General features: G+C 59.2%; 53 protein-coding genes, 1 rRNA gene and 1 riboswitch (1 of these 55 only partly in view). Of the genes, 24 read left to right on the top strand and 30 right to left on the bottom strand.

Annotated features, from left to right (window positions below; translation table 11 throughout):
* The 4 genes from AB5Z09_RS00310 to arcB all read right to left on the bottom strand — a co-directional run.
* Positions 1-743 carry the 5' end (the start) of a transporter substrate-binding domain-containing protein gene (locus AB5Z09_RS00310; RefSeq protein ID WP_368194346.1) on the bottom strand. It extends 3499 nt beyond the left edge of the window, so 743 of the gene's 4242 nt are visible here — the first part of the coding sequence; the start codon lies at positions 741-743; its stop codon lies off the left edge, out of view.
* Between the two features lie 223 nt (positions 744-966).
* Positions 967-1170 carry a hypothetical protein gene (locus AB5Z09_RS00305; RefSeq protein WP_005349248.1) on the bottom strand — a complete coding sequence of 68 codons (204 nt, stop codon included), beginning with the start codon at positions 1168-1170 and terminating at the stop codon, positions 967-969.
* A 315-nt stretch (positions 1171-1485) separates the two neighbouring features.
* Complete coding sequence (gene dgt / locus AB5Z09_RS00300) at positions 1486-2850, bottom strand: dGTPase (protein WP_368194344.1); 1365 nt, start codon at positions 2848-2850, stop codon at positions 1486-1488.
* A 51-nt stretch (positions 2851-2901) separates the two neighbouring features.
* Entirely contained in the window at positions 2902-5214 is a 2313-nt protein-coding gene (gene arcB / locus AB5Z09_RS00295; protein WP_368194343.1) for an aerobic respiration two-component sensor histidine kinase ArcB, read from the bottom strand.
* Positions 5215-5420: 206 nt separating this feature from the next.
* Between arcB and AB5Z09_RS00290 the strand changes: the two genes are divergently transcribed.
* Positions 5421-6419, top strand: a complete 999-nt coding sequence (locus AB5Z09_RS00290) for a DUF2860 family protein (RefSeq protein ID WP_058057228.1) — start codon at positions 5421-5423, stop codon at positions 6417-6419.
* Positions 6420-6486: 67 nt separating this feature from the next.
* Here the strand turns inward: AB5Z09_RS00290 and AB5Z09_RS00285 are convergent, their stop codons facing one another.
* The 4 genes from AB5Z09_RS00285 to AB5Z09_RS00270 all read right to left on the bottom strand — a co-directional run bounded on the left by AB5Z09_RS00285 (position 6487) and on the right by AB5Z09_RS00270 (position 9407).
* Entirely contained in the window at positions 6487-7185 is a 699-nt protein-coding gene (locus AB5Z09_RS00285) for a DUF3334 family protein (RefSeq protein WP_005339098.1), read from the bottom strand.
* Positions 7186-7274: 89 nt separating this feature from the next.
* Entirely contained in the window at positions 7275-7721 is a 447-nt protein-coding gene (locus AB5Z09_RS00280; RefSeq protein ID WP_005358267.1) for an HIT domain-containing protein, read from the bottom strand.
* 73 nt (positions 7722-7794) lie between these two features.
* Complete coding sequence (locus AB5Z09_RS00275) at positions 7795-8436, bottom strand: DUF2057 domain-containing protein (protein WP_368194342.1); 642 nt, start codon at positions 8434-8436, stop codon at positions 7795-7797.
* Positions 8437-8507: 71 nt separating this feature from the next.
* On the bottom strand, positions 8508-9407 hold the full coding sequence (locus AB5Z09_RS00270; RefSeq protein ID WP_368194375.1) for a LysR family transcriptional regulator: 900 nt from the start codon (positions 9405-9407) through the stop codon (positions 8508-8510).
* Between the two features lie 97 nt (positions 9408-9504).
* Between AB5Z09_RS00270 and AB5Z09_RS00265 the strand changes: the two genes are divergently transcribed.
* Positions 9505-10107 carry a short chain dehydrogenase gene (locus AB5Z09_RS00265; RefSeq protein ID WP_368194340.1) on the top strand — a complete coding sequence of 201 codons (603 nt, stop codon included), beginning with the start codon at positions 9505-9507 and terminating at the stop codon, positions 10105-10107.
* Positions 10108-10235: 128 nt separating this feature from the next.
* On the opposite strand, the gene AB5Z09_RS00260 is transcribed toward AB5Z09_RS00265, so the two are convergent.
* The 3 genes from AB5Z09_RS00260 to dapA form a co-directional block, all read right to left on the bottom strand.
* Positions 10236-11339 carry a phosphoribosylaminoimidazolesuccinocarboxamide synthase gene (locus AB5Z09_RS00260; RefSeq protein ID WP_040065098.1) on the bottom strand — a complete coding sequence of 368 codons (1104 nt, stop codon included), beginning with the start codon at positions 11337-11339 and terminating at the stop codon, positions 10236-10238.
* 167 nt (positions 11340-11506) lie between these two features.
* Positions 11507-12634, bottom strand: a complete 1128-nt coding sequence (gene bamC / locus AB5Z09_RS00255) for an outer membrane protein assembly factor BamC (protein ID WP_368194338.1) — start codon at positions 12632-12634, stop codon at positions 11507-11509.
* Positions 12627-13514: a 4-hydroxy-tetrahydrodipicolinate synthase gene (dapA, locus tag AB5Z09_RS00250; RefSeq protein WP_005349232.1), complete on the bottom strand. Its 888-nt coding sequence runs from the start codon at positions 13512-13514 to the stop codon at positions 12627-12629. The genes bamC and dapA overlap by 8 nt, the downstream gene beginning before the upstream one ends.
* Positions 13515-13719: 205 nt before the next feature.
* Between dapA and AB5Z09_RS00245 the strand changes: the two genes are divergently transcribed.
* The 3 genes from AB5Z09_RS00245 (at position 13720) to AB5Z09_RS00235 (ending at position 15406) form a co-directional block, all read left to right on the top strand.
* Positions 13720-14253 carry a glycine cleavage system protein R gene (locus AB5Z09_RS00245; RefSeq protein ID WP_064337273.1) on the top strand — a complete coding sequence of 178 codons (534 nt, stop codon included), beginning with the start codon at positions 13720-13722 and terminating at the stop codon, positions 14251-14253.
* A 24-nt stretch (positions 14254-14277) separates the two neighbouring features.
* The gene (gene bcp, locus AB5Z09_RS00240) at positions 14278-14742 is read left to right on the top strand and encodes a thioredoxin-dependent thiol peroxidase (RefSeq protein ID WP_005358255.1); all 465 of its coding nucleotides are present in this window, start codon (positions 14278-14280) and stop codon (positions 14740-14742) included.
* A 163-nt stretch (positions 14743-14905) separates the two neighbouring features.
* A complete protein-coding gene (locus tag AB5Z09_RS00235) occupies positions 14906-15406 on the top strand; it encodes a YfbU family protein (RefSeq protein ID WP_368194337.1) in 501 nt (166 codons plus the stop codon).
* A gap of 54 nt (positions 15407-15460) precedes the next feature.
* On the opposite strand, the gene yfbV is transcribed toward AB5Z09_RS00235, so the two are convergent.
* Positions 15461-15901 carry a terminus macrodomain insulation protein YfbV gene (gene yfbV / locus AB5Z09_RS00230; protein ID WP_368194334.1) on the bottom strand — a complete coding sequence of 147 codons (441 nt, stop codon included), beginning with the start codon at positions 15899-15901 and terminating at the stop codon, positions 15461-15463.
* Positions 15902-16205: 304 nt separating this feature from the next.
* Here yfbV and AB5Z09_RS00225 point away from each other — a divergent pair, with 304 nt between their 5' ends.
* From AB5Z09_RS00225 to AB5Z09_RS00205, 5 genes are all read left to right on the top strand, one after another.
* A complete protein-coding gene (locus AB5Z09_RS00225) occupies positions 16206-17408 on the top strand; it encodes an acetate kinase (RefSeq protein WP_005349210.1) in 1203 nt (400 codons plus the stop codon).
* Between the two features lie 54 nt (positions 17409-17462).
* Positions 17463-19643 (top strand): phosphate acetyltransferase, encoded by a 2181-nt coding sequence (gene pta / locus AB5Z09_RS00220; RefSeq protein ID WP_005339119.1) that lies wholly within the window; start codon positions 17463-17465, stop codon positions 19641-19643.
* A 378-nt stretch (positions 19644-20021) separates the two neighbouring features.
* Positions 20022-20342 (top strand): ComEA family DNA-binding protein, encoded by a 321-nt coding sequence (locus tag AB5Z09_RS00215; protein ID WP_139747904.1) that lies wholly within the window; start codon positions 20022-20024, stop codon positions 20340-20342.
* Between the two features lie 96 nt (positions 20343-20438).
* Positions 20439-21350: a UTP--glucose-1-phosphate uridylyltransferase GalU gene (gene galU, locus AB5Z09_RS00210; RefSeq protein WP_128816261.1), complete on the top strand. Its 912-nt coding sequence runs from the start codon at positions 20439-20441 to the stop codon at positions 21348-21350.
* Between the two features lie 213 nt (positions 21351-21563).
* A complete protein-coding gene (locus tag AB5Z09_RS00205) occupies positions 21564-22961 on the top strand; it encodes a peptide MFS transporter (protein WP_040065012.1) in 1398 nt (465 codons plus the stop codon).
* Positions 22962-23035: 74 nt separating this feature from the next.
* On the opposite strand, the gene AB5Z09_RS00200 is transcribed toward AB5Z09_RS00205, so the two are convergent.
* Complete coding sequence (locus tag AB5Z09_RS00200; protein ID WP_005339125.1) at positions 23036-24007, bottom strand: response regulator; 972 nt, start codon at positions 24005-24007, stop codon at positions 23036-23038.
* A gap of 238 nt (positions 24008-24245) precedes the next feature.
* On the opposite strand from AB5Z09_RS00200, the gene AB5Z09_RS00195 reads away from it, so the two are divergent.
* The 3 genes from AB5Z09_RS00195 to AB5Z09_RS00185 all read left to right on the top strand — a co-directional run bounded on the left by AB5Z09_RS00195 (position 24246) and on the right by AB5Z09_RS00185 (position 26639).
* The gene (locus AB5Z09_RS00195) at positions 24246-24944 is read left to right on the top strand and encodes a DnaT-like ssDNA-binding domain-containing protein (RefSeq protein ID WP_368194332.1); all 699 of its coding nucleotides are present in this window, start codon (positions 24246-24248) and stop codon (positions 24942-24944) included.
* A 71-nt stretch (positions 24945-25015) separates the two neighbouring features.
* Positions 25016-25870: a DnaA/Hda family protein gene (locus AB5Z09_RS00190; RefSeq protein ID WP_005341142.1), complete on the top strand. Its 855-nt coding sequence runs from the start codon at positions 25016-25018 to the stop codon at positions 25868-25870.
* Positions 25871-26003: 133 nt separating this feature from the next.
* On the top strand, positions 26004-26639 hold the full coding sequence (locus AB5Z09_RS00185; RefSeq protein WP_368194330.1) for an SDR family oxidoreductase: 636 nt from the start codon (positions 26004-26006) through the stop codon (positions 26637-26639).
* 110 nt (positions 26640-26749) lie between these two features.
* On the opposite strand, the gene AB5Z09_RS00180 is transcribed toward AB5Z09_RS00185, so the two are convergent.
* The 4 genes from AB5Z09_RS00180 to AB5Z09_RS00165 all read right to left on the bottom strand — a co-directional run bounded on the left by AB5Z09_RS00180 (position 26750) and on the right by AB5Z09_RS00165 (position 31575).
* Complete coding sequence (locus AB5Z09_RS00180) at positions 26750-27946, bottom strand: ABC transporter permease (protein WP_058057218.1); 1197 nt, start codon at positions 27944-27946, stop codon at positions 26750-26752.
* Complete coding sequence (locus AB5Z09_RS00175; protein WP_368194328.1) at positions 27946-29100, bottom strand: ABC transporter permease; 1155 nt, start codon at positions 29098-29100, stop codon at positions 27946-27948. The genes AB5Z09_RS00180 and AB5Z09_RS00175 overlap by 1 nt, the downstream gene beginning before the upstream one ends.
* Entirely contained in the window at positions 29100-30104 is a 1005-nt protein-coding gene (locus tag AB5Z09_RS00170; RefSeq protein ID WP_368194327.1) for an HlyD family secretion protein, read from the bottom strand. Before AB5Z09_RS00170 ends, AB5Z09_RS00175 begins: the two co-directional genes overlap by 1 nt.
* Positions 30105-30177: 73 nt before the next feature.
* Entirely contained in the window at positions 30178-31575 is a 1398-nt protein-coding gene (locus tag AB5Z09_RS00165) for a TolC family protein (RefSeq protein ID WP_368194325.1), read from the bottom strand.
* 292 nt (positions 31576-31867) lie between these two features.
* Here AB5Z09_RS00165 and dusB point away from each other — a divergent pair, with 292 nt between their 5' ends.
* The 3 genes from dusB (at position 31868) to AB5Z09_RS00150 (ending at position 34150) form a co-directional block, all read left to right on the top strand.
* Positions 31868-32833 carry a tRNA dihydrouridine synthase DusB gene (dusB, locus tag AB5Z09_RS00160; RefSeq protein ID WP_019445016.1) on the top strand — a complete coding sequence of 322 codons (966 nt, stop codon included), beginning with the start codon at positions 31868-31870 and terminating at the stop codon, positions 32831-32833.
* Between the two features lie 26 nt (positions 32834-32859).
* The gene (gene fis, locus AB5Z09_RS00155) at positions 32860-33156 is read left to right on the top strand and encodes a DNA-binding transcriptional regulator Fis (protein WP_005309538.1); all 297 of its coding nucleotides are present in this window, start codon (positions 32860-32862) and stop codon (positions 33154-33156) included.
* A gap of 112 nt (positions 33157-33268) precedes the next feature.
* A complete protein-coding gene (locus AB5Z09_RS00150) occupies positions 33269-34150 on the top strand; it encodes a DMT family transporter (protein WP_368194324.1) in 882 nt (293 codons plus the stop codon).
* Between the two features lie 160 nt (positions 34151-34310).
* Here the strand turns inward: AB5Z09_RS00150 and AB5Z09_RS00145 are convergent, their stop codons facing one another.
* The 7 genes from AB5Z09_RS00145 to AB5Z09_RS00115 form a co-directional block, all read right to left on the bottom strand.
* Positions 34311-34943, bottom strand: coding sequence for a LysE family translocator (locus tag AB5Z09_RS00145; RefSeq protein WP_368194323.1), 633 nt, complete (start codon positions 34941-34943; stop codon positions 34311-34313).
* A gap of 104 nt (positions 34944-35047) precedes the next feature.
* Positions 35048-35542: an acetolactate synthase small subunit gene (ilvN, locus tag AB5Z09_RS00140; RefSeq protein ID WP_005311605.1), complete on the bottom strand. Its 495-nt coding sequence runs from the start codon at positions 35540-35542 to the stop codon at positions 35048-35050.
* Complete coding sequence (locus tag AB5Z09_RS00135; RefSeq protein ID WP_043823044.1) at positions 35542-37260, bottom strand: acetolactate synthase 3 large subunit; 1719 nt, start codon at positions 37258-37260, stop codon at positions 35542-35544. Before AB5Z09_RS00135 ends, ilvN begins: the two co-directional genes overlap by 1 nt.
* Before the next feature lie 390 nt (positions 37261-37650).
* Positions 37651-37803, bottom strand: coding sequence for a hypothetical protein (locus AB5Z09_RS00130; RefSeq protein ID WP_005341188.1), 153 nt, complete (start codon positions 37801-37803; stop codon positions 37651-37653).
* Between the two features lie 37 nt (positions 37804-37840).
* Positions 37841-38950 carry an MJ1255/VC2487 family glycosyltransferase gene (locus AB5Z09_RS00125; protein ID WP_005358199.1) on the bottom strand — a complete coding sequence of 370 codons (1110 nt, stop codon included), beginning with the start codon at positions 38948-38950 and terminating at the stop codon, positions 37841-37843.
* On the bottom strand, positions 38947-39450 hold the full coding sequence (locus AB5Z09_RS00120) for a phosphatase PAP2 family protein (protein WP_005339149.1): 504 nt from the start codon (positions 39448-39450) through the stop codon (positions 38947-38949). The genes AB5Z09_RS00125 and AB5Z09_RS00120 overlap by 4 nt, the downstream gene beginning before the upstream one ends.
* 126 nt (positions 39451-39576) lie before the next feature.
* Positions 39577-40197: a TetR/AcrR family transcriptional regulator gene (locus AB5Z09_RS00115; protein WP_005349170.1), complete on the bottom strand. Its 621-nt coding sequence runs from the start codon at positions 40195-40197 to the stop codon at positions 39577-39579.
* 408 nt (positions 40198-40605) lie between these two features.
* On the opposite strand from AB5Z09_RS00115, the gene leuA reads away from it, so the two are divergent.
* From leuA to AB5Z09_RS00090, 5 genes are all read left to right on the top strand, one after another.
* Entirely contained in the window at positions 40606-42168 is a 1563-nt protein-coding gene (gene leuA, locus AB5Z09_RS00110) for a 2-isopropylmalate synthase (RefSeq protein WP_139743616.1), read from the top strand.
* Positions 42169-42300: 132 nt separating this feature from the next.
* Positions 42301-43386 carry a 3-isopropylmalate dehydrogenase gene (gene leuB / locus AB5Z09_RS00105; protein ID WP_368194321.1) on the top strand — a complete coding sequence of 362 codons (1086 nt, stop codon included), beginning with the start codon at positions 42301-42303 and terminating at the stop codon, positions 43384-43386.
* Between the two features lie 33 nt (positions 43387-43419).
* Positions 43420-44817 (top strand): 3-isopropylmalate dehydratase large subunit, encoded by a 1398-nt coding sequence (gene leuC, locus AB5Z09_RS00100; protein ID WP_368194320.1) that lies wholly within the window; start codon positions 43420-43422, stop codon positions 44815-44817.
* Between the two features lie 12 nt (positions 44818-44829).
* On the top strand, positions 44830-45429 hold the full coding sequence (gene leuD / locus AB5Z09_RS00095; protein ID WP_368194318.1) for a 3-isopropylmalate dehydratase small subunit: 600 nt from the start codon (positions 44830-44832) through the stop codon (positions 45427-45429).
* A 117-nt stretch (positions 45430-45546) separates the two neighbouring features.
* The gene (locus AB5Z09_RS00090) at positions 45547-46476 is read left to right on the top strand and encodes a transglutaminase domain-containing protein (RefSeq protein ID WP_201938497.1); all 930 of its coding nucleotides are present in this window, start codon (positions 45547-45549) and stop codon (positions 46474-46476) included.
* Between the two features lie 30 nt (positions 46477-46506).
* Here AB5Z09_RS00090 and AB5Z09_RS00085 read toward each other — a convergent pair whose 3' ends face one another.
* Positions 46507-46797 carry a PilZ domain-containing protein gene (locus AB5Z09_RS00085; protein ID WP_005339160.1) on the bottom strand — a complete coding sequence of 97 codons (291 nt, stop codon included), beginning with the start codon at positions 46795-46797 and terminating at the stop codon, positions 46507-46509.
* Between the two features lie 89 nt (positions 46798-46886).
* A riboswitch (TPP riboswitch) is annotated at positions 46887-46977 on the top strand.
* Between the two features lie 60 nt (positions 46978-47037).
* Here AB5Z09_RS00085 and thiB point away from each other — a divergent pair.
* The 3 genes from thiB to thiQ are packed head-to-tail and all read left to right on the top strand — an operon-like array spanning position 47038 to position 50319.
* Positions 47038-48018: a thiamine ABC transporter substrate binding subunit gene (thiB, locus tag AB5Z09_RS00080; RefSeq protein WP_236301608.1), complete on the top strand. Its 981-nt coding sequence runs from the start codon at positions 47038-47040 to the stop codon at positions 48016-48018.
* Positions 48015-49637 (top strand): thiamine/thiamine pyrophosphate ABC transporter permease, encoded by a 1623-nt coding sequence (gene thiP, locus AB5Z09_RS00075; protein ID WP_236301619.1) that lies wholly within the window; start codon positions 48015-48017, stop codon positions 49635-49637. The genes thiB and thiP overlap by 4 nt, the downstream gene beginning before the upstream one ends.
* Positions 49624-50319, top strand: coding sequence for a thiamine ABC transporter ATP-binding protein (gene thiQ, locus AB5Z09_RS00070; protein WP_323928098.1), 696 nt, complete (start codon positions 49624-49626; stop codon positions 50317-50319). Before thiP ends, thiQ begins: the two co-directional genes overlap by 14 nt.
* Before the next feature lie 80 nt (positions 50320-50399).
* Here thiQ and AB5Z09_RS00065 read toward each other — a convergent pair whose 3' ends face one another.
* The 5 genes from AB5Z09_RS00065 to rrf all read right to left on the bottom strand — a co-directional run.
* Positions 50400-51770, bottom strand: a complete 1371-nt coding sequence (locus AB5Z09_RS00065) for a PhoH family protein (protein WP_005339173.1) — start codon at positions 51768-51770, stop codon at positions 50400-50402.
* Positions 51771-51990: 220 nt separating this feature from the next.
* On the bottom strand, positions 51991-52674 hold the full coding sequence (locus AB5Z09_RS00060) for an NrdJb (protein WP_021231985.1): 684 nt from the start codon (positions 52672-52674) through the stop codon (positions 51991-51993).
* Positions 52675-52684: 10 nt separating this feature from the next.
* Positions 52685-54832 carry an adenosylcobalamin-dependent ribonucleoside-diphosphate reductase gene (locus AB5Z09_RS00055; RefSeq protein WP_368194315.1) on the bottom strand — a complete coding sequence of 716 codons (2148 nt, stop codon included), beginning with the start codon at positions 54830-54832 and terminating at the stop codon, positions 52685-52687.
* A gap of 211 nt (positions 54833-55043) precedes the next feature.
* The gene (locus AB5Z09_RS00050) at positions 55044-55496 is read right to left on the bottom strand and encodes a pullulanase (protein ID WP_100654510.1); all 453 of its coding nucleotides are present in this window, start codon (positions 55494-55496) and stop codon (positions 55044-55046) included.
* Positions 55497-55780: 284 nt separating this feature from the next.
* Positions 55781-55872 (bottom strand): 5S ribosomal RNA (rrf, locus tag AB5Z09_RS00045); the annotation flags it as partial.

Raw genomic sequence — 55872 nt, 5'->3', positions numbered from 1 at the left:
GAGTCTGCAACGGGTATCCGTTGATATGCCTGCCAAAGCTTTTCGCTCAGTTCTGGCTGGCGGGAGCTGGTCGCCATCGTCAGCGTGCTGCCAGAAAGCCACCCAGGAGCGACAACCCCCATTGACGCTGGCATTCTCTCCATCTTGAGGGTAACAATTGGACCCAACTCAAGATATGCATCGACAGCGCCCAGCTTGACCATATAGGTCGCCTCAGTGCGGCTCTCCAGCTCAGTTACATCAGAGATCCCCAAACGAGCCAATTCATTACAACTGCCAAAACCACGAATACAGACCCAGCGTAACTTGCGCGCCTGCTCCAGGGTCAATTGCTGATCCGGGGTATGCATTAAAATGGAGCGAGCATAAGAACCGATACTGCCAATAGGGTTTATCCCCTTCAATTCAAGAGCATTACGTTCGACCCCGATTAATGCATCAATCTGGCCGCCTTGGAGAGCAATCTGGGCATCCACGTAGGAGTTGTAGGGGATATAACGCAATGACACGCCCATTTCGGCTGCAATGCGCGAGGCCAGCTCCTTGAGCGGACCGGCATAACGCTGGTTGGGGAGTTGATAGATAAAAGGGGGATAACCACCACGGGGAACCCCGACCAGCAGCTCCTTTTGTGCAGAAATTTCGTTACTTGTGCTCTCATCTTGCGGTTGGGGAGCCGCAACAGCCAACATACCTGAAAACAACAGCAAAATGGGAAGAAAAAGCTGACGAAGGAGTGGCATAAAGTCTTGTCCTGATGAGTAAAACAGATAGGGCTGCCACCTCTAATCTTGCAGATCCTGACGACGCAAGGCGAGAAAACAATCGCAGCTGTTACAAAGAGGGCGGAGAGGATAATACTGAGTCACCAACATGTGAACCTGGAATCAACCATAAGATGGAAAAATGGCAGGCATGCGGCCTGCCATTTCACTAGCGAGGGGGATCTTATTCTCCCCCTCGCGATCAGGTTATTCGATTCCCGAGGCGGAAGCCGGTTTGATACTCCCGCTCGCGAACGAGGGCGATTTGCCCCTGATATCCTTCCAGCCCGATATCCCTGAGCAGGGCGGGTGACAGATTGACCTGCACGAGACGACGCTCGACCCGGGCAATCCTTCTCTGGACCAGGGATTCAACACTGCGCAGTAAAACCAGTTCGATAGACATGACATTCTCCAGTTGAACATGCGGTTCTCCCGGAGAAAGTGGATATCACCCTGCGGGACGAACCGCGGGTGATAAAAAGACAGGGGTTACCTGTTTACGCCACGCGGTAAAAGAGCACGAGATTTCACGCCGCACGCAGTGCCGCGAGAGAATGCAATATTGAGCATCAGATGTTGCATTTTCGTCTCCTTACCGGATAAAAGTTGAACAGGTTGCAGAAGTCTAAAAAATATCCGAATTTAAAACAAGCCTCTTGCGACTCCTTTTTAAACGTTTTTACGGCATTTTATGCTGCCCGACAGGGAGCTTGGGGCATCAGATCCCCGAGAGTAGCCGGTACTCTTCCAGTACATAGGTATCCGTCATGCCGCTGACATAATCGAGCAGCAACCGCACCCGGTAATACCACTCCTGCTCGTTCTGGCAGGCAAAGCGCGGATCCGGGGTGGCGATCGCCAATCGATAGGCCTTGAGATGGCGGGCCGAGAGGCGGTGATAGAGGCGGCGCGCAAAGAACAGCGCCTGACTCCCCTCCCCGGCCAGCAGGCGGGCAAACTGTGGCGCTGGCAGTGCCAATAGACAGGCATAACTGGTCAGCACCCCGCGCAGCGCCGCATACCCTTCCAGTTCGAGAGCCTCGACTTCGGGGCGCATAAAGACCTGCTCGCGGGCCACCCGTTTGAGGATATCGAGCACCCGCGCCGCTGGCGCCTGACCGTGCAGCAGCGCTTGCGGATAGGATCCCTGCAAAATGGCCTGATGTTCGCTGACATAGCTCTGCGCCGCCAACACCACCAGATCCCGGGTCAGTTGCTGGCGAAAATGGGGGAAAAAGCCCCGACCAGAAGCCAGCGCCTCATCCAGCAAGGTGCCCATGTAGTCACTCTGGTCAGCAGCTCGCAGCGCCGCCAGCAGTTCACCCAGAGTCAGGATCCGCCGATCTACCGCATCTTCCAGATCGGCGATGCAGTAGGAGATGTCATCGGCCGCCTCCATGATGTAAACCAGCGGATGACGGCAGCCGGGGGCCAATCCCAGACTCTGGCCGAGGGCACGGTAGAGCGGCTGCTCGCTAAAGAAGATGCCCCGCTTGCTGCTCCAGCCATGATGCTGACCATAGCTCACGCCGGGCTGGGGCTGCTGCGGGTATTTGCAGAGCGCCGCCAGTTGTCCGAGTGTCAGGTTGAGCTCGTGCAAGCTGTGCACCAGCCGCAGACTCTGGGCGTTGCCATCAAACAGTTGCAGATCCTGACGCAATTCAGCCCACTGGGCCGAAGGTGGCTGCGCCAGCGCCTGCTGATAGAGGGGATCGAGCATCTCGCCGAGCCACTGGCTCATCACCTGCTCGCCAAAGTGGCCAAACGGCGGGTTGCCCACGTCATGAAGCAGGCAGGACATCTCCACCAGATTGATAAAAGCCCCTTCACAGACCATCCCAGCAGGCAAGGCGGCCAGAATGCGGCGGCTGATCTGGCGACCGGTCTCCTGCACCTCCAGCGAGTGGGTGAGGCGACTGCGCACCGAGGCCTTCACATCGAGCGGAAAGACCTGGGTCTTCTGCTGCAACCGGCGTACCGGCGCCGCCTGCACGATACGAGCGCGATCCTGCTCGGTCGCCTCCAGCAGCCCCTCATCCCCCCAGGAGTGGATGCGTGCGGGGGTAATCAAACGGCTATACATCTTGCAGCTCCTTGCCAGCAACTTCCATCAGACTCAAGACAACCTCCAGCCTCAAGACAGCAACCAGCGCCGCAGACGGGCGATGTCGCCCGGATATTCGCGGCGCAGCGTCTCAATCCAGTCTTCCACGTTTTCCCACCAGGCGGGATGATCCGGGCTCTGGATCAGCTGTGCCGTCTGCTGCAATCGGCGCAGGCCAATGGAGCCTGCCGCCCCTTTTATCTTGTGTGCCTCTTCCACCACCCCAGCTTGATCCTTGGCAATCATGTTGGAGTCGAGCACAGCCATGTAGTCCGGCATCATCTTCTCGAACAACTCGACGCTGGAGAGCAGCACCGGCTTGCCCACGGTATCGGCGTAATCGGTAAGGAAGGGGATATCCAGCAGGACATCCTGATTGCCCGCATCAGCCTGCTCGTCCGCTTCATCCTCGGCCAGATCGGCAAACAGGTGACCAATCACCTCCCGCACGGCTTTGGAGCCAAGCGGCTTGTTGATCACATCCTGCATGCCGTGATCCCGGTAGTACTGGCGATCGCCGGTGGAGTTGGCGGTGAGCGCCACCATGGGTGGCAGGCTGTCGCCATAACGCTCCAGCAGGGTTTTCGCCACATCGAAGCCGGTCATGTCCGGCAGCTGGATATCGAGCAAAATGAGGTCGAAATCATCCGGATTGGCCATCGCCAACGCCTGGGTGCCGTCCCGTGCCACCTGCACCTGATGACCCAGCTTGCCCAGCAGGGCGCAGGCCACCGTCACGTTAAGCTCCACATCCTCCACCAGCAGGATATCGAGGGAGGGCATCTCCTCCTCCTGCTCTGGCAACACTGGCTCGGCGCAAGCTACCTCCAGCTCGGCGGTGAAGCAGGAGCCTTCGCCCGGATCGCTGTCCACATAGAGCTGCCCGCCCATCGCCTGCACCAGCTGACGGGAGACCGCCAACCCAATGCCGGTGCCGGTGGCGTGCTTCTTGCCCTGCACCTGATAGTACATGGCGAAGATCTTCTCCTGCTGAGCGCGCGGGATCCCGATACCGGTATCCTCCACCTCGAAGTGCAGGGCCAGCTTGCCCGGCTCGTCGGCAGGATGGGAGAGGCAACGCACGGTGACGCCCCCCTCATCGGTAAACTTGACCGCATTGCCCACCAGATTCCACAGCACCTGACGCAGGCGGGTGCCGTCAGCCATCACGAATTGCGGCATGTCGCCATCGCGATCGAAATGGAGATAGAGCCCCTTCTGCTCCGCCTGAATGCGCGACAGGGTCTCCAGCTCGTCGAGGAAGGCGGGCAGATCGATACGGGTCGGTGCAATTTCGAGGCGACGGCGATCCAGTTTGTCCAAGTCGATGATGTCGTTGAAGATATTGCCAAGGGTCACCGCACTCAGGTGAATGGTCTTGAGCTGCTGATGCTGCTTGGGATCGAGGGGAGTATCCATCAGCATCCGGCTTAAGCCCACGATGCCGTTGAGCGGGGTGCGCAACTCGTGGCTGATGGTGGAGATGAAGGTGGTCTTGTCGCGGCTCGCCTTCTCCAGCTTGTCCTGATACTGCTTGCGCTCGGTGATGTCGCGGCCAAAACCGAGCAGGCCGAGTCGCTTGCCGAAGCGGTCGAAGAAGGGCACCTTGCGCAGCTCGAAGTAAGCCTTGCGGCCATCGGGATACTCCAGCCACTGCTCGTAGGTGAGCGGCTCATTGCTGGCAAAGACCTGCTTGTCGGTCTCCACCACCTTGTTGGCAATCTCCTGCTTGTAGACATCGAACGGGGTCAGACCGATCAGCTCGGCCTCCACCTTGCCGGTCAGCTCCTCCATGGCGCGGTTGCAACCGGAAAACTGCTCATCCTCGTTGCGGTAGTAGACCAGATCCGGGGAGCAGTCGATAAAGGAGCGCAGCAGGGCAGTACGCTCCCCCAGATGAAGCTGGGCTTTCTCTCGCTGGAACACCTCGTTCTCGAGATCCTCGATGGCCTGCAGACGCAGACTTTCGGCCCGGTTGGTCTCGGCAATCTGGGCGTTGAGGCGGCTGATGTTCTCCTGCAGCTGGGTATTGAGCTCCAGATCCCGCTCGCGCATATCTTGCAGCTTGCGCACCATACGGCTCAGTCGCTGACGGGAATCCTCCAGCTGATCCACCACGATGGAGAGAAAATAGACCGCCCAGGGGGTCACCAGCAGGCCAAAAAACACCGAGCGAACGAAGTCGATCACATCGATATTGCCGCGCAGGAACAGGGTCACCCCCATCTGGATGGCGACCGCCAGCACGATAATGCCCGCCGCCAGGAACATACTGAAGCGCACCAGTCCCAGCTTGGTCATCAGATCGACATAATATTGCGCCCAGGATTTAATCTGTTTCATCTTATTGTTTTCCCCCGATATTCGCGGTACAGAATACCAGCACAACCGAGTGAACTCTTCTTAATCTCGCACAATTAATTAACGATTCGCCGAATGAAATGAGTGGGTTAGGATAATTGGCAATATTGAGTCAGTTGCCATTAAGGTTTTTTCTTTATACTCACCGGCCGAAAAAATTCACCACCATTTAATTTAGGAGTTATCCGATGCGCAATACCACCTTGCTGGGCCTGGGCCTGCTGGTCGCAAATAGTGCTTATGCTGATTTGGGTGAAATTCCCAAGGAGTCTGGCTGGTCCGGTTTCCTGCTTGGCGGGGTCAGTGTCATCAATTACGAATCAAATTTTTATAGCGGTGATGATGAAAACCGCCGCCTAAGCGGACTGGGCAGTGCCGAGAGCAGCTCCGCCGTTGCCCCGCTGCTCAACGCCGATATCCGCTATACCTTTGCCGATACCCGCACCCAGGTCTTCCTCGGTAACCTGATCCAGGATGCCATCCGTTTCGACTTCACCCAGCAGCTCGGTATCCGTCAGGAGATGAGCGACAAGGGCATCGTAGCTGGCTCCGTGGTCTTTAATGCGATGCCGACCGAGCAGTGGAGTGATCCCTTCGCCGTAGGCGTTGATCGCCAGTCGACCGATATCAAGTCAAAAGGGGTGCGCTTCGCCTGGGACAGCATCTGGGGTAGCAACTTCAATGGCAGCCTGACCACCCGCAACATCGAGGTGGATGAGGAGCGCAGCGGCCAGCAATACGATAAGGATAACCAGACAAACTATGCAACCAAGCTGGATCGAAACGGCAAGATCCACGCCCTCGACCTCTCCTACAAATGGCAGCTGGCACCCGGTCAGATGCTGGAGCCAGCCTTTATCTACCGCCAAGCTGATCTGGATGGCAGCGCCCAAAGCTACAAGAGCAACGGCCTGCAGTTGACCTACGGCATGCGCGCTTCCCAGTGGTCTTTCGTCAGCAACGCCTATCTGGGCCAGACCAAATATGATGAGGCCAACCCGATCTTTGGCCAAAACGCCGACTCCGACGAGTTTGCCCTGACCGGTACCTTCTTCTGGCACCGCCTGTTCGGTATTGCGCCGCTCTCCGCAACCTTTACAGCTGGCTACGCCAAGTCCGATTCCGACATCAACTTCTACGATTCTGAATCCGTGATGTTCAACACCGGCCTGCTCTACAACTTCTAACGACAGTTGAGCGCACCGATACAACAAGGCCACCCGAAGGTGGCCTTGTTGCTATCCGGCGATTGACTCAAATACCCAGGGAGTCGAGCAGATCGTCGTGATCGTTGGCAACCGGGGCCGCAGCCTGAGCCGGCTTGGCGGCATCCTGCTTGGCCTGGGCGATCAGCGCATCGGGATCCAGCTCCTCGTGCTCCATCCCCTCATTGTGGATGCGGATGAACTCGGTTTTGTCCATCGCCAGCTCCAGATAGAAGATGTTGTTGCGGGCGGTGAAGAAGGTGACGCGGCGGGACTCCGGGCTGTCGAGATTGGTATCGACGCTCAGCATCACCTGCTTGTTTAGCGCCAGCATCTTCGGTTGGTTCTGGGTGATGTGGGTCTGCAGATCCCGGCCCACCTTGACGGTAAAGCTGCCGACGATCTGGTTCATCAGCTCGCCCATCACGTTGCTCACCTCGTCAGAGGTGTGGGAGATAGCGAGATCCTCCTTGGAGAGCCCCATGCTCAGCATGTAGCTCTCGTACAGCTCCATGGCGGCGGCGGCGGAGAAGTTGATCACCACCAGACCGGAAAAACCGCCATCGAACAGCACGAAGCAGCCGATATCCGGCTTGAGGCAGGTCTTGCTGATCCGCTGCACCATGCCGGAAAACCGCACCTGACTCATGGTCGCGGCACTCAAAACGTCCGTCACCGAGTTGCACAGGCTGAGCAGCACATCCTCTGTGGTCAATACGGCATCGTCATCGGATCTTGTCACTATCATGGGACCTTCCTGAACATCGAAAATGGGCTTATCTATACCATAACTCTAACAGATGGCGCGGCCCGGAGACTGAAATAGCGACACGCCTCTCAGTTGACTCCGTTATCAGCAGCCACAGGGGTGAAACCGCTCAGCTTGGCGAGCCGGGCACGCCATATATCGGCCTGCTGCGCCAAAACTTGTGGCTCATAAGGCACGACCGGATGAGCACCCCAGATGGGGCCTGGCCAGGCGCGATCCGTCGCAAAGCGGGCTACATGGTGAAGGTGGAGTTGCGGCACCAGATTGCCCAGCGCGCCGATGTTGATCTTGTCCGGGCTGAGGGCCTGCTCCATCAGGGCGGCGACGGCGCAGGACTCCTGCATCAGCTGTTGCTGCTGCTCCGGCGCCAGATGGTGAATTTCCCGCAGGTTGGCTACTCGCGGTACCAGGATCAGCCAGGGATACTGGCTGTCTTTGGCCAGCAAGACACGGCAGAGGGGCAGATCCCCGAGCCACCGGGTATCTGCCTGCAGGCGTGAATGCAATTCAAACATGAAAACCTCGTTGAGTACGATGAACAGAGCGCCTGAAAAAGGAGTGTCCACGTTACTGCAACGGGCAGAAAACTTAAAGCTGTGGGACGGCCCAACCGATAAAGCGCTTGCGCAGGGCCGGGTCTGCCTGGAGGAACAACTGCTGCAACTGCCCTTCCAGCTCGCTGGCTGCCACAACGGGTTGCGCCCCACCAGCGGCCGTGGCCGTTGGCTGCGTAGCAACGGCGCCAGCCGTCAGCGCCGCCTTGCCGCCGCTGCGGTTGTATTCAGCCAGTTTGCCGTTCCAATCCACCCCAAGCAGCATGCCGCTGGTCACCAGCGCGTCCTGCTGGATGGCAAGCGCGCGGCCATTCTCCTGCAGCGCTACCACAGGAGCCTTGGCATAGGCCAGCATCCCCCGCTCGTCCCCCAGTACGCTGGCCATCAACTGCAAATGCTGATTGCTGCCCTGATAGCGCACCACCTGCGGCTCGGAGCGTACCTGCCGATCATTCTCACTGCTGCTACGACTGGGGATAACCCCCTCGAAGCGCACCAGCAGTTGCTGCTCGCCATCCGCCAGGGTGGCATGCTGCTCATCCTGCAAGGTGCCGTTGCTCACCGCGAGGATGCGGAAATTCTCCGGCACCTTCACTTCCACCATGGCCTGCGCACTGCCAGCCCCCAACACTGCACAGAGCAGCACAAACCCGGTCAACCCTCTATTACTCTTCATTCCCGCAGATCTTCCTGATGCCGATGATGGGCGCAGGGTAGCAGCCGAAGATGACAGAAAAATAACGCCGCTCAGAGCAGGTAGTGGGGTCGCTCGGCAAACCACTGGGCCAGCACCTGCTTGAACAGCCGGATCTTGCGCGGCACCCGCCGCTGCTGGGCATGCAGCACATGGAGCTGATGCAGGCCGCTCTGCCACTCGTCGAGCACAGTCACCAGCTCCCCTACCCTCAGCTGCGATTCCACCAGCATCAGCGGGCACTTGGCATAGCCCATACCGGCGCGCGCCAGTTGCAACACGGTACTGTAGTGGTTGGCCCGCACCTTGCCTTGTACCAGAATGTGGGCCTCTTCCCCCTCACGGATAAAGTGCCACTGCTCCCAGGCCGGATTGTGCCCCTGCAACAGGCAGTTGCGCCCGCTCAGCTCATAGGGAGTGGCAGGATGCCCCTCTCGCGCCACCAGCGCGGGGCTGGCCACCACCACATCCTTGAGCCGACCGAGCGGCAGGGCCACCAGATTGTCCGGCACCTCGTTCATGGCGCGCAGGGCGATGTCGTTCTCCCCCTGACTCATGTCGACCATCTGGTTGGTGAAATTGAGTTCCACCTCCACTCCCGGGCAGAGCGCGGCAAAGCTGGTCAGCAGCTCGCTCACCATGCGGTCGCCGGTGCTGACCGGGCAGGTAAAGCGCAGTCGTCCGCAATCCTCTTCGGTCAGCGCCTGAATATCCTGCTCCGCCTGCCGAGCCAGCGCGAAGATCTCCCCCGCCTGCTGATAGAGGGTCTTGCCCGCCTCGGTCAGACTGAGGCGGCGGGTGGTGCGCTGCAACAGTTGTGCATTGAGGGAGGTCTCCAGCGCGCTGACATGGCGGCTCAGCATCCCCTTGCTGACCCCCAGCGTATCGGCAGCAGCCGAGAAACTGCCGCGCAGCACCACTTCGTAAAAGCTGGCCAGATGGGCGATATCCATCATTAGCTCCAATATGGAAACAATGGGTTTATTTTACGCGCTTTTTCGCATTTTCTGTTGCGCTAGAATCGACACATCCCAACCAGGAGTGATGCAGATGAAAATTGTGATTGTGGGTGCCTCCGGCACCGTCGGCTCCGCGGTCAGTGAACTGCTTGCCAAAGATCATCAGGTGATCCGGGTCGGCCACAGTCGTGGCGATGCCACGGTCGACATGCGCGATCCCGCCTCCATCAAGGCGCTGTTTGCCCTGGTGGGCCAGTTTGATGCACTGGTTGTCGCCAGCGGCAGCGTGGCCTTCAACGGCCTGACCGAGATGACCGACGAGCAGTGGCAGGTGGGGCTTCAGAGCAAGCTGATGGGCCAGATCAACCTGACCCGAGACGCCATTCCCTATCTGACTGACAAGGGTTCCATCACTTTGATCAGCGGTATTCTGAGCGAGGAGCCGATCAACTGGGGCGTGAGCGCCAGCACCGTCAACGGCGCCATCGATCACTTTGTGAAAGCGGCCGCCTGCGAGTTACCCCGCGGCCTGCGCATCAACGTGGTAAGCCCCACCGTGCTGGCTGAGTCGATGGACAAATACGCTGACTTCTTCCCGGGCTTCGTGCCGGTGCCCGCCGCCAAGGTAGCGCAGGCTTACAAGAAGTCGGTGCTGGGCATCCAGACCGGTCAGGTGTTCAGAGTGAACGGCTGATCGCCGCCCGCTAACCGCCAGACCAGCAATAAAAACGGGCCCCGCAATGGGGCCCGTCTGTTTATTTGCTTCTATCTTTCGCCACCAGCAAACGTTTGTTTGTTGGCGACAAAAAAAGAGAGCAACCCTTAGTCGATCAGACCGTACTGATCGCGCAGCACCTCGATGATCTCCTGCTTGGGATTGGCAGAACGCGCCAGCTTGTGGCCGATGATCTTCTCGGCGATCCCGACGTAGGTGTTGGAGATATCCATCATCACTTCAGTCGGCAGCTTGTTGTCGCGGGCCAGGGCGAAACGTTCCGGCATGCGGTTCTTGTTGAGCAGGATGTCCGGATCCGGGAAGTGGTTGAGCAGCCACTGACGGAAACCCTCTTTGGACTTCTCGACGATCTGGCCGTCGCGCAGGGCCGCGCCATCCCAGATACGGGAGCTGTCGGGGGTGCCCACTTCGTCCATGTAGATCAGCTTCTCGTTGCCGGCGGCATCGTGGACGTAACCAAACTCGAACTTGGTATCGACGAAGATCTGATCCAGCCCGGCCAGCGCGTCGCTGATGACGTTGAAGCCCTCTTTGAGCAGCACTTCGTAGCGGTCGATGTCGGCCGGTTTGCTGAAGTTGAAGCCTTTATAGTGGCGCTCGATATCGGCACGGGAGACGTTGACGTCATCGGCTTCCGGCACGCCATCCAGCCCTTTCAGCACGCCCTTGGTGGAGGGAGTGATGAGGATCTCCGGCAGTTTCTGATCCTTTTTCAGCCCTTCTGGCAGAGTGATGCCGCAGAACTCGCGCTCGCCATCCTTGTAGGCACGCCACATGGAGCCGGTGATGTACTGGCGGGCAATCGCCTCGATCATCACCGGACGGGCTTTTTGCACGATCCAGACGAAGGGGTGCGGAATATCCAGAATGTGGCTGTCGGCCAGTCCCTTCTCCTTGAACAGCTTGAACCAGTGGCTGGAGATGGCGTTGAGCGCCGCCCCTTTGCCCGGCACGCCGTTCAGGCCATCCACACCTTGCCAGATGCAATCGAAGGCCGAGATGCGATCGCTGATCACCATGAGGGCGAGGGGCGCATCGGCCGGCACATCATAGCCTTTCTCTTTTATGAGCCGGGCACTGTCTTCGGGGGTCAACCAGTAGACGCTGCGCACTTTGCCGGAATGGACAGGTTTATCGGTACGGATCGGTAAATCGTCATTCACCGCCAATACTTGATCTGCAAGACTCATGGCTAATAACACTTCCTGTTTGTGGGGGGTAAACATCGCGAGTTCCTCACCTGCGCGCTCTGTTTGCAACGGGCTGGCAAGGGGGCTCGCATCATCGAAAACCACTCGGAATCCCCGCGTTTTCAGGGGGATTCTGATAACAAAACAGGGGCACAAGGCCCCTGTATTTATTCTGCTTTTGCTGCTGCCTGATCGGCCAGCCCCTTGGCGAACGCCTCGGACAGGCTGATATACATCTGGGAGATAACCCCGGACGATACAGGCTTCTTGTCCTTGTCGAACAGGGTGATGGAGGTCTTGCCTCCCGCCATTTCGCCAAGCTGGAAGCGGTATTTCTCCTCCTCCAGTTTGAACGGCTCGCTCCCTTTCGCCTTCCAGAACTCGGCACCCGGCTCTTCGTACTCGACGTCGATCCAGCCCAGAGACTGCTGGGTATCCTTGATGGTGAAACCGTAAGCGGGCAGTACTTGGTTGAGGCGACGCCACACCTGATCAAAGGAGCCTTCGGCAATCCAGGCGCTCAGCTCGTTGTTGTCCAGACCCAGTTGCAGACCCATGCCATCGTTGGACTTGTGCTGCTCGCGGGCTTTCAGCTGGCTGTCGTAATAGAGCGAGAACTGGTTCAGCACTCGCGCGGCATAGCGCTGGGCATCGGCAGGGGTCAGCTTGTTGCTGGTCTCGCCGTCGATGGTCTCTTCGTGATCCAGCACCCGGACCGACATGTTGACGGCGTGGCGCTGGGCATCGTTGCGCACGGTGAACTGGTAACGCTGACGGATTTTGAAGTCCTCGTCATCTTCGCCCCAGCCATCGAGGGCGACCGTGTTGTCAAACCAGCCGGTCTGCAATACGCCATCCTGCTGATCCAGCTTCTCGGTGGTGACCTTGTATTTGGCCAGGAAGTTCATCAGGAACGACCAGGTATCGCGCTCCACGCTCTGGCTGGTGCTCAGGGCATAGAAGGCAACGGTCGGTTCGGCTGCGCTCTGCACCACCTGACTGCCCGGTACCACGGTCAGCAATTGAGCGGGTGGGCGCACATCGACCTGGGCGCCGAGGGCACCTTCACGGCTGCTTTCGGGAAGCGGCGGGATGTCGTACTGGCTGTTGAAGGTGGGGGCACTCAATCCTGCGGGGATCAAGAACGCGCGGCCCTCGAGGCGGGCATCTTCATAACCGAAGTCGCGGTTGGCCATTTTGCGATCCTGGGGGGTGCTGCAACCGGCCAAGACGGCCACAGTCGCAACGCTCAGCACCAGACGGGCTCTATTTCCCTTTCCATTAGATTTAAACACTCGCCATCAACTCCGCTGTGGTCAGTGCTCGCGCCATCAGCTGTTCGCCCTCGGGGGTGAGGTCAACCAGCGGCAGGCGCAAGGTGGCTGTTGCAATCAACCCCAGTTGGGCACAGGCCCATTTCACCGGGGTGGGACTCGGTTCGCAGAACAGAGTCTTGTGCAACGGCATCAAGAGATTGTTGATGTCATGCGCCTGCCCGGCATCACCGGCCAGCGCAGCACGACACATGTCGGCCATCTGGGCCGCCGCAATATTGGTGGTGACCGAAATCACGCCATCGCCACCTTGCAGCATAAAATCACAACCAGTGGCATCGTCGCCACTGTAAAGGGCAAACTCCGGCCCGCACAGCTCGCGCAGCAGCGGGGTGCGGCTCAAATCGCCGGTTGCCTCTTTCAAACCGATAATGCCGGGAACCTTGGCCAGACGAGCCACGGTCTCCGGTTTGAGATCGCAACAGGTGCGACCGGGCACATTATAAAGAATTTGGGGCAGACCACTAGCCTCGGCGATCGCACAATAGTGGCGATAGAGACCTTCCTGAGTGGGCTTGTTGTAGTAAGGAGTCACCGAGAGGCCCGCCACCACGCCGGTTTTGGCCAGTCGCTTTGCCAATTCAATGGCATGGGCGGTATTGTTGGAGCCGCAACCGGCGATGACGGGAATGCGTCCGGCGGCATACTCAACGGTCTTTTCAACGACGGCGATATGCTCCTGCTCGCTCAGGGTCACCGATTCCCCTGTGGTACCCACCGCAACAATGGCGCTGGTCCCGGCGCTGACATGATAGTCAACCAGTTTGGCCAGACTGGCCCAATCGACTTCACCTGAAGCCAGCATGGGGGTAACGAGCGCAACAATACTACCGCGTAACATGGACTTTTCTCCCGATTTTCAGGGGCGTAATGGTAAAGCTGACCCCTTTGAAAAACAAGGGAGAGAGGGGGCAAGCCGTGATACCATCCGGAACAAAAAGTAATGGACGAAAGTCGGCAGCGTCCCTCAGGGAGTGGTCATCAGGGCCGGAGGGTTGGCTTGCCAGCGCGGCTTTCGCAACGAAATAACGGACGAGAGAAGATTTATGACTCACTACCTGGTCGTAACGGCCATCGGCACGGACAGGCCTGGCATCGTCAATGAAGTGACCCGCCACGTCAGTGGCTGTGGTTGCAACATTGTGGACAGCCGCCTTGGCATCTTCGGCAATGAATTTACCTTTATCATGCTGCTCTCGGGCGACTGGAACAGCATGATGCAACTCGAAATCAGCCTGCCCCTGCGTAGCCAGGAGTGGGATCTCATCACCATGATGAAACGCACCGAACGCCACCAGTCCCTGCAGTATGACATCCGCGCCAGTGCCGACCTGTTGATCCGCGACGAGCCCGGCATCGTAAGCCAGTGCACCCAGTTCTTCAGCGAACATGGCTGGAACATTCAGGCGATGCAATCCATGACCCTGGAGCAGCAGCCGTTCAACCTGCTGAAGATCAGTTTTCAGCTCAATCTGGCCAGAGAGGGTGAAGTGGAAGGTTCGCAAACCGCCTTCGCCGAATTCTGTCGTCAACTGGGTGCCGAATCGTTCGAGTTTATCGTCAATCGCAAACACGCCTGAGAGCGTTTTACCCGAGGAGACCCCATGCAACCACTACAAGCTGGCAGCCCCGCCCCCGATTTCTCCCTGCCCGACCAGAATGGCAATCAGGTCAGCCTCGCTGGCCTGCGCGGCAAGAAGGTGCTGGTCTATTTCTACCCCAAGGCGATGACCCCCGGCTGCACCACCCAGGCCTGCAGCCTGCGCGATGTGAACGCCGAGTTGGCCGCCCTCAATGTGGTGGTGCTTGGCATTAGCCCGGATCCGGCCAAACGTCTGAAAAAGTTCGAAGAGCGGGACCAGCTCAACTTCACCCTGCTGGCTGATGAAGACCACGCCGTCGCCGATGCCTTTGGCGTCTGGGGCCCGAAGAAGTTCATGGGCAAGGAGTATGACGGCATTCACCGTCAGAGCTTCCTGATCGATGAAGAGGGCAAGATTGCCCACCACTTCGACAAGTTCAAAACCAGCGATCACCATCAGGTGGTACTGGATTTCCTCAAGGGGTAACCCTCCCCCGCGTCATTGAAAGGCCTGCCATGCAGGCCTTTTTCGTCTGCTCAGCCGCCCCTTGCCAGCGGATTTTTCTCACCAACTCCCCCGCCCAGATCAAAAAATTCATTTTATATATGGGTTAACGTGACCCCAGAATCATCTTCCAGCGAGATATCCCATGAACATGAGCAACACTGAGCGTTTGATCCTGAGCAACCAGTACGAAATTCTGGCGAAACTCAATCCGGAGAAAGCGGACATCTACCAGCGCGCCAGCACCATCATCGAGCGCGGCTACTGCCTGCAGACCCTCGAGCTGGAGAAGAGCTTCGGCCATCTGGATCTGGCGACCTGCCAGGAGGTGATCGATACCCTCGAGCTGCACCACGCGCTGGCCATCTCATGGGGTAATCTGGATGCTGCCGATCAGGGCGAGATCAACGCCAGCCGGCTGGAGTTCAACGGCTACAGCCGCAGTCAGGAGCGTGAACTGGCTGACTACGTCTGTTTCCTGCTGGAGGTGGACAAGCGCTTCCCCGAGCTCAAATGCCCGTGCGACGAGCTCTCCAGCGACATCGCCATGCGCGACAAGTACCAACGGATGCTGACTGTATGGCGTCAGTGCCCGCGCCAATACAAGCTCTCCATTCAGGAGATCCGCAAAGTACTGGCGGCCTAAACCGCAACCACAACAGAAAAGGCGCCACTGGCGCCTTTTTGCATCTGAAACGGGTTATTCGTAGAGAAAGGATTTGTCGAGCTGCTGGAAGGCGGCCTTGAGGGTATCGGCCAACTCTTCATAGCGCGGCTGGGAAACCAGCTGGCGGCGGCCTCCCTGCTCGTTCATCTTGCCGTTGATCTCCCGATACCAGCTCGCCAGCGACGGGGGCAAGCGGGTGTCGGCACGCTGGCCGAGCCAGTAGTAACCTTGCAGCGGCAAACTGAGCAGAAACAGCACGGAAGTGATAACGGAAGGCCAGTAGTGCAGTTGGCCAAACTGGAACTGCAGCATCACGCTCAGCACCGCCAGCGCGGGGATCACCTTGAGGGCGAACTCGGTCGCCTTGATCACCCGATTTTCAGGAAACATCGAATTGAGCTCGGGACGGCGCGGCCAAAGCGTCATATAATGGCGGCCTTGCTGTAACTTAGTTCCAAAAATGTTCATGCTCATACTACCTCCGAGCGCTTTTTGAACGTACCAACGGCAAAACCTCGACAAAATTTGATGCAAAGTAACAAAGGTTGAGGATGACTTTGTTATTTTTCAACAATCGGGTTATCCTTTGTACGCCCATTTTTGCGTCAAAAGCTTCTTGCTATTGACCTGTCAGGGACGTCTGGATTTCGGGTCTTGTATCACTATACAAGGGGCAAGCAACAGATTGCCAACCCTCATAAGGATAAGTTGAAAGTTTTTGGCCGCACCGCGTCCAACGCATCCGCCTACACAACCCAATCTGCGATAGGATTTATTCATGAGTAAGCTGGTTCTTGTTCTTAACTGTGGCAGCTCTTCCCTGAAGTTTGCCGTCATTGACGCAACCACCGGTGATGACCTGCTGTCCGGCCTGGCCGAGTGCTTCAACCTCGACGACGCCCGCATCAAGTGGAAACTGAATGGCGAGAAAGGCAGTGCCGATCTGGGCGCGGGTGCCGCTCACCAGGAAGCGCTGGACTTCATCGTCAACAAGATCCTGCCGCTCAATCCGGAACTGTCCAAGAACCTGATCGCCATCGGTCACCGTGTTGTTCACGGCGGCGAGCGCTTCACCTCTTCCGTTGTCATCTGCGAAGACGTGATTGCCGGCATCGAAGCCGCTGTTCCGTACGCACCGCTGCACAACCCGGCTCACCTGATCGGTATCCGTGAAGCTCGCCGCGTATTCCCGGCGCTGGCAGACAAGAACGTGGCCGTATTCGATACCGCGTTCCACCAGACCATGCCGGAAGAAGCCTTCCTGTACGCTCTGCCGTACAAACTCTACAAAGAGAACGGCATCCGTCGCTACGGCGCTCACGGCACCAGCCACTACTACATCAGCCTGGAAGCTGCCAAGCAGCTGAACAAGCCGGTTGAAGAGCTGAACATCATCAACTGCCACTTGGGCAACGGCGGTTCCGTCTGCGCTATCAAGAACGGCAAATCTGTTGATACCTCCATGGGTCTGACCCCGCTGGAAGGTCTGGTGATGGGTACCCGCTCCGGCGATCTGGACCCGGCCATCATCTTCTTCCTGCACGACAAGCTGGGCATGAGCGTGGCTGACATCAACACCATGCTGACCAAAGAGTCCGGCCTGCAGGGTCTGACCGAAGTCACCTCCGACTGCCGTTTTGTTGAAGACAACTACGACAGCAAAGAAGAAGCCAAGCGTGCTATGGACGTTTACTGCTATCGCCTGGCCAAGTACATCGGCGCCTACGCTGCCGCCATGGACGGTCGTCTGGACGCCGTTGTTTTCACCGGTGGTATCGGTGAAAACTCCGCCCCGATCCGTGAAATCACCCTGAACAAGCTGGGTCTGCTGGGCTTTGACGTTGATCACGACGCCAACCTGAAGGCTCGTTTCGGCAAGGGTGGCGAGATCACCAAGGCTGGTTCTACCAAGGCCCTGGTTATCCCGACCAACGAAGAGTGGGTTATCGCCCACGACGCGCTGGAACTGGTCGGCGCTTAATTGACGCAGTAACTCGAGGCCGCCCACAGGGCGGCCTTTTCCTGATCCCAAAAAATGAACAAGGGGTATAAAGTGGCACGCACTATTATGCTTATCCCGGTCGGCACTGGTGTCGGCGTAACTTCCGTAAGCCTTGGCGTTGTTCGCGCCATGGAACGTCACGGTGTCAATGTCAGCTTCTTCAAACCGGTTGCCCAGCCGCGTCCGGGTGAAACCGGTGCCGAGCGCTCAACCGCCGTTATCCGCGCAGCTGCCAACATCAACCCGCCCGAGCCGTTCACCCTCTCCTACGCCGAGAACATGATCAGCTCCAGCAACACCGATATCCTGCTGGAAGAGATCGTTGCCCGCTTCGAAGAGCACGTGAAATCCAGTGGTGCCGAAGTGCTGGTTGTCGAAGGTATGGTGCCGACCGACAAGCAGCCCTTTGCCAACAAGTTGAACTACGACGTCGCCAAGGCGCTGGACGCTGACATGGTATTCGTGACCCACCCGGGCCATGACTCCAGCCAGAAACTGAAAGAGCGCATCGAGCTGGCCTGCTCCAACTTCGGTGGTGTCAACAACCCCCGCATCGTTGGTTGCGTGATCAACAAGGTTGGCGCGCCGGTTGACGAGCATGGCGTAACCCGCCCTGACCTGACCGAGATGTTCGAAGCCCATCACCACGCTTCCGACGCGGCTCACAACCTGGAAGTGCTGCAAGTGTTCGGCAAGAGCCCGCTGCGCATCTTGGGTTGCATCCCCTGGAACACCCAGCTGATCGCCCCGCGCGCCAAGGATCTCGCCAAGCATCTGGCCGCCAAGATCCTGCACAAGGGTGAGCTGGACAGCCGCCGTCTGCAGACCGTGACCTTCTGTGCCCGCTCCATCCATAACATGGTTGAACACTTCCGTCCGGGCAGCCTGCTGGTGACCTCCGGCGACCGCTCTGACGTTATCGTCTCTGCCTGCCTCTCCGCCATGAACGGCGTCAAGCTGGGTGCCCTGTTGCTGACCGGTAACTACCATCCGGAGCCGCAGGTCATGGCGCTGTGCCAACAGGCCATGGCCACCGGCCTGCCGATCATGATGACCGGTACCAACACCTGGCAGACCGCCGTCAGCCTGCAGAACTTCAACGTCGATATTCCGGAAGATGACCGCGAGCGTATCGAGCTGGTACAGGACTACGTCGCTGGCCACATCGACAAGCACTGGATCGAGTCGCTGACTGTCAGCTCTACCCGTTCCCGTCGCCTGAGCCCGCCGGCGTTCCGTTATCAGCTGACCGAGCTGGCCCGTCAGGCCAACAAGCGTGTCGTGCTGCCGGAAGGCGACGAGCCGCGCACCATCAAGGCTGCCGCCATCTGTGCCGAGCGTGGCATTGCCCGTCCGGTACTGCTGGGTAACCCGGAAGAGATCCGTCGAGTTGCCGAACAGCAGGGTGTGGTACTGACCGATCGCGTCGAGATCATCGATCCGGCCGTTGTGCGCGAGCGCTATGTGCCGCGTCTGGTCGAGCTGCGCAAGAACAAGGGCATGACCGAAGTGGTTGCCCGCGAGCAGCTGGAAGACAACGTGGTACTGGGTACCATGATGCTGGAACGCAACGAAGTTGACGGCCTGGTATCCGGCGCGGTGCACACCACTGCCAACACCATCCGTCCGCCGATGCAGATCATCAAGACCGCACCGGGCTCTTCCCTGATCTCCTCCATCTTCTTCATGCTGCTGCCTGACCAAGTGCTGGTCTACGGTGACTGCGCGATCAACCCGGATCCGACTGCCGAGCAGCTGGCCGAGATCGCCATCCAGTCCGCCGACTCCGCTGCCGCTTTCGGCATCGAGCCGCGCGTCGCCATGATCTCCTACTCCACCGGTACCTCTGGTGCCGGTGCCGATGTAGAGAAAGTGCGTGAAGCGACCGAGCTGGCCAAGGCCAAGCGCCCTGACCTCATCATCGACGGCCCGCTGCAGTACGACGCGGCCATCATGGAGAACGTGGCCAAGTCCAAGGCACCAAACTCACCGGTTGCAGGTAAAGCCACCGTGTTCGTGTTCCCTGACCTGAACACAGGTAACACCACTTACAAAGCGGTGCAGCGTTCCGCTGACCTGGTCTCCATCGGCCCGATGCTGCAAGGCATGCGCAAGCCGGTCAACGACCTCTCCCGTGGCGCCCTGGTTGACGACATCGTCTACACCATCGCCCTGACCGGTATCCAGGCTGCACAGGCTGACGAACAAGCCTAATCAGTGCCTGTCTGAAAAAACCGATCACAAAGGCTGCTCACCCCAGGTGAGCAGCCTTTTTTATTGGTTCTCTTTTGAAGACCAGTGAAACATGCCATCCGCACCTTGTTGCGCAGAATAATGCCATCCGGCACCTCCACAACGGTTTGAGCAGAGCATCTCGGGGAAGTCTGCTCGTCAAATCAAAGATGCATCTGAAATACATTCCAGATCATAAGGTTGGCTATACGGCGGCATTCATGGCTAAGCGCTTATAGCAAATATTTCGCCATCGGCATGAGGATTTGACCTGTTAGAAATAGCAGTGAAAAAGACCTGTTCGATACGCTATTTCTCAAAGTGCCCACTCGGCAATATCCACATCATGGAGGAATGGAAATGCTGATGAAGAAGCTCTCTGCAATCATGCTGTTAGCCTGCTTGCCCCTGTTCAGCCAACCCGTACTGGCCGCAGATAAGGCAGCGCCCAAGCAAACCACCACGACCGCGGTCGCCAAGGAGTCCGGCAAGCTGAATATCAATACGGCCACCCTTGCCGAACTCACCAGCCTGAAAGGGATTGGCGACAAGAAGGCACAAGCCATCGTCGACTATCGGGAAAAACAGGGAAAGTTCAGCTCGGTCGATCAGCTGGCAGATGTCAATGGCATTGGCCCGGCCACCCTGGAAGCCAACCGTGACATGATCATCGTCAAATAACGTCCGAGCTCTGCATATACGAATGGGGTCGCCTGTGGCTGCCCCATTTTTCTTGGAGTATCATGGCCGCACTTTAATCCCGCTGGATAGTTTTCCATGAAAAAGACTCCTCTGACAGTTCGCAAAGCCGTGCTCCCGGTAGCCGGTCTGGGTACCCGTATGCTGCCAGCCACCAAGGCCATCCCGAAAGAGATGCTGCCGGTGGTCGACAAACCGCTGATCCAGTACGTAGTGCGCGAAGCCATCGCCGCCGGTATCAAAGAGATCGTGCTGGTCACCCACTCGAGCAAGAACTCCATCGAAAACCACTTCGACAAGAGTTTCGAACTGGAAGCGACCCTCGAGAAGCGAGTCAAGCGTCAGCTGCTGGAAGAGGTGCAACAGATCTGCCCGAAAGACGTCACCATCATGCACGTCCGCCAGGGCGAGGCCAAAGGTCTGGGCCACGCGGTGCTCTGCGCACGCCCGCTGATCGGTGACAACCCGTTTGCCGTGCTGCTGCCGGATGTACTGATTGATGAAGTAGCCAGCGACCCGAAAAAAGACAACCTGGCCGAGATGGTGCACATGTTCGAAGAAGACCAGATCAGCCAGATCATGGTGGAAGCGGTTCCTGAGAGCGAAGTGGACAAGTACGGCATCGCCGACATCAAGGGCGAGGCCCTGAGCGAGGGGATGTCCCTGCCGATGCAGGCCATTGTCGAGAAGCCACCCCGTGACGAAGCCCCCTCCAATCTAGCGGTGGTGGGTCGTTATGTCCTCTCCTCCAATATCTGGCCGCTGCTGGAGAAGACCCCGGCCGGTGCCGGTGACGAAATCCAGCTGACTGACGCCATCGCCATGCTGATGGAGCAGGAGCAGGTCAACGCCTACTTCATGAAGGGCAAGAGCCACGATTGCGGCAGCAAGCTCGGTTACATGAAAGCCAATGTGGAATATGGTGTGCGCCATCACGAGCTGAATGGTGAATTCATCGGCTGGCTGAAGCAGTTCGTCAAGCAGTTGTAATCGCTGATAAATCTGTTTTTTATAGACGTATTTAAGGGGCATCAAATGATGCTCCTTTTTCATTTTTGCAACAAAAAATCAATCAAGAGTAAATAAACTCTCAGCAAATCATAATGTTGTAATTTATTCACACATGCTCTATAAGGATTGAGGCGTGTTTCTCGCCCTTGCATAAAAAACTCAAAAAAATATAAGACACAGGTGGAAGTTCCAATGAATAACCCGTCAAAAGGGACCTTTTTAGGTCACCCTAAAGGGCTTTTTTTGCTCTTTAGTACCGAACTGTGGGAGAGATTCTCCTATTACGGCATGCGTGCCGTGCTGGTGCTCTATCTGACCGACCTGACTGCCAACGGCGGTCTGGGCTGGAGTCAGGCAGATGCCCTCAAACTCTACGGTATCTATACCGGTCTGGTTTATATCACTCCGCTGATCGGCGGCTGGCTGGCTGACACCTTCCTGGGTCAACGTCGCGCCATCCTGATCGGTGCCGTGCTGATGGCCGCAGGTCAGTTCACTCTGGCACTGCCCCACGCCATGTTCCCTGATATGGTCAACACCATGTTCTACGCGGGCCTCGCGCTGCTGATCGTGGGTAACGGCCTGTTCAAACCGAACATCTCCACCATGGTGGGTGACCTCTATGAAGAGGGCGATCACCGCCGTGATGGTGCTTTCACCATCTTCTACATGGGTATCAACCTGGGTTCCCTGCTGGCAGGTGTGATCTGTGGTGCTGCCGCTACGGCCTACGGCTGGCAAGCAGCCTTCGTCGGCGCCGGTATCGGTATGCTGCTCTCTCTGGTGATCCAGGCCACCATGGCCCAACGTTTCCTGGGTGACATCGGTCGCGTCACTGCCGCCCAGCGCGCAGCCGCCCTGCGTACTACCGAACAGAAAGCACCGCTGACCAAGCAGGAAGTGGATCGCATCAAGGTTATTCTGGTACTGGGTCTGTTCACCATCATCTTCTGGGCCGGTTTCGAGCAGGCCGGTGGTCTGATGAACCTCTACACCCAGGAGTATACCGACCGCATGATCGGCAGCTTCGAAGTGCCGACCGCCTGGTTCCAGTCCCTGAACCCCTTCTTCATTATCACCCTGGCACCGGTCGTTGCGGCCATCTGGATCAAGCTCGGCAAGAAAGAGCCGAACTCTCCGGTGAAATTCGCCATGGGTCTGCTGTTCCTGGCTATCGGCTTCCTGTTCATGGTCGGTGCAGTGCTGCAGCAGGGTGGTGACAACACCGTCAAGACCTCCATGTTCTGGCTGGTTGGCGCATACCTGTTCCACACCCTGGGCGAGCTCTGCCTCTCCCCGATTGGCCTCTCCATGGTGACCAAACTGGCTCCGCTGCGTCTGGCTTCCCTGATGATGGGTGCCTGGTTTGGCTTCGTTGCCCTGGCCAACTACGCTGCGGGCTTTATCGGCTCCTTCGTGGGTGAAGCCGGCCCCATCGCCATCTTCGGTGGCATCGCCCTGGCTGCGATACTGAGCGCCCTGATCCTGCTGACCATGGCCAACCGCCTGGTCTACTGGATGCACGGTGCCGAAGGCCCGGCCAAAGAGCCGCAAGCTCAAGAGAAGAAACTGCAATCCGCCACCGTCTAAACGGTCAGGATTGTAAACAATAAACAGGGCGCCCATCGGCGCCCTGTTTGTTTTAGCCTGTTTATCAGGCGGCATCAGTGATGACGAACCTGCACATCCAGCGAGCCGCCGCTGTCGCTGCGAAACTGCAGGGCGAACGGCTCATGCCAGCTGCGTTTGTGCAGGGCGTAGTGGCTGCTGCGCATCAGACCAAGGGGTAGGCCGCCTGAGCGCATCAGCCAGTGGGGAGAGGTGAGCCCTGCGTTGGCAAACACCAACCCATCATGCTGATCAAACAGCAGCGCCGCCATGGCAAAAGAGTGGCGAAGCCCGGATGCCATCAACTGATGGTTGAGGTAGTCGAGCAACCGGTGCGGCTGGCTCAGCAACCGGCTCTCGTTCTGCTGAAACTGGCGGTAGGGGACGTTCATCAAGGATCGCACCAGTGCCCCACAAAATGCCGCATCCGTCCCCATGATCGGCAGCTCCATCACCAGCACCAGCAGCTTGTCTTCCACCTTGAAGGTATCGGGAATAAACAACTGCCCCAGCCCCTTGAACGTCACCTGCCAGGGGCCCCACTCCTGCAAGCCCGGCGGCTTGAGCCCCGCTAGCAGGCGGCTGGCCGCCTTGTCGTGGGCACTGAAATAGTCGATGTGATCCATCAGCTCCAGCTGCTGCGCCCGGTTGGCGCTGCCGTTGAGACACTGTTCGATACTGCGCTCTACCAGAGCGTAATCCTCGAGGGGCTTGAGCAGATAGTCCCGCGCACCGGCACGCAAGGCGCTGGCGACTGCCTCCATGGTGCTCTGGGCCGAAATAACGATAACCGGAATATGGGGATAGCGCGCAGAGAGGCAGGCGATCACCTCGTGGCCATCCATATTGGGCATATTGAGATCGCAGAGCACCACATCGGGATGGTAGAGGGCCGCCGCCGATAGCCCCTCAATACCATCTTCGGCCTGAAACACCGTTGCCCCGTCCCGTGCGAGGTAACTCACTAACGAGTGGCGAAAAACAGCTTCGTCCTCCACCATCAGGATCCGTAGCCCGGCTCTTAACATCTTGATAAAGCTCTTATTAGTCAATTGGTTATTTAGGTATTAAGACTAGTTCAAAAGTCCGGCATCCGCGGAAACGATGTGTCAAAAATAGACCTTGGTCAGGTTCTGAAATATAGATAGCTCTATTAACAACCACATAGCAGTGCCGTATCTCCTCGTTATGTCGCAACCCCATGCGAATTGTGCAAGTGGGCGCCATAAGGGATAATGCCCCCCACTCCAGCTCGTGAAGAAGACCATGACCCCAGCCGAATACAGCGCCCTTGCCCACCCCAGATTGTCCCATCCGGCCCGCAGTCTCTATACCCTGCAGCTGCGCAGACTGGTGCTGGAAAATCAGCTGGCCCGGCTTAACTATCCCGAGCTGGGTCGCGCACTGGCGGTGGTTGACCCGGGCGATCCCTGCGGCTTCTCGTTTCAGGTCAACGCCCGCCAGCTCACCGAACTGTTCGATGAACTGATGGAGGCAGGCTTGCTGCAGGTCGAGGCTCAGCCCGAGAGTGAGCACTACCATCAGTGCACGTTCCAGTTGCCGCTACTGACCCAGAAATTGCGCAGCCCGCTGCCGGAACGCCCCTTCCAGATGCACCTACAGTGGCGACCGGACGAAGAGCTGCCCGCCCTCGCCCGTCTGTGCGGAGTGATCGATGCCAGCTATAGCGAAGAGGAACTGGGGGAATTTATCGCCTACTGGCTGGGGCGCCCCGAGGTGTTCGACTCCCAGCATCAATGGATGCTCAAGTTCATTCGCGCCCTCAAGACCCGCCGCTATACCCGTCGCAAACCGATGGAGGTGCAGGGCTACCAGCAGGTGACGCCGGCCCCGCCAGAGTCGGGCCCCAGCAAACGGGCCCAACAGATGATTGAAGAGGCCAAGCGACTGGCCCAACAGCAGACGCAAGAACCCGCAGCGCAGCAGGAGCCGGATAATGATTGATAGCGGCCCCCGCCTGCAGGCAGAATCAACCCCTTGTCTACCCATCCCTGATCGAGCAGAAGGAGCATTCCATGACTGACCCGCAAGATCCCCTGCGCCAGGAGCTGGAAGAGATCGAAGCCAAGCGCCAGAAGATCGCCAAGGCCAAGCAGGATCACCGTATTCACGACCCGGAATTGAGCCGTCATGTAGGTGGCCTTCTGGAGCGCATTCGTCGCCTGCAACAAGAGACCGGTGGCGGCCAGTATGACTACGAGACCCTGCGCAAGGAGTACGACGCCAAGGCCAACGCCGAGGTGCGCGAGCTGCAGAAGGCGGCCCGTCAGGAGCGGATCCAGAAGCTGATCGCCCAGGCCGACCTCAACCCTGACTGGGTATTTGACAAGATGGATGCCGGTGACCCGGCGCTGCAATACCCCATCGAAACAGCCCGTTACTTTATCAGCGGCTTCGAGCACTGGGAGAAGAGCGGTGGCGGCTGCATGCTGATCTACGGCGACTACGGCACCGGCAAGTCGACCCTGGCGGGAGCGGTGGCGCATGAGCTGATCGCCCGTCACCAGAAATCGGTGATCTTCCAGCAGTGGGCCTCCATCGTCGATCGGCTGTTTTTCAACGTCATCCCCGATCAGGACGAGCGCAACCAGTACCGCCGCGCGCTGGAAGAGGTGGATCTGCTGATCATCGATGAGGTATCGGCCAACCGCGCCAAAATGGCGGAGAGCCAGTCCAGCTTCCTCGGCCACCTGCTGCGCCGCCGTCGCAACCTGTCAAAGAGCGTCATCATCATCACCAACCACACGCCCCAGACCCTGCATCAGGCGATCGGTGATTTCAGCTATGAGGCGATCAAGGCATTCAATCCGGTGGATATCCACCTGAGTGGCCCCAGCCGTCGCCCCAGCATCGGCAACTACAACGGCTGATCCCTCCCAAAGAGTGCGAGTCGCTGGCGGCTCGCACTCTCTCCTCCCTGTCAGCTCACAAATAGAAACAACTCTCATTTACAGCAGGCGAACAAGCCACTAGGCTAGCCCCTTTTGCCAAGGGAGCTCATCTATGCCAACCACACTGATTTTCGGAGCCAGCCGCGGGCTGGGCCGCGCCTTTACTCATCACGCCCTGAGCCAAGGTCACCGGGTCGTTGCGCTGGTGCGCAGCCCCGATATGGCCATGGAAGTGGAGGCGCTGGGAGTTGAGGTGATCGAAGGAGATGCGCTGGATCCAGCTGCGGTGCAGCAGGCATGTGCCCGGGCAGGGCAAGATGCACAGGTCGTCTCTACCCTCGGCAGCTTCCGTCAGGCCGCGCCGGTGGACTATCAGGGCAACCGTCATGTGATCGATGCCATGGAGCAGGCAGGCCTGAAACGACTGCTGCTGGTCACCTCCCTCGGCTGTGGCGACAGCTGGCAATATTTGCCGCAGCGGGCCCGAGCCGCCTTCGGTCACGAGGTACGCCTCAAGAGTCTGGCGGAAAGCTGGCTGCAGACCAGCGCCCTCGCGTGGACCATTCTGCGCCCGGCGGGCCTGCAGGATGGCGACGCCACTGGCCGCGCCGAGCTGAGTCAGGGCAAGGAGGTTCATGGACTGGTACGCCGTGCCGATGTGGCCACCCAAGGACTACGCCTGCTGGCGGATGAGACAGCAGTGGGGCAGATCTACGCCATCGGGGATCCCACGATCCAGCGCGGCTAAAGCAGCAGTAAAACCGCTCATACCCACCACATAGCAAAACGGTCAGCCCAAGGGCTGACCGTTTTCGCTTTACCGCACACGCCATCTTGCTCGCGCTTGCACCATCCCGCTTAACCGGCGGTCGTTTCACCCTGCACGACTGACGGGCGAGCAACCGGCAGCGACCGCTGCCGCCAACGCAGCAACAGGCAGGCCAGCACACCGTAGAGCAGCGCCAGACCCCACTGCTGCCACCAGTAGCGGGAGACCTGCGCAAAGTCGGCCCCCATCTGGTTGAGGCGCAGAAAACCCTCGATGGCGGGGATAGTGGGCACCCACTGAGCCAGCCAGTTGAGGGGCGCCGGGATCAGCTCCAGCGGCCAGATAAAGCCCGCCAGAAAGACCAGCGGCAGAGAGGAGATCAACACCACCTGAGTCGGCAGATCCCGCCGGGTAAAGATGGCGCCCAGCACAATACCGAACCAGCAGGTCGCCAGCAGGAACGGCAGGGCGAACAGCCACAGCTCCAGCGGATCGGCATGACGGGCGATGTTGTAGTGATCGAAGCAGAAGCCGAGGAAGTAGCTCACCGGCAGCAGGAACAACCCCGCCAGCACCAGGGTTCTGGCCAACAGCAACGGCAACACCGGCGCGCTTTGCCAGTAACCGTGCTCGCCGCGGCAGCTGCGCTGGTTCTGGGTCGCCCCCAGGATCCCCGCCCCCATCAGCAGCACCTGATGGAGGATCAGCACGAATACCGCCGGCACCACGTAATTCACATAGCCCATGGTGGGGTTGAACACCGGCACCACGTTGAGGGCCACCGCATTCCAGCCCATGGCCGCTTGTGGTAGCGCCTCGCCGTGGCTCAACAGCCGCGCCACCTTCACCTGCGCAGCGAGGGTACCCCCAGCCTGTGCCAGTCCTTCGGCAATGGTGCCGTAGACCAGAAAGTAGGAGGCATCACCGGCATAGCTCAGGGTGACGCTCTTGCCCTGCATCAGATCCCGATAGAAGTGGTTGGGGATATGCAGGATGCCGCTCGCCTCCCCGGCCATCATCAGCTGGCGCGCCTCGGCCAGCGAATTGGCCCGCGCCACCAGCTTCACCTGCGGCGTGGCATCGGCCATAAACTCCAGCTGACGGGACAGCTGACTGCCATCGTCGTTGACCACCACCACCGCCTCTTCCCGCGGCAGCTGATGCAGATAGGGCTGGGGATAGAGAAACGAGTAGAAGATCACCCCGCCAAACAGGGTCAGCATGATGGCGCGATCCGCCAGCAGGGTGCGCAGCTCTAGGCGCAACAGATCGACAAATCCCAGCATCACTCAGGCTCCTTTTCGGCGCTCGCCACTGCGGCTGATTGACGGGCCAGCTCGGCCTGCTGCTTGTAACGACGTACCACCAGCAGCAAGGGAAGCAGAAACAGCAGCAGCGCCCCCAGTTGCGGCAACGCCGATGCGAGAGGCAGACCGTAGTTGCTCTGACCAATCTGCAGCTCCACATAGTGAGAGACCGGCAACAGGCTGCGCCAGAAGCGGGCGAAATCCCCCATGGCGCTCACCGGAAAGGTGACCCCCATAAAGGCAAAACCGGGCGCCGTGTAAGCCCCCGCCAGCGACAGGGCGCGGGCCGGATCCCGAATGATGCCGTAAAAGAAGGCCCCCATGGTGACGCAGGCGGCCGAGGCGAGCCCCAGACCCACCACCAGCACTAGCCAGCTGCCGTGCATGGGGTAGGAGAAGCCCTTGAACAGCAGCAGCGTCCAGACTATCCCCCAACCCCAGCCAATCAGCACGTGGGGCAGCAGGGTGCGCCAGAGGCCAAACCAGACCCCGCGAGTGGTCCAGTCCAGCCCCAGCCGATCGGTACGGGCCAGTGCATTGAGGCCAAACAGCACCACCAGGATCTGCCACACCGCGGGCAGAATGGCGCTCAGCAGAAATTGGGCATAGCTGGAGTTGAGGTTATAGAGCGCAGTCACCTGACTGCTGATAGGCACCGACTGCCCGAGCGCGCCAGGCAGCGCCTTGCCATCGGCCATCGCCTCCAGCACGCCGACCTGACCGTTAAGGGTGCCTACCACCTGCGCCAGCGCCGAGTTGACCAGCTTGGCGATCAGGATGAACTGGCCGTTGTTGAACACCGTTACCTGCGGCTGGGTGCCCTGACGGGCATCCCGCTCCAGATGGTTGGGGATCACCACCAGCGCATAGATGTCGCCACCGCGCAAGGCGCGCGCCCCGGCCTCGATGGAGTCAAACGGTTGCGCCACCTTGAGCCCGGCCGAGCCATCCAGCGAGAAGGCGAGCTGGCGCGAGAGCATGCTGTGGTCGAGATCCACCAGCCCCACCTTGAGGTCGCGGGCCAGCCCTGCCGAGAAGATCCAGCAGAGGATCCCCATCAGCAGCAGCGGCACCCAGCTCATCAGGGCACGACTGAACGGATCCTGCCACAGCAGCCGAAATTCACGTCCCATCAGAGTTCAACCAGCACACTCATGCCAACCCGCAGCCCCTCAACCGGTTGCAGCGGGCGAGCCTCCACCTGGAAGCTCTTCATATCGAAACCCTGACTGGTATCGGTGGCACGCCAGGTGGCGAAATCACCCATCACGGCCACATGGGTCACCTTGAAGCGCACCATCTGGTCGCCAAGACCCGGGATGCGGGCATCAAACTCGGTACCGACCGGGAAGCGGGGCAGCAGATCCTCGCGCACGTGGAACTGGGCCCAGGCATCGCTCATGTCGAGCAGGGTCACCACCGGGAAGCCTTGCGGCGCCAGCTCGCCGCTGCGCAGCAGTACCTGACTCACTTCACCATTGTGGGGGCTGGTGATGCGGGTATCGGCCAGATAGGCCTCAACCTCGGCCACGGAACCCGCCGCCATCTTGGCCTTCTCGCGGGCGGCGATCTTGGTCTCTTCCCGCGCCCCTTCCAGCGCCATCTGATATTGCTGCCACGCCATCCCTTCGCTGTAGCGTGCAGCTTGCCAGGCAGTCCAGGCCTCGTCGCGTTTTTGCAGCGGCATCACGCCATCTCGGTGCAGGCTGGCGACCCGCTCATAGGTCTTGCCACGCAGCTGGGCGGCAGCCTTGGCTTTTTGCCACTGATCCTTGGCGGCAGCGATCTGTTGGGCACGGGCCCCTTTCTCCGCCTCTTGCGCCATGGCGCCCGCAGCCGCCTCACCCGCCTTGGCCTGGCTCAACTTGGCTTCAATCTCGGGGCTCGCCAGGGTAAAAACCAGTTGATCCTTGGTCAGCTGCTCGCCCTTTTTCACCAGCACCTCGTCGATGCGACCCGGCACCTTGGAGGAGACCGAGTACTGCTGCGCTTCAATCTGCCCTTGCAGATGCACCGACTCCGGCTGATAAGCGAGCCAGAAGCGCCAGCCGAGCCAGACCACCAGGATCACCAGCGCCAGCGGCAACAACAGAGGTTTACCCTGGCTCATCTTCTTTTTGATGGGGGGATGGCTCATCACTTCACCTCGACAAACGGGCGACCCTTGACGGTCGGAAAAGACATGAAAAAAGGAACAGACAGGACCGGGATCATGAGTTCACCTCGATCACCTGACCGTGCTGATATTGATTGAAACTGTTCATCTGGCCGGAGAGCGCCAGCAGGCGGGCCAGCGACACCACATATTGATAGGCCGCCGCTGCGCGCTGGGTCTTGACCCCCGCCAGCTGGTTTTGGGCATCCACCACATCAAGGGAGGTAGAGAGTCCCTGACCGAAGGCATTGTCCCGCAGCAGCACATTCTCCTCTGCCAACGCCTGGGTGGAAGAGAGGGATTGATACTCCTCCAGCCCCTGCGCCGCTTCGCGCCAGGTCTTCTCTACCAGCAACTCCAGATCCTCGCGGGTCTTGGCCTGCAGCAGATTGACTTGCAGCTCGGCGCTCTTGGCGGCCTGTACCGTCTCGGAGCGGCCATCGCGGCTCACCAGCGGCATGCTGACCCCCACCCCCACCAGCCAGTCCGGCGTGGTCTTGGAGGCGAGCGAATCATCTTCATAGAGGTTGTAGTTACCGAACAGAAACACCTCAGGGGCATATTTGCCCTGCTCGACCCGGATCATCCCCTTGGCCTGCTCCTTCTTGGCACTGAGCAGCTTGAGACCGGGGTGCACCTCCAGGGTCTGGCTCACCAACCCCTCAAGGCGCGGCAGCTCCTTGTTGACGAACAGGCCGCTGCCCGGCTGGGCATTTGGCAACTTCAGCATGCGGCCGAGGGCCAGCTCGGCGATCTCGAGGCTGCGGCGTGCCTTCTGGGTATCGATGCGGGCCCGATCATAGGCCGACTGAGCGGAGAGGCGCTCCACCCTGGCTATCTGCCCCTGCGCTTCGAGCTTCTTGGCATGATCCAGATGGTGGGCGAGCCCCTCTTCGATCTCCTCTTTGGTCTGCACCACCTGAGCAGCCAGCACCACGCCGAAATAGGTCTGGGAGAGGCTCTCGAAGGTGGATTGCTGCTTGAGCACCAGCAGCTGCTGCGCCTCGCTCACCTGCGCCTGGCGGATATCCTGCGCCGCATCGATGCGACCACCGGCAAACAGCGGCCAAAGCATCTTGACCGAGCTGGTCACCACATTCTGTTTGGTCAGGGGGGTGACAAATGCGTTGGCCCCGACCCCGAACAGGCTGCCGAGCGCCAAGATCAGATCTTTCTGCTTGGCCAGCGGATTGAGATCGAGGGCATCAAGTTCAATCGGCTGATCAAGATGGGTATAGCTGGCCCCCAGATCCACCTTGGGCAGATACATGTCCTTGGCCGCCTCGCGCAGCTGCTTGGCCCGATCGACCCCGGCCTGCTCGGCAGCCAGCCCTTCATCCTGCTGGATGACCCGGGTCCAGGCTTCGCCGAAACTGATGGTTTGCGCCTGCGCCGACCCCAGCACGGCCCCCATCAGACACGGCCAGAGTGATTTAATGAACCTTGACGTCATAGATCCCCAATCCGCTTTTGTTGCATAAATGTTTGGAGCATTTGCTCGACTTAAGCCCGCTATCATAACGCAAAGAGGGCCTGCAAGTGGACTGACAATTATGCAGGCGTCCGACCCGAATGGTACAGCGCTCACTCTCCGGCAATCTGGCCGTTTTTCAATAACTCCAGAATTTGCAAGCCTTGGCGCGACGTTTTTTTCAGAAAAAAATGGCTGACGCTCAAATACTAACCTTTTCTCCTGCCTAAAAAATGCGTAATATACGCCGCCCTAAGCCGATGGTAACCGTGGAATGCAGATAGGTCCCCACACGCTTGAAACTCCCTTGATTGTGGCTCCCATGGCCGGTGTAACTGACCGACCATTCCGTGAACTTTGTTTGCGATTGGGGGCTGGCATGGCCGTTTCCGAGATGCTGCTGGCCAACCCGGATGTCTGGGATACCCAGAAAACCCGGATGAGGATGGATCACTCTGCAGAAGGCGGATTACGATCGGTCCAGATTGCCGGAGCCGACCCCGAGATGATGGCGTTTGCTGCCCGCTACAACGTGGAGCAGGGCGCACAGATCGTCGACATCAACATGGGATGTCCGGCAAAAAAAGTGAATAAGAAGTTGGCAGGTTCTGCCCTGCTGCGAGCCCCCGATCAGGTCAAAGCAATTTGCCGGGCCGTGGTGGATGCAGTGGAGGTGCCTGTCACCTTGAAGATCCGCACAGGATGGGATCCGGATAACCGCAATGGCGTGGAGATCGCCCGAATCGCCGAAGATTGCGGTATCGCGGCCCTCGCCGTGCATGGTCGTACCCGTGCCTGCCTCTACAAGGGCGAAGCGGAGTACGACACGATCAGGGCGATTAAGCAGGCCGTATCGATTCCTGTTGTCGCCAATGGTGACATCAACAGCCCGGAGAAAGCCCGGTATGTCCTCGACTATACCGGCGTTGACGCCGTGATGATCGGCCGAGCTGCGCAAGGACGACCCTGGATTTTCCGGGAAATCCGTCATTTTCTTGAGACGGGCACCAAGCTGCCGCCTCCCGAGAGGGAAGAGGTTCGCACCCTGATGAACGAGCATGTAACCAACCTGCACCGGTTTTATGGTGCATATCTGGGAGCGCGCATAGCCCGTAAACACGTGGGCTGGTATCTGGATGAAGAAGAGACGGGCCGAGAATTCCGTAAGCACTTCAATGCCCTGGATTGCGCAGACGCGCAACTTGAGGCACTCGAAGCGTATTTCGATGGATTAGGTTAACAAGATAACTAAAGAGCCGACCGAATATGTTCGAACAAACCCTGACTTCTGATGCATTGGTAACAACTACTCACAATCACGCTGCCGAGCCGACCCAGCGCCCCCTGCGTGACTCTGTGCAACAGGCCCTGCGTAACTACCTGGCCCAGTTGAACGGTCAGGAAGTGATTGATCTGTACGATATGGTTCTCTCCGAAGTCGAAGCGCCGATGCTGGACGTGATCATGCAGTACACCCGTGGTAACCAGACTCGCGCTGCCGTGATGATGGGTATCAACCGTGGCACCCTGCGCAAGAAGCTCAAGCGTTACGGCATGAACTGATTGCTGGCCGCGAGCCGCGACGGCGGTTCAAGGCAGATGCGAAAGGCGCCAGGTAGCAATACCTGGCGCCTTTCCTTTATGCTCTCCCCTCCATTTCACCATGGCGACCCCGATGAACCGCACTCCCCTGCTGCTGATGGTACTGGTCACCCTGCTGGCCGCCGCTGGCTGGCTCTTCTCGAAAGAGGCGATCCGCGAACTGTCCCCCGCCGCCTTTATCGGCAGCCGCTTCCTGCTGGCGGCGCTGCTGTTGCTCCCCTTGGCTTGGTTGCGTGAACCGCCGCCGACTTGCGCCCAACTGGTGCGCGCCGCCGGTTGCGGTACATTGCTCGGTGCCAGCCTGCTGCTGTGGGTCACCGCCATCAGCCAGAGCGATGCGCTGGGCAGCGGCGCCTTTATCATGAGTGTCGCCACCCTGATGGCCCCACTGGCCGCCTGGGCAGCCTTTCGGGCCAAGCCCGGCCGCCACTACTGGCTCACCCTGCCCATCGCCATCGCCGGTTTGCTGCTGCTCTCCAGCAGTACCCACTGGGGCGTGTCGCTCTCGCTGTTCTGGTTTCTGGCAGCGGCCACCACCCTCGGCATCCAGCTTGCCGTCCATCGCCACTTCGCCCAATCCATTGCCCCTACCTGGCTCACCTGCATCCAGCTGGCGATGACCGGCCTGCTCGGCACCCTGCTCTCCCTGCTGACCGAACAGTGGCCCGAGGCTGGAGTCAGCCACGGCATCTGGGGCTGGTTTGCGGCGAGCGTCTTGATCGCCACCACATTGCGCTACTGGCTGCTCACTCATGCGTTGAGCAAGATGACCACTGCCCACGCCGCCCTGATGATGCTGCTGGAACCGGTCTGGACTCTGCTGCTGAGCACCCTCTTCTACGACGAACCCCTCGGCAGCGCCAAACTGGCCGGTGCCGGACTGGTACTCGGCGCCCTGGTGCTCTACCAGCTCCCCCTGCTGCTGCGCAGTCGCACGCTGAAACCGGCACGCTAGCTCCCCACTGCAAACGCCTCTATGCAGATGAAACAACCAACGAAAAGGGGCCTGCAGTTGCAAGCCCCTTTTGTTGCATTGTCACGGCGAACTGGTTGGGCCATGCTCTCGACTCGGCCCTGTGCGCCAGCTCCCTTCTTGAACGCCCCTTGGCAGCCAGTTAGCGGCTTGAAAAAGCCAGCCTGATCCCGAGCCCGACAAACAGGGTGCCGATGCCCCAGTTTAGCCAGCGACCAAGACGCAGTGACAGCCGTACCCTGTGGCTGGCATAGACGGTGGTAAAGACCAGCAAGTGACACCAGATGATGCCGCCCAGATTGAAGATGCAACCGAGCAGGATAAAGGCGAGCGCCTTGTCGGGGGCATCCGTTGCGATGAACTGGGGCACGAAGGCGAGGAAAAAGAGCGCGACCTTGGGGTTGAGCACATTGGTCAGCACACCCTGCCGGTAAATCTGGCCATAGGATAGGGCGGGCAAGGTGAGCCCTCTCTCCATGGAACCCGTTGCTTGCTGGCGCAGCAGGGAGAACCCCAGATAGATCAGGTAGATGGCGCCAGCCAGCTTGATAAGGACAAACAGCTCGGCCGAGGCACTGAGCAGGGCCGACAGACCGAGGGCCGCCGCCAACACATGCACCATGACACCAGTGCCGATGCCAAGGGTCGCGACCGAACCGGCACGCCACCCTTGCGAGCCGCTGCGCAGCATAACCAGCAGAGAATCCGGCCCCGGCATGATGTTGAGCAGCAGCCCCGAGACCATAAACAGTGCAAGATCATGAATACCGAACATCACACCTACCCTCGTAAAGCAAAACCAAACAAAGAGGGCTCCGCAGAGCCCTCTTTCCTTTCACTCTGCGGCAACTGACGAGTCATCAGCTGTCCCGCCAGCCATCAGGGCCGCAACGCCTTGTCCGCCCGCGAGATGCCGCAGACGCCGGAGCGCACCACTTCGATGATCTCGTTGGTCTGGGCGGCAGTCTTGATAAAGGCATCCAGCTTCTCGCTGGTGCCCACCAGCTGTACCGTGTACTGCTCGGGGGTGACGTCGACGATCTGGCCACGGAAGATATCCGCCAGCCGTTTCAGCTCGTCACGAGCCCCTCCGGCGGCGCGCGCCTTGACCAGCGCGATCTCCCGCTCGATATGCTCCCCTTCGCTCAGGTCGCACACCTTGAGCACATCCACCAGCTTGTGCAGCTGCTTCTGGATCTGCTCCAGCACCCGCTCGTCACCCATGGTGACTATGGTCATGCGCGACAGGGTGGGATCCTCGGTCGGCGCCACCGTCAGGGTCTCGATGTTGTAGCCGCGCTGGGAAAAGAGGCCCACCACCCGGCTCAGGGCGCCGGATTCGTTCTCCAGCAGTACTGAAATGATGTGTCTCATCAGGTTCTCTCCGTCTTGCTCAGCCACATCTCATCCATGGCACCAAACTTGATCTGCATCGGATAGACGTGCTCATCCGGGTCGACCGAGATATCCATGAACACCAGCCGATCCTTCATGGCGAAGGCCTTCTCCATGGCGCTCTCCAGCTCCGCCGGATCACTCACCGCGATGCCGACATGGCCGTAGGCTTCCGCCAGTTTGACGAAATCCGGCAGGGACTCCATGTAGGAGTGGCTGTGACGACCGCCGTAGAACATCTTCTGCCACTGCTTGACCATACCCAGCGCACGGTTGTTGATGGAGATGATCTTGATGGGTACCCCGTACTGCATGCAGGTCGAGAGCTCCTGAATGTTCATCTGCACCGAGCCATCGCCGGTGACGCAGCAGACCACCGCATCCGGGTTGGCAAACTGGGCCCCCATGGCGGCCGGAATGCCGAAGCCCATGGTGCCGAGGCCCCCTGAGTTGATCCACTGGCGCGGTTTGGCAAACGGATAGTAGAGGGCAGCAAACATCTGGTGCTGGCCCACGTCGGAGGCAACGAACGCCTGACCCTGAGTCACTTTGTAGAGGGTCTCGATAACCTGTTGCGGCTTGATCTGGGTAGCCGACTTTTCGTAGGCAAGGCAGTGACGGGAGCGCCACTGGTTGATCTGGCTCCACCAGTCCGCCAGCGCCTCCTTGTCGTTATCGAAGCCACACTCGCGGATCACTTCCAGCATCTGCTCCAACACGGTTTCCACCGAGCCGACGATGGGCACATGGGCCTGCACCGTCTTGGAGATGGAGGTGGGGTCGATATCGATATGAACCACGGTGGCATTGGGGCAGAACTTGGCCACGTTGTTGGTGACGCGGTCATCGAAGCGGGCTCCCACGGCGAAGATGAGATCCGCGTTGTGCATGGTTTTGTTGGCTTCGAAGGTGCCGTGCATCCCCAGCATGCCGATAAATTGCGGATGGACGCCGGAGAAAGCCCCCAGTCCCATCAGGGTGGTGGTCACCGGCAGGTTCAGCAGCTCCGCCAGTTTGGTCACCAGATGGTCCGCATTGGCGTTGATGGCGCCACCGCCCACGTACATCACCGGGCGCTGGGCATCCACCAGCAGCTTGGCTGCCCGCTTGATCTGCCCTTTATGGCCAGACTTGGTCGGGTTGTAGGAGCGCAGAGAGACCGTCTCGGGATACTGGTAGGGGAATTTCTCTTTCGGGTTCTGCACATCTTTGGGCAGATCCACCACCACCGGCCCCGGGCGGCCGCTGGCGGCAATGTAGTAGGCCTTCTTGATGGCCTCAGGGATATCGCTCGCCTTCTTGCACAGGAAGCTGTGCTTCACCACCGGGCGGGAGATACCGATCATGTCGGTCTCCTGGAACGCATCCTCACCGATCATGCTGGTCGGCACCTGGCCGGAGAGGATCACCAGCGGAATGGAATCCATATAGGCGGTGGCAATACCGGTAATACAGTTGGTCGCTCCCGGGCCCGACGTTACCAGCACAGTCCCCACCTTGCCGGTGGAACGGGCGTAACCGTCAGCCATGTGAACCGCGGCTTGCTCGTGCCGCACCAAGACATGCTCCATCTTGCCGTTTTCGAAGAGAGCGTCATAGATGTCGAGCACTGAGCCACCAGGGTAGCCGAAGACGTGCTCAACTCCCTGATCTTCCAGCGCTCTAACCACCATCTGGGCGCCTGATAACATCTCCATGATAAAGCCCTCCAGGCTTTGCTCCGTTTAGCGAATCCCGCCGACGATGCCGTGCTTCCCGGCACGGCCCGATCCGTTTCTTGTTGTTATCTGAATGCAGATCGGTCCAATTCAGCCCCGTCGACAGTAGAAAAAAAGGATTTTTCCGTCATTCACCCGAAAATAGGGTGAAAAACCAACTTAACCCGCTTCATAACGCTTGTCCACGGCTTTATCTGACCAGAACAGTCATACATTTCAACCGGCTATTAACATTCAATGACTTGCCGCAGCGACCATGAGACAAAAGGGAAGGAAGTCGGGGAATGGCCAGCGGATCATTCCGCTGAGGGGAAAAACAGCCACAAAAAAGCCCACCGCTCAGCGGTGGGCTTGATGCCGAATGATGACTCAGTTGTCCTGATCCGGCTCCGCCAGCCAAATCTGCTGATCCGGATCGGTCTCTTCACTGACCGAGATGCTGACACCCATATCGAGCAACTCGTGCAGGGTGAGATTATCAGCCAGGTTCATGACTTCGCCATTTTCATTGGTAAAGCGCATTTGCTCCGTCCTCTCCTTGGTGGGATCGCCTTTCAGTCTAGTCAACAACGCTCACTTGCGATAACCAGCAACTGGATAAACAGTCGCCCCCATCCAGCTCGCTCAGGCGATCACTCACCTCCTCCGGAAACAGGGTGCGAGCCCAGAGCCGCCGCGACAGAGAGGCCACGCTCTCGTCAGCGCCCGCCGCCAGCCAGCGGGCCAGCTCCCCAGCCACATCGGGGTAGCAAACCGCCCCCGGCGAGGCGCTGTCGAGCCAGGTACGCACCAGATTGGCATCGAGCACATCCATCAGAGTTGCCAGCCCCATCATCTCGAGGGTCTTGCCGTTGGTCAGCTGTTCGAACTGGCCGCCGAGGGGCTTGACCAGCAGCTTCTTGCCGAGGGTGAGCGCCTCGGAGGCCAGCTCGAAACCCGCGTTGGAGATGACGCCGCGACAACCGGCCAACACGGCGATAAATCCGTGCCGCGATGGCGGTTCGAAGCGCAGGTTGCGCCACTGGCTGGGGGTGCGAATGGCGGGGTGAAAGCAGACGAAGCGCTGCTGACCAAAGCGCGACAACAGGGCGGCGATCGCCTCGGTCTGCTCGAATGGCAGATAGACCAGGATCTCGCCGTTATCCGGCGCGGCGGCGATGGGGTCGATCACCGGCGGCAACAAGGGGTGACCGAAGTGAAACCAGTGCAGCCCGAGCGGCTGATCCACAGGAGCAAAGTGGCGCATCAGCTGGCGGCTGACCCCATCCTCCCCCCAGCGCGGGATGGGCCAGTTGAAGCTGGCCTGATGGCTGACGGTGAGGCTCGGCTTGCCATAGCGGCGGGCAGCGTGGGCGGTCAGCGGCTCAAAATCGCTCACCACCAGATCGTATTCGCTGCAATCGAGAGCCCGCAGATCCCGCCAGAAGGTGAGTGGCGAGGCGGCTTGCAGGGTGCGCCACGGAGAAACTCGCCCCTCGTGACTGACAAAAGTGAGGCCGGGAAAGGCGCGGTAGGCGCCGAACTCCTCCATGTCGAAGTAGCGGTCGGCAGGGCGGCCGCTGAAGAGATAATCCACCTCGACCCCTGCCGTGCGCAACGCCCGCGCCAGGGTGCGACTGCGACTGATATGACCGTTGCCGGTGCCTTGCACCCCAAACAGTATCCTCATGAGTGGCTCCAGCCGAGCGCCAGCACGGCGCAACCGCCACCCAGCAGGGCACCGGCAACCAGATCGCTCAGGTAGTGTACCCCGAGCAGCAACCGGGATGCCCCCACCAGTGCCGCCCAGCCAAACAGCAGGGGCGCCCAGAGCGGAAAGCCGGTGGCCAATATGGTGGCCATCAGAAAAGCGGCGGCGGTGTGGCCGGAAGGGAGGCTGTAACGATCGGAGGGGGTGATAAAGACCGGCAAGCCGACCGGCCGTTGCCGTTTCAGGCTGTTTTTCAGCAGCAGATAGAGGGGCAGTTCGATGGCGAAGGCGAGCAGCGCCAGTCGCACCAGCTCCCGCTCTGCCTCCCCCTGCCACCAGAGCAGGGCGGCCAGCACAGCGTAAAGCGGGCCATCGCCGGTGCGGGAAATGAGACGACTCACCCTCGCCTGCTGCCGATTGTAGCCGTGAAGCAGGCAGACCCGGCACACCTGCAGGTCCCATTGCTGGATCTTGTTCATATCCCCTCCTTCCCTGAATTCTGCTTGCAGAGTAAGAAAGCGGGATGACGTTACGTTGAACAAGGGATAACAGATTTATGAAAAAAGGGCCGAATGGCCCTTTTTAATCTCGATGTTGCGGCAAAATCAGTGGCTGCCGCGCAGACCGGTCTCCATCAGACGGCAGTTGTGGTCCGCCAGACGGGCCATGAAGTGCTCATCCACTTTCAGACCAAACACCTGCTCGTAGAGATCTTTCATCACGAATGGCTGCCACATCATGCTGAGGAAGGAGATCTTAAGCATGTCGGGATCCAGGTTGTCACCCAGCTCGCCGTTGGACTTCATGGTTTCCAGCAGGGCATCGAACTGCGGCAGCTGGCGTTCCAGCAGGCGGTTCAGCACAAAATCCCGGCCCGGGCTCTTCTCGGTCGACAATGCGCTGGAGATGGCAGAGGTCAGCTCGCTGTTGGGCGCCATCACCTGATAGTAGGTGTTGAGCAGCTCGTTGAGGCTGTGATTGCTGTGTTCATCTTGCCAGGCATGGTCGAGGGGCTCGGCCACATCACCCAGCACCGCCTTGTAAAGACCCTCTTTACTGCCGAAGTAGTAGTGGATCATTGCCAGATTGGAGCCAGCAAGCTCCGCGATTTCGCGTGTAGTCACCTTGCTATAGGGAGTATTGAGAAAACGCTCACGGGCGGCAGCAAGCAACTTGTCACGAATGTCAGAACGTCCGACCGGACGACCAGGTCTACGTTTTTCCATTTAACACCTCAGATAATTCAGCCAATGCTGATAAGTCGATCTGGTTGTGCAGAGAATAGAGCACAGCAGGAATGACCAGATAATCGGTCATGGGCCGAATATGGGACAAGGAAATTTGCAATCCTTTACAATCCGATTAAATACGTCAGCAGATTGCCCCTGACCTTCCGTGTTGACACAGCATAAAAATCTCGATATTGGTAAAAGCGTTATCGACTGGAAGGAATAACAACGTCATGCGTATCGCCACCCCGCTACTACTAATCTCCCTAATCGCGTTAACTCGCGCGGGATCCTTGTAGCCGGGCTAAGGCATAGCCGGAATTTACAAAAACCCGTGCACCCTGCACGGGTTTTTTTATGCCGCCGCAGGATGCACGTTACCGAACTTAGGAAGAGGGAAGTCACATGTCAGATCGGGTCATCATATTCGACACCACCTTGCGTGATGGTGAGCAGGCCCTGGCGGCCAGTTTGACAGTCAAGGAGAAGCTGCAGATCGCCCAGGCACTGGAGCGGCTCGGTGTCGACGTCATGGAGGTGGGCTTCCCGGTCTCTTCTCCCGGCGATTTTCAATCGGTGCAGACCATCGCCCGCCACATCAAGAACAGCCGGGTCTGCGCCCTCGCCCGCGCCCTGCCCAAGGATATCGACGCCGCCGGCGAAGCCTTGAAAGTGGCAGAGGCGTTTCGCATCCACACCTTCATCTCCACCTCCTCCATCCACGTGGAGAGCAAGCTGAAAAAGAGCTTCGAAGACGTGCTGGAGATGGGAGTCGGCGCCATCAAGCACGCCTTGCGCTACACCGATGATGTGGAGTTCTCCTGCGAGGATGCGGGCCGCACGCCGATCGATAATCTCTGCCGCATGGTGGAGGCCGCCATCAAGGCTGGCGCCCGCACCATCAATATCCCGGACACCGTGGGCTACACGGTACCGACCGAGTTCTCCGGCATCATCCACACCCTGTTCAACCGGGTACCCAACATCGACAAGGCCATCATCTCGGTCCACTGCCACGACGATCTGGGACTCTCGGTGGCCAACTCCATCGGCGCGGTGCAGATGGGGGCCCGCCAAATCGAGTGCACCATCAACGGCATCGGTGAACGGGCGGGCAACTGCTCGCTGGAAGAGGTGGCGATGATCCTCAAAACCCGCGCCGACCTGCTCGGGGTGCAAACTAATATCCGCCACAACGAAATTCATCGCACCAGCACGCTGGTCAGCCAGCTGTGCAACATGCCGGTGCAACCCAACAAGGCGATCGTCGGGGCCAACGCCTTCTCCCACAGCTCCGGCATCCATCAGGATGGGGTGCTCAAGGCGAAAAATACCTACGAAATCATCACTCCCGAGAGCATCGGCCTGACCCAGAACAACCTCAACATGACCTCCCGCTCCGGCCGCCACGTCATCAAGCACCGGATGGAGTCCATGGGCTACGCCGAGAGCAGCTACGACCTCGACCACCTCTACGGCAAATTCCTGACCCTGGCCGACAAGAAGGGGCAGGTGTTCGACTACGACCTCGAAGCGCTGGCCTTCTTCAGCCAGATCCACGAAGAGCCGGAGCACTTCAAACTGGAGTATCTCGGGGTGCAGAGTGGCAGCTCGGTGCTGGCCACCGCCTCGGTCAAACTGAAGGTGGGTCAGGATCTGATCTGTGAAGCGGCCACCGGCAATGGCCCGGTGGATGCGGTCTACCAGTGCATCAACCGCATCACCGGCTATGAGATCCGCATCGACAAATATGCCCTCAAGAGCAAGGGCGAAGGGGAAGATGCCCTCGGTCAGGTCGATATCGTCGCCGAGTACAAGGGGCGCAAATTCCACGGCATGGGACTGGCCACCGACATCATCGAATCCTCGGCCCACGCCCTGCTCCATGTGATCAACAGCATCTGGCGCGCCGATCAGGTGGCCGAACAGATGGAGCGCAATAACAGCATCAAATCAGAAACCGTCTGAGCCGAACTAGGTACCAAACAGACAGAATGGAATGACAACATCGGGACGGGGAACGTCTGAACCGGCAACCGCGCGCAGCGTCGGGGAAACCGGACAGAGGGATCTCAAAGACAATATCAGGATGGAGAGTGTATGAGCAGTTATCGGATCGCAGTATTGCCGGGTGACGGCATTGGCCCGGAAGTGATGGCCGAGGCCATCAAGGTGCTGGAGAAGGTGCAGGCCAGGTTCGGCCTCGCCTTCGAGTATGATCACCACGACGTGGGTGGCATCGCTATCGACAACCACGGCACCCCGCTGCCGCAAAGCACCATCGCGGGTTGTGAAGCGGCTGATGCCGTGCTGTTTGGCTCGGTGGGCGGCCCGAAATGGGAACATCTGCCCCCCAACGATCAGCCGGAACGTGGCGCACTGCTGCCCCTGCGCGCCCACTTCAAGCTGTTCTGCAACCTGCGTCCGGCCCGCATCTACACCGGTCTGGAGCAGTTCTCCCCGCTGCGCGCCGATATCTCCGATCGCGGTTTTGACATCGCCTGCGTGCGCGAGCTGACCGGTGGCATCTACTTCGGCCAGCCCAAGGGGCGTGAGGGAGAAGGGGCGAACGAGAAGGCATTCGACACCGAGGTATACCATCGCTTCGAGATTGAGCGCATCGCCAAGATTGCCTTTGAGTCGGCTCGCGTGCGCCGTGGCAAGGTCACCTCCATCGACAAGGCTAACGTGCTCGCCTCTTCCATTCTGTGGCGCGAGGTGGTGACGCAAGTCGCCAAGTCCTATCCGGACGTAACCCTCAACCATATGTACATCGATAACGCCACCATGCAGCTCATCAAGGATCCATCCCAGTTCGATGTGCTGCTCTGCTCCAACCTGTTCGGTGACATCCTCTCCGACGAGTGCGCCATGATCACCGGCTCCATGGGGCTGCTCCCCTCCGCCAGCCTCAACGAATCGGGTTTCGGCCTGTTCGAACCGGCCGGTGGCTCGGCTCCCGACATCGCAGGCAAAGGGATCGCCAACCCCATCGCCCAGATCCTCTCCGCCGCCCTGATGCTGCGCTACAGCCTGGGCCAGGAAGACGCAGCTCAAGCCATCGAGCAGGCCGTGGCCCAGACCCTGGCCGAGGGTTACTTCACCGCCGACCTGCATCAGGCCAGCGCCCGCCACCCGGTGCAGAGCACGTCCGAGATGGGTAGCCAGATCGCCGCCCGGATCTGAGCCGCATAACAGAGAACAAGGAAGAGAGAAGCAATGGCCAAGACCCTCTATCAGAAAGTATTCGACGCCCACGTGGTACGGGAAGTGGAAGGGGAGACCCCCCTCATCTACATCGACCGCCATCTGGTGCATGAAGTGACCAGCCCGCAGGCATTCGACGGCCTGCGCGCCATGAATCGCCAGCTGCGCCGCCCGGATCTGACCTGGGCCACCATGGATCACAATGTCTCCACCACCACCAAGGACATCGCCGCCTCCGGCGAGATGGCCCGCATCCAGATGGAGACGCTGGCCGACAACTGCAAAGAGTTCGGGGTTCGCCTCTACGATCTCAACCACAAATATCAGGGGATCGTCCATGTGATGGGCCCCGAGCTCGGCATTACCCTGCCCGGCACCACCATCGTCTGCGGTGACTCCCACACCGCCACCCACGGCGCCTTTGGCTCGCTGGCCTTCGGCATCGGCACTTCCGAAGTGGAGCATGTGATGGCGACCCAGACCCTGAAACAGGGCCGCGCCAAAACCATGCGCATTTCAGTCAACGGCAAGCTGGCGGAGGGCATCAGCGCCAAGGACGTGGTGCTGGCCATTATCGGCAAGGTCGGCCATGCCGGTGGTACCGGCTACGTGGTGGAGTTTGCTGGCGAGGCCATTGCGAGCCTCTCTATGGAAGGGCGGATGACGGTGTGCAACATGGCCATCGAGCTGGGCGCCAAGGCGGGAATGATCGCCCCCGACCAGACCACCATAGACTACATCCGTGGCAAGGAGTTCGCCCCCAAAGGCGCAGCGCTGGAGCAGGCCATCGCCTACTGGCAGAGCCTCAAGAGTGACGAAGGTGCCCGCTTCGATGCCGAAGTGGTGCTGGACGCCGCTGATATCGCCCCACAGGTCACCTGGGGCACCAACCCGGGCCAGGTGATTGCCGTCAATGAGCCGATTCCGGCACCGGAATCCTTCAGCGATCTGATGGAGCAGCAGTCTGCCCGCAAGGCTCTGGCCTACATGGACTTGCAACCGGGCCAGAAGCTCTCAGACGTTGCCATCGACAAGGTGTTTATCGGGTCGTGCACCAACAGCCGCATCGAGGATCTGCGTGCAGCAGCGGCCATCGCCCGCGGTCGCAAGGTGGCCACTGGCGTGCAGGCGCTGGTGGTGCCTGGCTCCGAGCAGGTGAAGGCACAAGCCGAAGCCGAGGGGCTGGACAAGATCTTCATAGAGGCCGGTTTTGAGTGGCGCCTGCCGGGGTGCTCCATGTGTCTGGCGATGAACAACGACCGGCTGCAACCGGGGGAGCGCTGCGCCTCCACCAGCAACCGCAACTTCGAAGGGCGTCAGGGCCGCGCAGGCCGCACCCATCTGGTGAGCCCGGCCATGGCCGCCGCGGCCGCCGTCACCGGCCGCTTCGCCGACATTCGCGCACTGTAAGAGGAAAGATCGATGACAGGATTCAAACAGCATAAAGGGATCGTCGTCCCCCTCGACAGCGCCAACGTCGACACCGACGCCATCATTCCCAAACAGTTTTTGCAAAAAGTAAACCGCATCGGTTTTGGCAAGCACCTGTTCCACGACTGGCGCTTCCTCGACGATGCCGGCCAGCAGCCCAACCCCGAGTTTGTACTGAACCAGCCGCAATTCGCCGGTGCCAGCATCCTGCTGGCCCGCGAGAACTTCGGCTGCGGGTCGAGTCGCGAACACGCCCCCTGGGCGCTGGCGGACTACGGCTTCAAGACCATCATAGCCCCGAGCTTTGCCGACATTTTCTACGGCAACGCCATCAACAATGGCATGGTGCCGGTGCGCCTGATGGAGGAGGAGGTCGATACCCTGTTCCAGCTGGTGGCCGCCAAACAGGGCATCGAGATCGAGGTGGATCTGGAGGCCAATCAGGTGCGTGCAGGTAGCCTCTGCTTCGGTTTCGAGATCGATGAATTCCGCCGTTACTGTCTGCTCAACGGCTTGGATGCCATCGGTCTGACCCTGCAGCACGAGGCCGCCATCAGCGCTTTTGAGGCGAAGCAGCCGAGCTGGATTTAACGCGCCAGTTGCAAAAAAACGAGTAGAATCAACAGGGAGCTTCGGCTCCCTGTTTTACTGTCCGCGACACTTCCCACTTTGGGCCACCGGAACTGGCCCGTGCCACAGGAAAGGATGATGAAGAGACCGACGGCAATTCCTCTGCTCTGTGCCCTGCTGCTTGCCCTGCCTGCGGGGGCCAGCCAAACCAGCTTCAACAACAGCCTCGGCCAGATCAGCGTCGGCTGGCAGGATAGCGAAGGTAAACCCCAACAGCTCACCTACCGGCTCGAACAGAGCAAATTGCCGCCCCTTATCGCCTATCGCCCGGCGAGAATGCAGGAGGAGGTATTGCAAGTGTTGCTGCGGGAGGTGCGCCAGAACTACCCCGAGGTGCAGTTCACCCTCGCTCGCCCCTCGCTGGAGCTGCATCTGAAAAGCCGCAATCAGGACAAGGCGCGCGAGGCGATGGCCTTTCTGCAGTCCAAGCGGAGCAAAGAGGAGCAGGCGTGGCTGACCAAACACTACTTCCAGTACTTCAACACCCCCGACGGGCAGCTGGCGGTGAAGCAGGATCATGTGCGCATCGCGCTGGAGAGTCGCAGCGGGCTGGCTCCGCTGGCGGATCAACTCAAGCAGCAGGGCAGCACCGAAACGGAAGCTCGCCAGAAGACCGTGGCCCATATGCTCACCTTTATCCAGAGCATCCCCTATCAGCAGCTCGACAGCCTGAATGGAAGACAGGGCAAGGGCTTTCTCCCGCCCCGTCAGGTGCTGGAGCAGAACCGGGGGGACTGCGACAGCAAGGTAACCCTGATGGCCGCCATGCTGGCCCAGCTCTTTCCCGAGCTGAAACAAGCCATGGTGTTCGTCCCCGGCCATGCCCTGCTGGCCGTTGACCTGCCCGCCAAGCCGGGGGATGTGACCCTCAACTGGCAGGGGCAGAACTACCTGTTGCTCGAACCTACCGGTCCCGCCACCTTGCCTGCGGGCCAAATAGCATCGACCAGCAAAACGCTGGTCGATAGCAAGCAGTTGAGTGTGCAGCCGGTTCAGGAAAAAGGCTAATTCCCTCCCTCTGCCGATGGGGAGAGAGGATTAACCCTGAGGCAGAAACTCTACCGCCAGCAGCAACCCGCTCTCCTCCTCCAGCACCCGGATAATACGGGCATGGGCTTCAAAGGGAGGCAACAGGTTGTTGTTGGTGGCAAGACTGATCCGGATGGGCTGATTGATGTCGAGCTGGTGTTCAGAGACCGCAATCCCCATGCCGTTGGCACTGAGATCCCGGCAGATCCCCTCCAGCACCAGCTGCTGCTGATAGACGGTGACCGGAGCATTGATGACCATGCGCGCAAAGGCACGCCTTTCCTTGGTATTGGTAAGCACGCGAACATCCTCTGTTGGGTGGGCGTCATCTCATGGGTATTGCACAATTGTGCTGGTCTACCCAAAAGAACGTTAATACAATGCGGTTCGTTTCTCAAACGGGGTGCGGTTTACCGCTGAGATTATACCCGTGTACCTGATCCAGATAATGCTGGCGGAGGAATTTGAGGCATGGCGCTCATTTTTTGCGCCCTCACCCGCTGGCACCTCGTTATTAACAAGTAATAGGGAGTGCCACCCATGAAGACCCTGCTGCTGGTCACCACCGGCCTGCTGTCGGCCAATGTGTTCGCCGCCGACACCCTCACCGTCTACACCTACAGCTCCTTCACTGCCGAGTGGGGTCCGGGGCCCAAGATCAAACAGGCCTTCGAGAAAGCGTGCGACTGCACCCTCAATCTGGTTCCCCTCGAAGATGGGGTCGCCATCCTCAACCGGCTGCGGCTGGAGGGCAACCACAGCAAGGCCGATCTGGTGCTGGGGCTCGACGATGCCCTCATCAGCGAAGCCAAGCAGAGCGGTCTGTTCGCCCCCCATCCCGCCAAGCTGGATGGCATCAAGGTGCCGGGTGGCTGGCAGGATGACACCTTCGTCCCCTACGACTACGGCTACTTTGCCTTTGTCTATGACAAGGAGAAGCTCAAGCAGCCGCCAAAAAGCCTGAAAGAGCTGGTGGAGCGTCCCGACCTCAAGGTGATCTATCAGGATCCCCGCACCTCCACCCCGGGGCAGGGGCTGATGTTGTGGATGAAGTCTGTTTATGGCGACAAGGCGCCTGCCGCCTGGGCCGAGCTTGCCAAAAAGACGGTCACCGTCACCAAGGGGTGGTCAGAGGCCTATGGCATGTTCCTCGATGGCGAAGCGGACATGGTGCTCTCCTACACCACCTCTCCCGCCTATCACCTGATTGCCGAGAACAAGCCCCAGTATCAGGCTGCAGCGTTTGAAGAGGGGCACTACCGTCAGGTGGAAGTGGCCGCCAAGCTAAAGAGCGCCAAACAGGAGAAACTGGCTGACCAGTTCCTGCAATTCATGGTGAGCCCCGCCTTCCAGCAGGAAATCCCGACCGGCAACTGGATGTATCCGGTTATCGACACACCGCTGCCCAAGGGCTTCGAGCAGATGATCACCGTAGCCAAGCCGCTCGCCTTTAGTGCCGATGAGGTGGCCACCAATCGCAAAGGGTGGATCCGCGAATGGCTACAAGCCGTCGCCCAGTGAGCCAGCTCGCGCTAAAGCAACAGGATCGCCCCCTCTGGTGGCTGCCGGGCAGTGCAGCCACCCTGCTGATCCTGCTGTTGTCCCTCGGGCCGCTGGCGGCCCTGCTGTGGCAGGCCGGTTCGCTGGCCCCCCGCACCCTGCTCGCAGATCCTTATCTGCGTCATGTGCTGGGCTTCAGCCTGGGGCAGGCACTGCTCTCCACTCTGCTGAGCCTGGGGCTGGCCATTCCGATGGCCCGTGCATTGGCGCGGCGCCGTTTCATTGGCCGCACCCTGCTGATCAAGTTGTTTGGCCTCTCGCTGGTACTGCCGGTCATCATCGCCATCTTCGGTATCGTGGCTGTCCACGGCAAACAGGGATGGCTGCCGCAGCTGCTGCGCAGCTTGGGACTGGATCCCGGCAATTATCTCTACGGCCTGTTCGGTATCCTGCTGGCCCACGTCTTCTTCAATATGCCGCTGGCGGCACGCCTGATGTTGCAGAGCATAGAGAGCATCCCCGAATCGAGCTGGCGCCTCGCCAGCCAGCTCGGCATGCGCTCATCGCACATCTTCCGGCTGCTGGAATGGCCGCTTATTCGCGGCATATTGCCTGGGCTGGCCAGCCTCATTTTTATGCTCTGCTTCACCAGCTTCACTACCGTGCTGGCGCTGGGCGGCGGCCCCAAATCCACCACCCTGGAGGTGGCCGTCTATCAGGCGCTGCGCTTTGACTTCGATCTAGCGACCGCGGGCGGATTGGCGCTGGTGCAGCTGATCCTGACCGCCACCCTGCTCGCCCTGCAGCACAAGTTGCAGAGTACCCCGGCCAGCAGGGTAACCCCACGTCGCCCCTGCCTGCGGCCAGATCGCCATCAGCCGGGCACGGCCGTGGTGGATCTGCTCTCGCTCTGTATCGGGCTCGCCATCTTTCTGCCACCGCTGCTGGCTATCGTGGTGGCCGGCCTCCACCCCGGCCTGCTGACGGCACTCACTTCCGCCAAACTGTGGCAGGCGAGCGGCCAGTCGCTGCTGATTGCGCTGGCGGCGGGCACCCTGGCGACCCTGCTCGGCAGCGGCCTGCTACTCACCAGCCGTCACCTCAAGGTGCGCACCCGCCAGCGGCGGGCTGCCGCTCTGTGGGAGGCAAGCGGCTCGATGATCCTGATGATCCCGGCGGTGGTGCTCTCCACCGGTCTCTTCATCCTGTTTATGCCTTTTGCCGACGTGTTCGCCCTCGGCCCCTGGCTGGTGGTGCTAGTCAACGCCCTGATGGCGCTACCCTACGTGCTGCGCACCCTCTCCGCCCCCATGCAGCTGGTGGTGCGTCAGTATGACCGGCTGGCGGATAGCCTGGGGGTACATGGCCTGCATCGCCTGCGACTGGTGGAGTGGCCACTGCTGCGCCGCCCGCTGGCACTGGCGATGGCGCTGTCGATGATCCTCTCGCTGGGGGATCTCGGCGCCATCGCCATGTTTGGCAGCCAGGAGCTCACCACCCTGCCTTGGCTGCTCTACCAGCAGCTTGGCAGCTATCGATTGACCGAGGCAGCCGCCACCGCTCTGCTGCTGCTGACGCTCTGTTTCTCCCTGTTCTGGCTGGTGGAGCGGGGTCTTGGAGGAAAACATGCTGAACATTGATATGCTTGCGACCAGCTACCCCGACTGGCGCGTCAGCTTCAGCGCGACCCTGCCCAAGGGAGAGATCACCGCACTGATCGGCCCAAGCGGCGCAGGTAAATCGACCCTGCTCGGGATGATCGCCGGATTCGTGCCGGTGGAGTCGGGCCGCCTCAGCTTCGATGGCGAAGATCTGCTGCCGCTGGGCCCGGCCGAGCGACCAGTCACCACCCTGTTTCAGGATCACAACCTGTTCCTCCACCTGTCGGTGTTCGACAATATCGCCATCGGCTTGCACCCGGGTCTGCGCCTCAGTACCGCCCAGCGGGCACAGGTGATCGATGCAGCCGCACGGGTTGGTCTTGGCGAGATGCTAAGCCGCCAGCCTGAACAGCTCTCCGGCGGCCAACAGCAGCGGGTCGGGCTGGCCCGTGCGCTGGTGCGGGGCAAACCGCTGCTGCTGCTGGATGAGCCCTTCTCTGCCCTCGATCCCGCCCTGCGCCGGGAGATGCTGGCGGAAGTGGCGAGGCTAGCCTGCGAACAGGGCATTACCGTACTGATGGTGTCCCACAATCCGGAAGATGCCCAGCTGATTGCCGATCAGGTGCTCTTTGTCGACGAGGGCCGCATCGCCCTGCAAGGCAAGCCGGATATTCTGCAAAATAGCGACCACCCGGGGCTGCTGCGCTACCTTGGCCAATAGCCCTTGGGAGTAAAGACTGCGCCATGATCAAAAAGGGAGGCCGATTGGCCTCCCTTTGCATCTGGAAATATTCATTTAAATCAGAGGTTTTCCTCGGCGAACGAAGCCAGTCGGCTGCGCACCACGCCATTGAGGAAAATGTTGGCACTGCCGTCAAAATCCTTGAAACGCTCGACGATGTAGGTGAGACCCGAGGTCACAGGGCTCAGATAGTTGGAGTCGATCTGGGCCAGGTTACCGGAGCAGACGATCTTGGTACCCTCGCCGCAGCGGGTGATGATGGTCTTGATCTGGGACGCGGTCAGGTTCTGGCACTCATCCAGCAGCACGAAGGTGTTCTGGATACTGCGCCCGCGCATGAAGTTGACCGATTTGAACTGGATGTTGGCCTTCTCCATGATGTAGCTGAGCGAGCCGCTCATGTTCTCGTCCTGCTTATGCAGTACCTCCAGGGTGTCGGTCACCGCCGCCAGCCAGGGCATCATCTTCTCCTCCTCGGTGCCGGGCAGGAAGCCGATGCTTTCGGCAATTTCCGGGGTATTCCGGGTGACGATCACTTTCTCGTAAATGCCCTTCTCAATCACCAGCTCCAGCGCCGCCGCCATCGCCAGCAGGGTCTTGCCGCAACCGGCCGGACCGGTCAGGATCACCAGATCGATGTGCGGATCGAGCAGGGCATCCAGCGCCATTCCCTGATAGACGTTCTTGGGATGCACACCCCACGCCTTGCGGGACATCAGTCGCTCGCGGCCCAGATCCTTGATGCGGATCTTGCTGCCATCGTGGCTGAGCACCCGGGCGGCGAAGAAATTCTCCTCATCCACCAGATACTGGTTTACGTGAACCCCTTCCAGCAGATTGGCATCGATCACATGGATGGTGTCGCGGCCATGGGTCTCGCTCTCGCACTCGCCAACCCGCTCCCAGAAGCTGCCGGGCACCACCTGAAAGCCTTTGGCCAGCAGGCGGATATCATCGATCAGCTGGTCACTACGGTAATCTTCAACGTGAGCAAGCCCGGCCCCCTTGGCCTTGAGGCGCATGTTGATGTCTTTGGTGACCAGCACCACCTGACGCTTCAACTCGTGCTTTTGCAGATAGAGGGCCGCGTTGATGATGCGGTTGTCGGCCTCCTTGTCGGTAAACACCTCGGCATCCTGCGGCAGATGGTGATCGCTGAAGATGCAGATATTGCCGCTCGCTTCGCCAGCCAGCGGCACGCCTTGGGTGATCTGATCCGGGGTTGCATCGCGGAACACATCTTCCAGCGCACGAATGGCCACCCGCGCGTCGCGGCTGACATCCTTGTTGCGATCCTTGATGTTATCGAGCTCTTCCAGCACCGTCATGGGGATGAGCACGTCGTGCTCTTTGAAGGAGTAGATAGCGAGGGGTTCGTGAAGCAGAACGTTGGTATCCAGGATAAACAGCTTTCGGTCCGTATTGTCCATAAGCATCCTCCTTGGCACTGAAGGGCCACGTGTGTGAATCTCAGATGTCATTGAAACCACACGGCCGTGACAGTTTTATTACCCTCAACGCTACGCCCGATTTTACTATCGCGCAACAAATCACTTGGCCGCCTGATTTGATTGCGCATAAAAACAGCAATAAAAAGACCGGCACTGTGGCCGGTCTGTTTTCTATCGTTCAACTACTTGGGCATGTTTGTCAGCCGCACTTGGAGTCGCCACAGTTGAGGCAGGTCATGCAGCCATCCTTCAGCACCAGCGCCTTGGTGTGGCACTTGTAGCAGAGCGCGGCATTGGCCGGAAAACCACTGCTCGCCTGCTGCTCTTCAGCCTCCTGAGCGGCTTTCAACTCGGCCTGCTTCTCGGCCAGAAATGCCTGCTGATGCTCGTCCAACCCCGGCGCCTTGAGCATGCCTATCTCGGTGAGATGGCTCTCTATCACGTTGCCAATTTCGGCGATCAGCGACGGCACATACTTGCCCTTGTTCCAATAGCCGCCCTTGGGATCGAATACGGAACGCAGCTCCTCGACCAGGAAGGTGACATCCCCCCCCTTGCGGAAAACAGCAGAGATGATGCGGGTTAGCGCCACGATCCACTGGTAGTGCTCCAGGCTCTTGGAGTTGATGAAAATCTCGAACGGACGGCGAGTTTCGTGAACCGTGCCCTCGTTGAGAATGATGTCATTGATGGTGATGAACAGTGAGTGCTCGGAGACATGCTCCGGCGTCTTCAGCTTGTAGGTGGTGCCCATCAGTCGCTCCGGGCGCAGCACGGTTTCGTGCATGTGCACCACGTCATCCTGCGCAGAGAGATCTTCTTGTGGCTCATCCTTGGTACGCACCTTGTAGGCGACGATTTTCTTGTCGATCTTCTTGACCATAATGTCGTTCTCAGAATTTACCGTAATAGCCTTCTTTCAAGGCGTCGTAGAGGTTGGCAGCAGTGTGCAGCTCACCATCGTATTCGATCTCTTCGTTCCCCTTGACGGAGATGACGGAGCCATCTTCCAAGGTAAAATCGTACAGGGTGTTCTCCAGATCCTTCTCCTTCACCAGCACGCCCTGGAAGGCCTCCGGGTTGAAACGGAAGGTGGTGCAGCCCTTGAGACCAGAGTCCGAGGCATACATGTAGATATCCTTGAACTGCTCGAACGGGAAATCGGTCGGCACGTTGGCAGTCTTGGAGATGGAGGAGTCGATCCAGCGCTGGGCCGCAGCCTGAATATCCACATGCTGCGCCGGACTGATGTCGTCGGCAGTAATGAAATAGTCCGGCAGACGGCTCGCCTCATCATCGGCATAGGGCATGGCGGCCGGATTCACCAGCTCGCGATAGGCCAGCAGCTCGAAGGAGTAGACATCGACGCTCTCCTTGCTCTTCTTGCCCGGCTTGATGACGTTGCGGCTGTAGTGGTGAGCAAAGCTCGGCTCGATGCCGTTGCTGGCGTTGTTGGCCAGAGACAGCGAGATGGTGCCGGTGGGCGCAATACTGCTGTGGTGAGTGAAACGCCCACCCACTTCGGCCAGCTCGGCGACCAGCGCAGGATCCACCTCGGCAACCTGCTGCATGTAACGGCTGTAGCGTGCGTGCAGCACCTTGCCCTTCACCTTGTCGCCCACCTTGATGCCATCAGCAGCCATCTCGGGGCGCAGACGCAGCATCTTGCCGGTCACTTCGAACTCCTGCTCCATGATGGGGGCTGGGCCCTTCTCCCTGGCAAGACGCAGGGACTCCTGCCAGCCGGTCATCGCCAGCTCCAGGGATACCTGCTCGGTAAAGGCTACGGATGCCGCAGAGCCGTATTTGATCTGCAGCATGGTGAGGGTCGAACCAAGACCCAGGAAACCCATGCCATGCCGGCGCTTGGCTGTGATCTCCTCGCGCTGTTTGGCCAGTGGCAGTTGGTTGATCTCCACCACGTTGTCGAGCATGCGAGTAAAGATGGCCACCACCTTGCGAAACGCCTGCCAATCGAATGCCGCGTTTTCAGTAAAAGGGTCGCGCACAAACTTGGTCAGATTGACCGAGCCCAGCAGGCAGGCGCCATAGGGGGGCAAGGGCTGCTCACCACAGGGGTTGGTGGCACGGATCTCCTCGCAGAACCAGTTGTTGTTCATCTGGTTGACCTTGTCGATCAGGATGAAGCCGGGCTCTGCATAGTCATAGGTGGAGGTCATGATGACATTCCACAGCTTGCGGGCGGGCATGGTCTTGTAGACCTTGCAGGCGACCTGCCCCAACTCGTTGAATACGACGCCTTCCTTGTTGGGCCAGTCGGCCCATAGCACCTGAGCGGGATCGTCCAGCGCAATGCCATCCTGCTCCACCTCTTTGGCGGTATAGGGGAAGATCAGCGACCAGGGCGCATCCTCTTTCACCGCCTTGACGAAATCTTCGGTGATGAGCAGGGAGAGGTTGAACTGACGCAGGCGGCCATCTTCACGCTTGGCCTGAATAAACTCGATCACATCGGGATGGCGGATATCCATGGTGCCCATCTGGGCGCCGCGACGGCCACCGGCTGACGAGACGGTGAAACACATCTTGTCATAGATATCCATAAAGGAGAGCGGGCCGGAAGTGTAGGCACCGGCACCGGAGACAAAGGCACCGCGCGGGCGCAGGGTCGAGAAGTCATAGCCGATACCGCAACCGGCTTTAAGTGTCAGCCCCGCCTCGTGCACCTTTCCGAGGATATCGTCCATCGAATCTTCGATGGTGCCAGAGACAGTGCAGTTGATGGTTGAAGTCGCGGGCTTGTGCTCAAAAGCCCCCGCATTGGAGGTGATGCGGCCCGCCGGAATGGCCCCATTGCGCAGCGCCCACAGGAACGGCTCATACCAGGCCTCAGGTTCCGGCTCCTGATCTGCCAACGCACGGGCAACCCGCTGGTAAGTCTCATCGATAGAGCTGTCGATGGGAGTACCATCCTTGCTCTTGAGGCGATACTTGCTATCCCAAATCTCGAGGGACGTTTCCTGCATGGGGATAAGGCGGGAGCCAAGCTCACTCTCCAGCACCGGGTTCGATTTAGCCATTTTCAATCAACCTTATGTGAATGCATCAACATCATGACAACAGCAGAAAACACAACTAATGGTGCCATCTAAAATTAATGACACAACATATAGTACACTTGATGCCATGAGGGCGCCGATTCTAACCTAAAAAAATGCCCCGGCCAGTAGATTTCTGGGCCGAGGCACTTAACTGATTAATTTACTGAGAGATTTAACACTCAGAGATAGTTCAGGGCTTCTTGACGTAAACCGTCGGTGTTTCACCCGCCATATTCAGATAGAACTCGTAGACGCCATCGGCATCCGGTGAGAACTTCATGTCCTCATACTTGGAACAGGGGTTGACCGGCACAGCCTCACCACCCAGTATGGCAACACCATCACTCGGGCTCTTGTAGCCAAAGTTGGTGCCACAGCTCCAGCCTGAATCAGCAAACTTGAACTTGTAGGGGGCCCACTCTTTCTTGAGAGTGCCTTTGGCCATATAGAGCTTGTCGGCCACCTTGACTACCTTGCTTTCATCAGTCGCCATCCAGTCGTTCATCTCCCCGCGCAGGTAGATGGACTTGCCACCGAAGTCGCTGTTGTCTGCCCCAGCCTGCTCTGCACCACCATTGGATGCGCAACCGCCTAATACCAGGGTTCCCGCCGCCAGCATCATCGTTACTGTTCTCTTGAACATGAGTCTATTCCTTAAATTATTGTGATTCCTTGGTCCATCAATATGGACTGAAGAATTAAACCAGAGGAGACATCACAAGAAAGGTAGAGGCATCACATTCTGTACTTTTTGTATCCAACACATTGAATTGGTGAGCAAATATCGAACAGAAAAAGAGGTCTTTTTGGGGCTTTAGAAGGCTAATCAATGAATGACAAGAAGGGGGAAGTCTAATAATCCGGCGACGTGATGAATTACAGGCAATAAAAAACCCCGCTCGATGAGCGAGGTTTCTTGTATTTGGTGCCTGGCAGTGTCCTACTCTCGCATGGCGAATGCCACACTACCATCGGCGCTACCGCGTTTCACTTCTGAGTTCGGCATGGGATCAGGTGGT

Source organism: Aeromonas sp. R2-2 (assembly GCF_040908355.1).
Taxonomy (GTDB): Bacteria; Pseudomonadota; Gammaproteobacteria; order Enterobacterales; family Aeromonadaceae; genus Aeromonas; species Aeromonas veronii.
The sequence above is the reverse complement of the archived record's forward strand: the minus strand, read 5'-3'. Positions and strand labels throughout refer to the sequence as shown.

What these genes read in the sequence shown, in the direction of transcription:
- AB5Z09_RS00305 (WP_005349248.1), bottom strand. Translation starts at nt 1,170, where the DNA reads ATGTCTATCGAACTGGTTTTACTGCGCAGTGTTGAATCCCTGGTCCAG.
- dgt (WP_368194344.1), bottom strand. Translation starts at nt 2,850, where the DNA reads ATGTATAGCCGTTTGATTACCCCCGCACGCATCCACTCCTGGGGGGAT.
- arcB (WP_368194343.1), bottom strand. Translation starts at nt 5,214, where the DNA reads ATGAAACAGATTAAATCCTGGGCGCAATATTATGTCGATCTGATGACC.
- AB5Z09_RS00290 (WP_058057228.1), top strand. Translation starts at nt 5,421, where the DNA reads ATGCGCAATACCACCTTGCTGGGCCTGGGCCTGCTGGTCGCAAATAGT.
- AB5Z09_RS00285 (WP_005339098.1), bottom strand. Translation starts at nt 7,185, where the DNA reads ATGATAGTGACAAGATCCGATGACGATGCCGTATTGACCACAGAGGAT.
- AB5Z09_RS00280 (WP_005358267.1), bottom strand. Translation starts at nt 7,721, where the DNA reads ATGTTTGAATTGCATTCACGCCTGCAGGCAGATACCCGGTGGCTCGGG.
- AB5Z09_RS00275 (WP_368194342.1), bottom strand. Translation starts at nt 8,436, where the DNA reads ATGAAGAGTAATAGAGGGTTGACCGGGTTTGTGCTGCTCTGTGCAGTG.
- AB5Z09_RS00270 (WP_368194375.1), bottom strand. Translation starts at nt 9,407, where the DNA reads ATGGATATCGCCCATCTGGCCAGCTTTTACGAAGTGGTGCTGCGCGGC.
- AB5Z09_RS00265 (WP_368194340.1), top strand. Translation starts at nt 9,505, where the DNA reads ATGAAAATTGTGATTGTGGGTGCCTCCGGCACCGTCGGCTCCGCGGTC.
- AB5Z09_RS00260 (WP_040065098.1), bottom strand. Translation starts at nt 11,339, where the DNA reads ATGAGTCTTGCAGATCAAGTATTGGCGGTGAATGACGATTTACCGATC.
- dapA (WP_005349232.1), bottom strand. Translation starts at nt 13,514, where the DNA reads ATGTTACGCGGTAGTATTGTTGCGCTCGTTACCCCCATGCTGGCTTCA.
- AB5Z09_RS00245 (WP_064337273.1), top strand. Translation starts at nt 13,720, where the DNA reads ATGACTCACTACCTGGTCGTAACGGCCATCGGCACGGACAGGCCTGGC.
- bcp (WP_005358255.1), top strand. Translation starts at nt 14,278, where the DNA reads ATGCAACCACTACAAGCTGGCAGCCCCGCCCCCGATTTCTCCCTGCCC.
- AB5Z09_RS00235 (WP_368194337.1), top strand. Translation starts at nt 14,906, where the DNA reads ATGAACATGAGCAACACTGAGCGTTTGATCCTGAGCAACCAGTACGAA.
- yfbV (WP_368194334.1), bottom strand. Translation starts at nt 15,901, where the DNA reads ATGAGCATGAACATTTTTGGAACTAAGTTACAGCAAGGCCGCCATTAT.
- AB5Z09_RS00225 (WP_005349210.1), top strand. Translation starts at nt 16,206, where the DNA reads ATGAGTAAGCTGGTTCTTGTTCTTAACTGTGGCAGCTCTTCCCTGAAG.
- pta (WP_005339119.1), top strand. Translation starts at nt 17,463, where the DNA reads ATGAACAAGGGGTATAAAGTGGCACGCACTATTATGCTTATCCCGGTC.
- AB5Z09_RS00215 (WP_139747904.1), top strand. Translation starts at nt 20,022, where the DNA reads ATGCTGATGAAGAAGCTCTCTGCAATCATGCTGTTAGCCTGCTTGCCC.
- galU (WP_128816261.1), top strand. Translation starts at nt 20,439, where the DNA reads ATGAAAAAGACTCCTCTGACAGTTCGCAAAGCCGTGCTCCCGGTAGCC.
- AB5Z09_RS00205 (WP_040065012.1), top strand. Translation starts at nt 21,564, where the DNA reads ATGAATAACCCGTCAAAAGGGACCTTTTTAGGTCACCCTAAAGGGCTT.
- AB5Z09_RS00200 (WP_005339125.1), bottom strand. Translation starts at nt 24,007, where the DNA reads ATGTTAAGAGCCGGGCTACGGATCCTGATGGTGGAGGACGAAGCTGTT.
- AB5Z09_RS00195 (WP_368194332.1), top strand. Translation starts at nt 24,246, where the DNA reads ATGACCCCAGCCGAATACAGCGCCCTTGCCCACCCCAGATTGTCCCAT.
- AB5Z09_RS00190 (WP_005341142.1), top strand. Translation starts at nt 25,016, where the DNA reads ATGACTGACCCGCAAGATCCCCTGCGCCAGGAGCTGGAAGAGATCGAA.
- AB5Z09_RS00185 (WP_368194330.1), top strand. Translation starts at nt 26,004, where the DNA reads ATGCCAACCACACTGATTTTCGGAGCCAGCCGCGGGCTGGGCCGCGCC.
- AB5Z09_RS00180 (WP_058057218.1), bottom strand. Translation starts at nt 27,946, where the DNA reads ATGCTGGGATTTGTCGATCTGTTGCGCCTAGAGCTGCGCACCCTGCTG.
- AB5Z09_RS00175 (WP_368194328.1), bottom strand. Translation starts at nt 29,100, where the DNA reads ATGGGACGTGAATTTCGGCTGCTGTGGCAGGATCCGTTCAGTCGTGCC.
- AB5Z09_RS00170 (WP_368194327.1), bottom strand. Translation starts at nt 30,104, where the DNA reads ATGAGCCATCCCCCCATCAAAAAGAAGATGAGCCAGGGTAAACCTCTG.
- AB5Z09_RS00165 (WP_368194325.1), bottom strand. Translation starts at nt 31,575, where the DNA reads ATGACGTCAAGGTTCATTAAATCACTCTGGCCGTGTCTGATGGGGGCC.
- dusB (WP_019445016.1), top strand. Translation starts at nt 31,868, where the DNA reads ATGCAGATAGGTCCCCACACGCTTGAAACTCCCTTGATTGTGGCTCCC.
- fis (WP_005309538.1), top strand. Translation starts at nt 32,860, where the DNA reads ATGTTCGAACAAACCCTGACTTCTGATGCATTGGTAACAACTACTCAC.
- AB5Z09_RS00150 (WP_368194324.1), top strand. Translation starts at nt 33,269, where the DNA reads ATGAACCGCACTCCCCTGCTGCTGATGGTACTGGTCACCCTGCTGGCC.
- AB5Z09_RS00145 (WP_368194323.1), bottom strand. Translation starts at nt 34,943, where the DNA reads ATGTTCGGTATTCATGATCTTGCACTGTTTATGGTCTCGGGGCTGCTG.
- ilvN (WP_005311605.1), bottom strand. Translation starts at nt 35,542, where the DNA reads ATGAGACACATCATTTCAGTACTGCTGGAGAACGAATCCGGCGCCCTG.
- AB5Z09_RS00135 (WP_043823044.1), bottom strand. Translation starts at nt 37,260, where the DNA reads ATGGAGATGTTATCAGGCGCCCAGATGGTGGTTAGAGCGCTGGAAGAT.
- AB5Z09_RS00130 (WP_005341188.1), bottom strand. Translation starts at nt 37,803, where the DNA reads ATGCGCTTTACCAATGAAAATGGCGAAGTCATGAACCTGGCTGATAAT.
- AB5Z09_RS00125 (WP_005358199.1), bottom strand. Translation starts at nt 38,950, where the DNA reads ATGAGGATACTGTTTGGGGTGCAAGGCACCGGCAACGGTCATATCAGT.
- AB5Z09_RS00120 (WP_005339149.1), bottom strand. Translation starts at nt 39,450, where the DNA reads ATGAACAAGATCCAGCAATGGGACCTGCAGGTGTGCCGGGTCTGCCTG.
- AB5Z09_RS00115 (WP_005349170.1), bottom strand. Translation starts at nt 40,197, where the DNA reads ATGGAAAAACGTAGACCTGGTCGTCCGGTCGGACGTTCTGACATTCGT.
- leuA (WP_139743616.1), top strand. Translation starts at nt 40,606, where the DNA reads ATGTCAGATCGGGTCATCATATTCGACACCACCTTGCGTGATGGTGAG.
- leuB (WP_368194321.1), top strand. Translation starts at nt 42,301, where the DNA reads ATGAGCAGTTATCGGATCGCAGTATTGCCGGGTGACGGCATTGGCCCG.
- leuC (WP_368194320.1), top strand. Translation starts at nt 43,420, where the DNA reads ATGGCCAAGACCCTCTATCAGAAAGTATTCGACGCCCACGTGGTACGG.
- leuD (WP_368194318.1), top strand. Translation starts at nt 44,830, where the DNA reads ATGACAGGATTCAAACAGCATAAAGGGATCGTCGTCCCCCTCGACAGC.
- AB5Z09_RS00090 (WP_201938497.1), top strand. Translation starts at nt 45,547, where the DNA reads ATGAAGAGACCGACGGCAATTCCTCTGCTCTGTGCCCTGCTGCTTGCC.
- thiB (WP_236301608.1), top strand. Translation starts at nt 47,038, where the DNA reads ATGAAGACCCTGCTGCTGGTCACCACCGGCCTGCTGTCGGCCAATGTG.
- thiQ (WP_323928098.1), top strand. Translation starts at nt 49,624, where the DNA reads ATGCTGAACATTGATATGCTTGCGACCAGCTACCCCGACTGGCGCGTC.
- AB5Z09_RS00065 (WP_005339173.1), bottom strand. Translation starts at nt 51,770, where the DNA reads ATGGACAATACGGACCGAAAGCTGTTTATCCTGGATACCAACGTTCTG.
- AB5Z09_RS00060 (WP_021231985.1), bottom strand. Translation starts at nt 52,674, where the DNA reads ATGGTCAAGAAGATCGACAAGAAAATCGTCGCCTACAAGGTGCGTACC.
- AB5Z09_RS00055 (WP_368194315.1), bottom strand. Translation starts at nt 54,832, where the DNA reads ATGGCTAAATCGAACCCGGTGCTGGAGAGTGAGCTTGGCTCCCGCCTT.
- AB5Z09_RS00050 (WP_100654510.1), bottom strand. Translation starts at nt 55,496, where the DNA reads ATGTTCAAGAGAACAGTAACGATGATGCTGGCGGCGGGAACCCTGGTA.